48 protein-coding genes and 2 riboswitches (2 of these 50 only partly in view) are annotated in these 57671 nt (G+C 61.8%); of the genes, 26 read left to right on the top strand and 22 right to left on the bottom strand.

Going from position 1 to position 57671, the window contains the following annotated elements:
* The 7 genes from MJP36_RS18745 to gloB all read right to left on the bottom strand — a co-directional run.
* A protein-coding gene (locus tag MJP36_RS18745) for an ABC transporter ATP-binding protein (protein WP_161549478.1) crosses the window boundary here: on the bottom strand, positions 1-1520 show its 5' portion. It extends 103 nt beyond the left edge of the window; the window shows 1520 of its 1623 coding nt (coding positions 1-1520); its start codon is at positions 1518-1520; the stop codon falls past the left edge of the window.
* A 1-nt stretch (position 1521) separates the two neighbouring features.
* A complete protein-coding gene (locus tag MJP36_RS18740) occupies positions 1522-2541 on the bottom strand; it encodes an ABC transporter permease (protein WP_017738565.1) in 1020 nt (339 codons plus the stop codon).
* Between the two features lies 1 nt (position 2542).
* Positions 2543-3616 (bottom strand): microcin C ABC transporter permease YejB, encoded by a 1074-nt coding sequence (locus tag MJP36_RS18735; RefSeq protein WP_060757143.1) that lies wholly within the window; start codon positions 3614-3616, stop codon positions 2543-2545.
* Complete coding sequence (locus tag MJP36_RS18730; RefSeq protein ID WP_244383723.1) at positions 3617-5455, bottom strand: extracellular solute-binding protein; 1839 nt, start codon at positions 5453-5455, stop codon at positions 3617-3619. It lies immediately after the preceding gene.
* Positions 5452-7281, bottom strand: a complete 1830-nt coding sequence (locus MJP36_RS18725) for an extracellular solute-binding protein (protein WP_161549480.1) — start codon at positions 7279-7281, stop codon at positions 5452-5454. The genes MJP36_RS18730 and MJP36_RS18725 overlap by 4 nt, the downstream gene beginning before the upstream one ends.
* Before the next feature lie 425 nt (positions 7282-7706).
* Positions 7707-9113, bottom strand: coding sequence for a transglycosylase SLT domain-containing protein (locus MJP36_RS18720; RefSeq protein ID WP_060757140.1), 1407 nt, complete (start codon positions 9111-9113; stop codon positions 7707-7709).
* A 98-nt stretch (positions 9114-9211) separates the two neighbouring features.
* Positions 9212-9979 (bottom strand): hydroxyacylglutathione hydrolase, encoded by a 768-nt coding sequence (gene gloB / locus MJP36_RS18715; protein WP_244383722.1) that lies wholly within the window; start codon positions 9977-9979, stop codon positions 9212-9214.
* Between the two features lie 65 nt (positions 9980-10044).
* Here gloB and MJP36_RS18710 point away from each other — a divergent pair, with 65 nt between their 5' ends.
* Both MJP36_RS18710 and rnhA read left to right on the top strand, forming a co-directional pair.
* A complete protein-coding gene (locus MJP36_RS18710; protein ID WP_060757138.1) occupies positions 10045-10803 on the top strand; it encodes a class I SAM-dependent methyltransferase in 759 nt (252 codons plus the stop codon).
* 32 nt (positions 10804-10835) lie between these two features.
* On the top strand, positions 10836-11288 hold the full coding sequence (gene rnhA / locus MJP36_RS18705; RefSeq protein ID WP_003173571.1) for a ribonuclease HI: 453 nt from the start codon (positions 10836-10838) through the stop codon (positions 11286-11288).
* A gap of 48 nt (positions 11289-11336) precedes the next feature.
* Here rnhA and MJP36_RS18700 read toward each other — a convergent pair whose 3' ends face one another.
* Positions 11337-11600: a DUF2388 domain-containing protein gene (locus tag MJP36_RS18700; RefSeq protein WP_244383721.1), complete on the bottom strand. Its 264-nt coding sequence runs from the start codon at positions 11598-11600 to the stop codon at positions 11337-11339.
* A 202-nt stretch (positions 11601-11802) separates the two neighbouring features.
* Here MJP36_RS18700 and dnaQ point away from each other — a divergent pair, with 202 nt between their 5' ends.
* From dnaQ to MJP36_RS18685, 3 genes are all read left to right on the top strand, one after another.
* Positions 11803-12543, top strand: a complete 741-nt coding sequence (gene dnaQ / locus MJP36_RS18695) for a DNA polymerase III subunit epsilon (RefSeq protein ID WP_201026499.1) — start codon at positions 11803-11805, stop codon at positions 12541-12543.
* Positions 12544-12610: 67 nt separating this feature from the next.
* Positions 12611-14866, top strand: a complete 2256-nt coding sequence (locus tag MJP36_RS18690; RefSeq protein WP_244383720.1) for an Orn/Lys/Arg family decarboxylase — start codon at positions 12611-12613, stop codon at positions 14864-14866.
* Between the two features lie 20 nt (positions 14867-14886).
* Positions 14887-15456, top strand: a complete 570-nt coding sequence (locus MJP36_RS18685) for a GNAT family N-acetyltransferase (protein ID WP_060757208.1) — start codon at positions 14887-14889, stop codon at positions 15454-15456.
* Here the strand turns inward: MJP36_RS18685 and MJP36_RS18680 are convergent.
* Complete coding sequence (locus MJP36_RS18680) at positions 15453-16346, bottom strand: LysR substrate-binding domain-containing protein (RefSeq protein ID WP_090371523.1); 894 nt, start codon at positions 16344-16346, stop codon at positions 15453-15455. The genes MJP36_RS18685 and MJP36_RS18680 overlap by 4 nt on opposite strands.
* Positions 16347-16492: 146 nt before the next feature.
* On the opposite strand from MJP36_RS18680, the gene gspG reads away from it, so the two are divergent.
* Together gspG and MJP36_RS18670 are read left to right on the top strand one after the other, a co-directional pair.
* Entirely contained in the window at positions 16493-16942 is a 450-nt protein-coding gene (gene gspG / locus MJP36_RS18675) for a type II secretion system major pseudopilin GspG (protein ID WP_090371521.1), read from the top strand.
* Positions 16943-17045: 103 nt separating this feature from the next.
* Complete coding sequence (locus MJP36_RS18670) at positions 17046-17390, top strand: hypothetical protein (RefSeq protein WP_198761899.1); 345 nt, start codon at positions 17046-17048, stop codon at positions 17388-17390.
* 60 nt (positions 17391-17450) lie between these two features.
* Here the strand turns inward: MJP36_RS18670 and MJP36_RS18665 are convergent, their stop codons facing one another.
* Complete coding sequence (locus MJP36_RS18665; RefSeq protein ID WP_017136925.1) at positions 17451-17687, bottom strand: hypothetical protein; 237 nt, start codon at positions 17685-17687, stop codon at positions 17451-17453.
* 236 nt (positions 17688-17923) lie between these two features.
* Between MJP36_RS18665 and MJP36_RS18660 the strand changes: the two genes are divergently transcribed.
* On the top strand, positions 17924-18481 hold the full coding sequence (locus MJP36_RS18660; protein WP_161549485.1) for an NADPH-dependent FMN reductase: 558 nt from the start codon (positions 17924-17926) through the stop codon (positions 18479-18481).
* 42 nt (positions 18482-18523) lie between these two features.
* Here the strand turns inward: MJP36_RS18660 and MJP36_RS18655 are convergent, their stop codons facing one another.
* Positions 18524-19153: an FMN-dependent NADH-azoreductase gene (locus MJP36_RS18655; protein WP_060757131.1), complete on the bottom strand. Its 630-nt coding sequence runs from the start codon at positions 19151-19153 to the stop codon at positions 18524-18526.
* Positions 19154-19247: 94 nt separating this feature from the next.
* On the opposite strand from MJP36_RS18655, the gene MJP36_RS18650 reads away from it, so the two are divergent.
* Positions 19248-20102: a LysR family transcriptional regulator gene (locus tag MJP36_RS18650; RefSeq protein ID WP_244383719.1), complete on the top strand. Its 855-nt coding sequence runs from the start codon at positions 19248-19250 to the stop codon at positions 20100-20102.
* Between the two features lie 3 nt (positions 20103-20105).
* On the opposite strand, the gene poxB is transcribed toward MJP36_RS18650, so the two are convergent.
* Complete coding sequence (gene poxB / locus MJP36_RS18645) at positions 20106-21830, bottom strand: ubiquinone-dependent pyruvate dehydrogenase (protein ID WP_244383718.1); 1725 nt, start codon at positions 21828-21830, stop codon at positions 20106-20108.
* 361 nt (positions 21831-22191) lie between these two features.
* On the opposite strand from poxB, the gene MJP36_RS18640 reads away from it, so the two are divergent.
* A complete protein-coding gene (locus MJP36_RS18640) occupies positions 22192-23025 on the top strand; it encodes a hypothetical protein (protein WP_244383717.1) in 834 nt (277 codons plus the stop codon).
* 80 nt (positions 23026-23105) lie between these two features.
* Here MJP36_RS18640 and MJP36_RS18635 read toward each other — a convergent pair whose 3' ends face one another.
* Positions 23106-23600 (bottom strand): DUF934 domain-containing protein, encoded by a 495-nt coding sequence (locus tag MJP36_RS18635; RefSeq protein ID WP_090371510.1) that lies wholly within the window; start codon positions 23598-23600, stop codon positions 23106-23108.
* A complete protein-coding gene (locus tag MJP36_RS18630; RefSeq protein WP_060757127.1) occupies positions 23584-25242 on the bottom strand; it encodes a nitrite/sulfite reductase in 1659 nt (552 codons plus the stop codon). The genes MJP36_RS18635 and MJP36_RS18630 overlap by 17 nt, the downstream gene beginning before the upstream one ends.
* A gap of 423 nt (positions 25243-25665) precedes the next feature.
* Between MJP36_RS18630 and MJP36_RS18625 the strand changes: the two genes are divergently transcribed.
* Positions 25666-26727 carry an ABC transporter substrate-binding protein gene (locus MJP36_RS18625; protein WP_060757126.1) on the top strand — a complete coding sequence of 354 codons (1062 nt, stop codon included), beginning with the start codon at positions 25666-25668 and terminating at the stop codon, positions 26725-26727.
* Here the strand turns inward: MJP36_RS18625 and MJP36_RS18620 are convergent.
* Both MJP36_RS18620 and metH read right to left on the bottom strand, forming a co-directional pair.
* Complete coding sequence (locus MJP36_RS18620; RefSeq protein ID WP_060757125.1) at positions 26724-26942, bottom strand: DUF2970 domain-containing protein; 219 nt, start codon at positions 26940-26942, stop codon at positions 26724-26726. The genes MJP36_RS18625 and MJP36_RS18620 overlap by 4 nt on opposite strands.
* 286 nt (positions 26943-27228) lie before the next feature.
* Positions 27229-30939, bottom strand: a complete 3711-nt coding sequence (metH, locus tag MJP36_RS18615; RefSeq protein ID WP_161549491.1) for a methionine synthase — start codon at positions 30937-30939, stop codon at positions 27229-27231.
* A gap of 166 nt (positions 30940-31105) precedes the next feature.
* On the opposite strand from metH, the gene MJP36_RS18610 reads away from it, so the two are divergent.
* Entirely contained in the window at positions 31106-33397 is a 2292-nt protein-coding gene (locus MJP36_RS18610; protein ID WP_244383716.1) for a fatty acid cis/trans isomerase, read from the top strand.
* Between the two features lie 21 nt (positions 33398-33418).
* Here MJP36_RS18610 and MJP36_RS18605 read toward each other — a convergent pair whose 3' ends face one another.
* Positions 33419-37810 (bottom strand): SET domain-containing protein-lysine N-methyltransferase, encoded by a 4392-nt coding sequence (locus MJP36_RS18605; RefSeq protein WP_244383715.1) that lies wholly within the window; start codon positions 37808-37810, stop codon positions 33419-33421.
* Between the two features lie 168 nt (positions 37811-37978).
* Between MJP36_RS18605 and nfuA the strand changes: the two genes are divergently transcribed.
* Positions 37979-38563 carry a Fe-S biogenesis protein NfuA gene (gene nfuA / locus MJP36_RS18600; protein ID WP_060757121.1) on the top strand — a complete coding sequence of 195 codons (585 nt, stop codon included), beginning with the start codon at positions 37979-37981 and terminating at the stop codon, positions 38561-38563.
* 209 nt (positions 38564-38772) lie between these two features.
* On the opposite strand, the gene cobM is transcribed toward nfuA, so the two are convergent.
* From cobM to MJP36_RS18580, 4 genes are all read right to left on the bottom strand, one after another.
* Positions 38773-39519, bottom strand: coding sequence for a precorrin-4 C(11)-methyltransferase (cobM, locus tag MJP36_RS18595; protein WP_244383714.1), 747 nt, complete (start codon positions 39517-39519; stop codon positions 38773-38775).
* 70 nt (positions 39520-39589) lie between these two features.
* Entirely contained in the window at positions 39590-39982 is a 393-nt protein-coding gene (locus MJP36_RS18590; RefSeq protein ID WP_198761889.1) for a cobalamin biosynthesis protein, read from the bottom strand.
* On the bottom strand, positions 39979-40683 hold the full coding sequence (locus MJP36_RS18585; RefSeq protein ID WP_244383713.1) for a CbtA family protein: 705 nt from the start codon (positions 40681-40683) through the stop codon (positions 39979-39981). Before MJP36_RS18585 ends, MJP36_RS18590 begins: the two co-directional genes overlap by 4 nt.
* A gap of 11 nt (positions 40684-40694) precedes the next feature.
* Positions 40695-40883 carry a CbtB domain-containing protein gene (locus tag MJP36_RS18580; protein ID WP_060757117.1) on the bottom strand — a complete coding sequence of 63 codons (189 nt, stop codon included), beginning with the start codon at positions 40881-40883 and terminating at the stop codon, positions 40695-40697.
* A gap of 99 nt (positions 40884-40982) precedes the next feature.
* A riboswitch (cobalamin riboswitch) is annotated at positions 40983-41187 on the bottom strand.
* Positions 41188-41228: 41 nt separating this feature from the next.
* A riboswitch (cobalamin riboswitch) is annotated at positions 41229-41427 on the top strand.
* A gap of 94 nt (positions 41428-41521) precedes the next feature.
* Between MJP36_RS18580 and cobW the strand changes: the two genes are divergently transcribed.
* The 4 genes from cobW to MJP36_RS18560 are packed head-to-tail and all read left to right on the top strand — an operon-like array spanning position 41522 to position 48008.
* Positions 41522-42589, top strand: a complete 1068-nt coding sequence (gene cobW, locus MJP36_RS18575; RefSeq protein WP_279613727.1) for a cobalamin biosynthesis protein CobW — start codon at positions 41522-41524, stop codon at positions 42587-42589.
* Between the two features lie 3 nt (positions 42590-42592).
* Positions 42593-46354 (top strand): cobaltochelatase subunit CobN, encoded by a 3762-nt coding sequence (gene cobN / locus MJP36_RS18570; protein WP_244383712.1) that lies wholly within the window; start codon positions 42593-42595, stop codon positions 46352-46354.
* Positions 46354-47352 carry a magnesium chelatase ATPase subunit I gene (locus tag MJP36_RS18565; protein ID WP_244383711.1) on the top strand — a complete coding sequence of 333 codons (999 nt, stop codon included), beginning with the start codon at positions 46354-46356 and terminating at the stop codon, positions 47350-47352. Before cobN ends, MJP36_RS18565 begins: the two co-directional genes overlap by 1 nt.
* Before the next feature lie 53 nt (positions 47353-47405).
* Entirely contained in the window at positions 47406-48008 is a 603-nt protein-coding gene (locus tag MJP36_RS18560; RefSeq protein ID WP_244383710.1) for a vWA domain-containing protein, read from the top strand.
* 340 nt (positions 48009-48348) lie between these two features.
* Here MJP36_RS18560 and MJP36_RS18555 read toward each other — a convergent pair whose 3' ends face one another.
* Positions 48349-49296, bottom strand: coding sequence for a DUF1853 family protein (locus MJP36_RS18555; protein WP_244383709.1), 948 nt, complete (start codon positions 49294-49296; stop codon positions 48349-48351).
* A 145-nt stretch (positions 49297-49441) separates the two neighbouring features.
* On the opposite strand from MJP36_RS18555, the gene MJP36_RS18550 reads away from it, so the two are divergent.
* The 9 genes from MJP36_RS18550 to zapE all read left to right on the top strand — a co-directional run.
* The gene (locus MJP36_RS18550; protein WP_003217892.1) at positions 49442-50332 is read left to right on the top strand and encodes an NAD(+) kinase; all 891 of its coding nucleotides are present in this window, start codon (positions 49442-49444) and stop codon (positions 50330-50332) included.
* Positions 50329-51303 (top strand): metallophosphoesterase, encoded by a 975-nt coding sequence (locus MJP36_RS18545; RefSeq protein WP_372241686.1) that lies wholly within the window; start codon positions 50329-50331, stop codon positions 51301-51303. The genes MJP36_RS18550 and MJP36_RS18545 overlap by 4 nt, the downstream gene beginning before the upstream one ends.
* Positions 51300-52169: a rhomboid family intramembrane serine protease gene (locus MJP36_RS18540; protein WP_205343666.1), complete on the top strand. Its 870-nt coding sequence runs from the start codon at positions 51300-51302 to the stop codon at positions 52167-52169. The genes MJP36_RS18545 and MJP36_RS18540 overlap by 4 nt, the downstream gene beginning before the upstream one ends.
* A gap of 14 nt (positions 52170-52183) precedes the next feature.
* Positions 52184-52444, top strand: coding sequence for a YeaC family protein (locus tag MJP36_RS18535; RefSeq protein WP_060757109.1), 261 nt, complete (start codon positions 52184-52186; stop codon positions 52442-52444).
* Positions 52441-53271, top strand: a complete 831-nt coding sequence (locus tag MJP36_RS18530) for a DUF2797 domain-containing protein (RefSeq protein WP_244385646.1) — start codon at positions 52441-52443, stop codon at positions 53269-53271. Before MJP36_RS18535 ends, MJP36_RS18530 begins: the two co-directional genes overlap by 4 nt.
* 13 nt (positions 53272-53284) lie before the next feature.
* On the top strand, positions 53285-55942 hold the full coding sequence (gene pepN / locus MJP36_RS18525) for an aminopeptidase N (protein WP_205343667.1): 2658 nt from the start codon (positions 53285-53287) through the stop codon (positions 55940-55942).
* Positions 55943-56187: 245 nt separating this feature from the next.
* Positions 56188-56904 (top strand): helix-turn-helix transcriptional regulator, encoded by a 717-nt coding sequence (locus tag MJP36_RS18520; RefSeq protein WP_060757106.1) that lies wholly within the window; start codon positions 56188-56190, stop codon positions 56902-56904.
* Between the two features lie 52 nt (positions 56905-56956).
* The gene (locus tag MJP36_RS18515; protein ID WP_090371469.1) at positions 56957-57292 is read left to right on the top strand and encodes a nuclear transport factor 2 family protein; all 336 of its coding nucleotides are present in this window, start codon (positions 56957-56959) and stop codon (positions 57290-57292) included.
* Between the two features lie 15 nt (positions 57293-57307).
* Positions 57308-57671, top strand: the 5' end (the start) of a protein-coding gene (gene zapE / locus MJP36_RS18510; protein WP_244383708.1) for a cell division protein ZapE. Its footprint extends 758 nt past the window's final position; only the first 364 of its 1122 coding nucleotides appear in the window; its start codon is at positions 57308-57310; its stop codon lies off the right edge, out of view.

Genomic DNA, 57671 nt, shown 5'->3' with positions numbered 1-57671 from the left:
CCTTGTTCCACCACCTGCCCATGCTTGACCACCATCAGTTGGTGGCTCAACGCCTTCACCACCGCCAAGTCATGGCTGATAAACAGGTAAGTCAGGTTGTACTTGGCCTGCAGGCTGCGCAACAACTCGACCACTTGGCGCTGCACCGTGCGGTCCAATGCCGAGGTGGGTTCGTCCAGCAGGATCAGGCGCGGCTTGAGCACCAGGGCGCGGGCGATGGCGATGCGTTGGCGCTGGCCGCCGGAGAACTCGTGGGGGTAGCGATGGCGGGACTCCGGGTCCAGGCCGACTTCCTTGAGTGCGGCAATAATCGCCGCCTCCTGTTCAGCCGGCGTGCCCATCTTGTGAATACGCAAGCCTTCGCCGACGATTTCGCTGACGCACATGCGTGGGCTCAGGCTGCCGAACGGGTCCTGGAACACCACCTGCATTTCCCGCCGCAGCGGGCGCACCTGTTGCTGGCTGAGCTTGTCCAACTGCTGGCCTTCAAAGCGAATGCCGCCCTGGCTGCCGATCAGCCGCAAGATCGCCAGGCCCAGGGTCGATTTGCCTGAGCCGCTCTCGCCGACAATGCCCAGGGTCTGCCCCTGGGGCAGGTTGAAATGGATACCATCCACCGCCTTGACGTAATCGACGGTGCGGCGCAAAAAGCCTTTCTTGATCGGGAACCAGACCTTGAGGTCATCGACTGCCAGCAACGGCGGCCCGACTTCATTGGCAACCGGCCCGCCGCTGGGCTCGGCGGCCAGCAGTTCCTGGGTGTAGGGGTGGCGGGGCGACTGGAACAGTGTCTCGCTGTCGGCTTGTTCAACGATGCAACCTTGCTGCATCACGCACACCCGGTGAGCGATGCGTCGCACCAGGTTCAAGTCGTGGCTGATCAGCAGCAGCGCCATGCCCAGGCGCGCTTGCAGCTCTTTGAGCAACTCGAGGATTTTCAACTGCACCGTCACGTCGAGGGCCGTGGTCGGTTCATCGGCGATCAACAGCTCCGGCTCGTTGGCCAACGCCATCGCGATCATCACCCGTTGGCGTTGGCCGCCGGACAACTCGTGGGGCAGGGCCTTGAGGCGCTTGTGCGGCTCGGGGATGCCCACCAGCTCAAGCAATTCCAGGGTACGCCGGGTGGCGACTTTGCCGGTCAGCCCCTTGTGCAGGCCAAGCACTTCGTTGATCTGCTTCTCGATGGAATGCAGCGGGTTCAACGAGGTCATCGGTTCCTGGAAGATCATCGCAATGCGGTTGCCACGAATATGCCGGATGGTTTTTTCCTTGAGCGTGAGCAAGTCTTGCCCGGCATAGGCAATGGTGCCCGACGGATGCCGCGCCAGCGGGTAGGGCAGCAGGCGCAGGATCGAGTGAGCGGTCACCGACTTGCCCGAGCCGCTTTCGCCGACCAGGGCCAGGGTTTCGCCACGCTTGATATCGAAACTGACGTTGTTCACCACGCGGTGATGGTGACTGCCCGTGACGAACTCGACGCTGAGGTCGCGGACTTCGATCAGATTGTCCTGGTTCATCTCATTTCCTCGGGTCGAAGGCATCGCGAGCGGACTCGCCGATAAACACCAGCAAACTCAGCATGATCGCCAGCACGGCAAAGGCACTCATACCCAGCCACGGCGCTTGCAGGTTGGATTTGCCCTGGGCCACCAGCTCGCCCAGGGACGGCGAACCGGCCGGCAAGCCGAAGCCGAGGAAGTCGAGGGCCGTGAGGGTGCCGATGGCGCCGGTGAGAATGAACGGCATGAAGGTCATGGTCGAGACCATGGCGTTGGGCAGGATATGGCGGAACATGATCGCGCCATTTTGCATACCCAGCGCCCGGGCTGCGCGGACGTATTCCAGGTTGCGCCCGCGCAGGAACTCGGCGCGCACCACGTCCACCAGGCTCATCCAGGAGAACAACAGCATGATCCCCAGCAGCCACCAGAAGTTGGGCTGCACGAAGCTGGCGAGGATGATCAGCAGGTACAATACCGGCAAGCCCGACCAGATTTCCAGGAAGCGCTGCCCGGCCAGGTCGACCCAGCCGCCGTAGAACCCCTGCAACGCGCCGGCGATAACGCCGATGATCGAGCTGAGGACGGTCAGGGTCAGGGCAAACAGCACCGACACCCGGAACCCGTAGATGACCCGGGCCAGGACATCACGGCCCTGGTCATCGGTGCCCAGCAGGTTGACGCTTGACGGCGGTGCGGGCGCCGGGACCTTCAGGTCGTAATTGATGCTCTGGTAGCTGAACGGGATCGGTGCCCATAAGGTCCACGCATCCTTGGCCTTGAGCAACTCCTGGATGTACGGGCTCTTGTAGTTGGCCTCCAGCGGGAACTCGCCGCCAAAGGTCGTCTCGGGGTAGCGCTTGAGCGCTGGAAAGTACCAGTCGCCGTCGAAGTGCACCGCCAGCGGCTTGTCATTGGCGATCAGTTCCGCACCCAGGCTGAGCACGAACAGGATCAGGAACAGCCACAGCGACCACCAGCCGCGTTTGTTCGCCTTGAACCGCTCGAATCGGCGGCGATTGAGGGGGGACAGGTTCATCTCAATGCTCCCGGCTGGCGAAGTCGATGCGTGGATCGACCAGGGTGTAGGTGAGGTCGCCGATCAACTTCACGATCAGCCCCAGCAGGGTGAAGATGAACAGCGTACCGAACACCACCGGGTAGTCGCGGTTGATCGCCGCTTCAAAGCTCATCAGGCCCAGGCCGTCGAGGGAAAAGATCACTTCGACCAGCAACGAGCCGGTGAAGAAAATCCCGATGAAGGCCGACGGGAAACCGGCGATGACCAACAGCATCGCGTTACGGAATACATGGCCGTAGAGCACACGATGGTGGGTCAGGCCTTTGGCCTTGGCGGTGATCACGTACTGCTTGTTGATCTCGTCGAGGAAGCTGTTTTTGGTCAGCAGCGTCATGGTCGCGAAGTTGCCGATCACCAGTGCGGTAATCGGCAGTGCCAGGTGCCAGAAGTAATCGAGGATTTTGCCGCCCCAACTCAACTCATCGAAGTTGTTCGAGGTGAGGCCGCGCAACGGGAACCAGTCGAAGTAACTGCCGCCGGCAAACACCACGATCAGCAGGATGGCGAAGAGGAACGCCGGGATCGCATAGCCGACGATGATCGCCGAACTGGTCCACACGTCGAAGTGGCTGCCGTGTCGCGTGGCCTTGGCGATGCCCAGCGGGATCGATACCAGGTACATGATCAGCGTGCTCCACAACCCGAGGGAAATGGACACCGGCATCTTCTCCTTGATCAGGTCGATGACCTTGGCATCGCGGAAGAAGCTGTCGCCGAAGTCCAGCCGCGCGTAGTTCTTGACCATGATCCACAAGCGTTCCGGCGCCGATTTGTCGAAGCCGTACATCTTCTCGATTTCCTTGATCAGCGCCGGGTCCAGCCCCTGGGCACCCCGATAACTGGAGCCGGCCACCGAGACTTCGGCACCGCCGCCGGCAATACGGCTGGTGGCGCCTTCAAAGCCTTCGAGCTTGGCGATCATCTGCTCCACCGGGCCGCCGGGTGCGGCCTGGATGATGATGAAGTTGATCAGCAATATGCCGAACAGCGTGGGGATGATCAGCAGCAGGCGGCGAACAATATAGGCCAGCATTCAATTGCCTCCGCTCGCCGGGTCGGCGCTTTGAGTCGTGTCCAGGGAAACCGCCGGCTTGACGTTGGGTTTGGCCCACCAGGTGATGGTGCCGACGTCATAGCGTGGCGGTACCTTGGGGTGGCCCAGGTGGTCCCAGTAGGCGACGCGGAACGTCTTGATGTGCCAGTTGGGAATGACGTAGTAGCCGAACTGCAGCACGCGGTCCAACGCCTTGGCATGAGCGACCAGGCTTTGGCGCGAGTCGGCGTTGATCAACTCTTCGACCAATTGGTCGACCGCCGGGTCCTTGAGGCCCATGTAGTTGCGGCTGCCGGGTTTGTCGGCGCTGGGGGAACTCCAGAACTCACGCTGCTCGTTGCCGGGCGATGTGGATTGGGGGAAGCTGCCCACCAGCATGTCGAAGTCGCGCGAGCGCAGGCGGTTGATGTACTGCGACACGTCGACCCGGCGAATCACCAGGTCGATGCCCAAATCGGCGAGGTTGCGCTTGAAGGGTAGCAGGATGCGTTCGAATTCGGTCTGGGCCAGCAGGAACTCGATGGTCACCGGTTTGCCGGTGGTGTCGACCATTTTGTCGTTGACGATCTTCCAGCCGGCCTGCTGCAGCAACTGGTAAGCCTCGCGTTGCTGGGCGCGAATCATGCCGCTGCCGTCGGTCTTGGCCGGTTCGAAGGCTTGGGTGAAGACCTCGGCCGGGATCTTGTCGCGCAGCGGTTCGAGAATTGCCAACTCTTCCGGGCCGGGTAGGCCGGTGGCGGCCATTTCCGAGTTTTCAAAGTAGCTGCGGCTGCGGGTATAGGCGCCGTTGAACAGTTGCTTATTGCTCCATTCAAAGTCCAGCAACAGGCTGATCGCCTTGCGCACACGTACATCCTGGAACATGGGCTTGCGGGTATTGAACACAAAACCCTGCATGCCGGTGGGGTTGCCGTTGGGGATCTCTTCCTTGATCAATCGGCCTTGAGCGACCGCCGGAATGTTGTAGGCGTTGGCCCAGTTCTTGGCGCTGATCTCCAGCCAGTAATCGAACTGCCCGGCCTTCAGCGCTTCCAGGGCGACGGTGTTATCGCGGTAATAGTCGGTGATGCGGCTGTCGAAGTTGTAGAAACCCTGGGTGACCGGCAGGTCCTTGGCCCAGTAGTCCTTGACCCGCTCATAGCGAATCATGCGTCCGGCCTTGACCTCGGCGACCTTGTACGGCCCGCTGCCCAGAGGGATTTCCAGGTTGCCCTTGGAAAAGTCGCGGGTCGCCCACCAATGCTTGGGCAGTACCGGCAATTGCCCGAGGATCAGCGGTAACTCGCGATTGTTGGTGCGCTTGAACTTGAACAGCACGCGCAACGGGTCTTCAGCCACCACTTCATCAACGTCGGCGTAGTAGGTGCGGTATATCGGTGAACCGTCCTTGAGCAGTGTCTGGAAGGTGAACACCACATCGTCGGCGCGGATCGGCTGCCCATCATGAAAGCGCGCTTCGGGGCGCAGGTAGAAGCGTACCCAACTGTTATCCGGGGCCTTTTCGATCTTGCCGGCGACCAGGCCGTATTCGGTGACGGGTTCGTCCAGGCTTTGCATGGCCAGGGTGTCATAGACCAGGCCGATGTTATCGGCGGGCACACCTTTGCTGATGTAGGGGTTGAGGCTGTCGAAGCCGCCCATGGCCGACTCGCGGAAAGTACCGCCCTTGGGCGCATTGGGGTTTACGTAGTCGAAGTGCTTGAAGTCGGCGGGGTACTTCGGCGGCTCGTTGTAGAGCGTCAACGCATGTTGCGGCGCGGCTTGGGCCGCGGTACACAGCAAGAGGCTGCCAAGCAGTGCCGTACGCAAAGACATCATTGGGCTTTCTCCGAAGCTTTGAGCCACCACGCGCTCAGGCCCAGGCTGTAGGGCGGCGTGGTGACAAAGGCGAACCGGTTGCGGTAGGCCAGTCGATGATAGTTGAGGTACCAGTTGGGAATGCTGTAGTGCTGCCACAGCAGCACCCGGTCCAGCGCCCGGCCGGCGGCCAGTTGCTCCTCGCGGGTTTGCGCGGCGAGCAGTTGTTCCAGCAAGTGATCGACCACGGGGTTGGCGATGCCTGCATAGTTCTTGCTGCCCTTGATCGCGGCCTGGCTGGAGTGGAAGTACTGCCACTGCTCAAGACCCGGGCTCAAGGTCTGGTTGAGGGTCATCAGGATCATGTCGAAGTCGAACTGATCCAGGCGTTGCTTGTATTGCGCCCGGTCAACGGTGCGCAGGCGGGCGTCGACGCCGATGCTGATCAGGTTCTCGACATAGGGCTGCAGGATGCGCTCCAGGTTCGGGTTGACCAGCAGGATCTCCAGGCGCAGCGGCTGCCCCTGGCTGTCGAGCAAGCGTTGCCCCGACAGCTTCCACCCGGCGTCTGCGAGTAATGCCAAGGCACGACGCATGGTGTCGCGGGGGATGCCACGCCCATCGGTCTGCGGCAGGCTGAACGGCTGGGTGAACAGTGGCGCCGGCAACTGCTCGCGGTAGGGGGAGAGCATCAGCCATTCATGCCCCACCGGCACGCCGGTCGCCGAAAACTCGCTGTTGGGGTAGTAACTGACGCTGCGTTTGTAAGCACTGCTGAACAGCGAGCGGTTGGTCCATTCAAAGTCGAACATCAGCCCCAGGGCTTCGCGCACTTTGGCTTGGCCGAAGGTCGGCCGCCTTGTGTTCATGAACAACCCCTGGCTTTGGGTCGGGATCTGGTGGGCGATCTGCGCCTTGATCACGTCGCCTCGGTTGACCGCCGGAAAGTTGTAGCCCGTGGCCCAGTTCTTGGCCTGGTGCTCGATATAGATGTCGAACTCGCCGGCCTTGAAGGCTTCGAACGCGACGTCACTGTCACGGTAGAACTCCACTTCGACCTTGTCGTAGTTGTAGAAACCCTGGTTGACCGGCAGGTCCTTGCCCCAGTAGTCCTTGACCCGCTCGAACACCAATTGCCGCCCCGGCGTGACCTTGGTGATGCGGTACGGCCCGCTGCCCAGTGGCGGCTCGAAGGTGGTGGCCTTGAAGTCGCGGTTTTTCCAGTAATGCTGGGGCAGCACGGGCAACTCGCCCAGGCGCAGGATCAGCAGTGGGTTGCCGGCGCGCTTGAAGACAAAGCGGATACGATGACGATTGAGAATGTCGACCCGCGCCACTTCCTGCAGGTTGGTGCGGTATTGCGGGTGACCTTCGGTCAGCAGCGTACGGTAGGAAAACGCCACGTCATACGCTGTGATCGGCTTGCCATCGTGAAAGCGGGCTTCGGGGCGCAGATTGAACACCACCCAACTGCGGTCCTCGCTGTACTCCACCGATTGCGCGATCAGGCCGTAGCTGGACGTGGGCTCATCCCCGGACGGCGCGTACTGGCCGGTGCCGACCATCAGCGGTTCGTTCAGCTCGTTGACGCCGTATTGCAGGAAATTGGGAGTGGAAACCGGGCTGGTGCCCTTGAAGGTGTAGGGGTTGAGCGTGTCGAACGTGCCAAATGCCATCACCCGCAACGTACCGCCTTTGGGCGCTGCAGGGTTTACCCAATCGAAGTGGGTGAATTTGGCCGGGTACTTGAGCGTGCCGAACTGCGCGTAACCGTGGCTCTCGGTAATCGTCGCGTTCGCAGCAAAGCTCAAGGCCAGACTTATTAGTAGAAGGAGGGGACGCTTCAAGGCAGAGATCCGATCCAGGCGGCTTGGGCTTTATGATCGGTACAGTAACAGCTTGTTCCCGCTGGAAAAAGCTGGTTTATGTAGTGAGCGGGCTTGCCCCGCGCTGGGCGGCGCAGCCGCCCTGAACCAGGCCCCTCGGTCTTCCTGACCCACCACGGCGTCCATGTTGGGGACACCTCATCTGTAGTGAGCGGGCTTGCCCCGCGCTGGGTGGCGCAGCCACCCTAAACCAGGCCCCTCGGTCTTCCTGACACACAACGGCGTCCATGTTGGGGACACCTCATCTGTAGTGAGCGGGCTTGCCCCGCGCTGGGTGGCGAAGCCGCCCTAAACCAGGCCCCTCGGTCTTTCTGACACACCACGGCGTCTTTGTTAGGGCGGCTGCGCCGCCCAGCGCGGGGCAAGCCCGCTCACTACAGAAACGGCTATCGTGGGCCGGAAACGACGAGCATCTGCCCTGGCTTCAATGCCTGGCCGGTGCGCGGGTTCCAACGCTTGAGGTGTTGCATCTCAACGTTGAAGCGCTTGGCAACGATGTACAACGAGTCGCCTTTCTTGACCTTGTATTGCACCGGCTTCTTGCTGCTGGCCACGACTTTGCGCGTGTCCTGCATCACCAGGGTCTGGCCGACCTTGAGTGCCTGGCCGTTGAGCTTGTTCCAGCGTTGCAGGTCATGCACGTCGACCTTGTTCGCCTTGGCGATCAGGGTGAGGTTGTCGCCAGTGCGCACCTTGTAGCTGCGGGTACGTCCGGCAACGGCTTTTGTCTCGACTTCGTCGAACACGGCCTTTTTCGGGCGCATGGCCAACAATTCCTCCGGTCGCATCGTCGAAAGGGTGCTGGTCAGCAGATGCGCCTTGGAACTGGGCACCAGCAGATGCTGGGGGCCGTCCAGGGTGGTGCGTTGTTTCAGGGCCGGATTGAGCTGGAACAGTTCGTCTTCGTCGATTTCAGCCAGTGCCGCGACCCGTGACAGGTCCATGCTCTGTTTGACTTCAACCACTTCGAAGTACGGCTGGTTGGCGATCGGGCTCAGGTTGACACCGTATGCCTCCGGTGCCAGTACCACTTGGGACAGCGCCAGGAACTTGGGCACATAGTCCTTGGTTTCCTGGGGCAGGGGCAGGTTCCAGTAGTCGGTGGGCAGGCCGAGTTTCTCGTTACGCTCGATGGCCCGGCTGACCGTGCCTTCGCCGGCGTTATACGCCGCCAGGGCCAGCAACCAGTCGCCATTGAACATGTCATGCAGGCGCGTCAGGTAGTCCAGTGCGGCGGTCGTGGAAGCGGTGATGTCACGGCGGCCGTCGTAGGCGCGGGTCTGGCGCAGGTTGAAGTAGCGCCCGGTGGAGGGAATGAACTGCCACAAACCGACCGCATCGCTACGCGAATAGGCCATTGGGTTGTAGGCACTTTCAATCACCGGCAGCAGCGCCAGCTCCAGGGGCATGTTGCGTTCTTCAAGGCGCTCGACGATGTAGTGAATGTAGAGGCTGCCGCGTTCTCCGGCGTTCTCCAGAAAAGACGGGTTACTGGCGAACCACAAGCGCTGTTGCTCGATGCGTGGGTTGACGCCCAGGCCTTCCTGCAATTGAAAGCCCCGTCGCATGCGTTCCCAGACATCCTGGGGCACTTCGGGGCTGGGCTTCTCTGAGAGCCAGATAGGTTTTTGCTTGATCTTGGCGGCAAGATTGGGTTTGGGTTGCACGGTGGATTGTGCAGCGAAATTTGTCGATTGGCAGCCCGCCAGAGTCGCGGACACAGCCACCGCCACGGCTTGAGCCAGGCGGGTCAATGCGTCTGAAGAAATGGATTTACGAATAGATGACGACATTGGCTGGAAGTAAGTTCCGGGCAAAAATGTCGGGCGATTCTAGAAAGCGCTTCGGTTCCGGTCAACCATTCAGAAATTGCGTATCAGATTGCTTCCCGTTAGAACTTATCTTTCCACGCCCTCAAGCTAGCAAACACCTCGGCCCCAGAGCGGTTGTCGCGACCGTTCCGTTCGTCCGCTTTTTGTTTAACGGATGTTTCAGCGGTGCGCAGGAAAGGGTTGGTGCGTTTTTCCAGGGCTAGGTTCGACGGCAGTGTCATCTCGCCACGGGCTCGCAACTGGTTGACGTCAGCCACCCGTTCGGCAATATCGGCGTTATCCGGCTCCACGGCCTGGGCGAATTTAAGGTTGCTTTGCGTGTACTCGTGAGTGCAATACACCAACGTGTCGGCGGGCAGGGCGACGAGGCGTTGCAGCGAGGCGTGCATTTGCTCTGGAGTGCCTTCGAACAGGCGCCCACAGCCGGCGGCGAACAGCGTGTCGCCACAGAACAGCACGCCCTGGTGGTAATAGGCTATATGGCCCAGGGTGTGGCCGGGCACCGTATAGACGTCGAAGTCCCAGCCCAGGACCGTGACACGGTCGTTATCCTGCAGGGCAATGTCGCGTGCCGGGATCTTCTCACTGGCCGGGCCGTAGACCTTGGCGTCGGTAGCACTTTTCAAGGGCTCCACACCGCCGACATGATCATGGTGGTGGTGGGTGATCAGGATATCGCTGAGCTGCCAGCCGGGGTTGGCCTGGAGCCAGGCGAGCACCGGCCCGGCATCGCCAGGGTCGACGACGGCGCAGCGCTGGGTGCTTGGGTCTTGTAACAACCAGATGTAGTTGTCGGTGAAGGCGGGTAGCGCACTGATCTGTATCATTCTTCGATTCGCCAAGCTGAACACATTGGTGCATCTTAGAACGTCTAGGCGAGTTGGAGAATGCAATGACTGATAAAGCGTTCGCCCAGGCCGATCCTGAGTGGCTGGCCCTGATCAGCGCGGCCCGCGAGTGGCTGTCCGGGCCGATAGGGCAATTTCTGCTGGACGAAGAACGGCGCATGCTCGAAGACGAGCTGGGGCGCTTCTTCGGCGGTTACCTGGTGCATTACGGCCCCTCGGCGCAGACGCCGCCGTCGGCCCCGCAGGTGCAGCGCAATGTGCGCCTGGGTGCGCCGTTGCCCGGTGTGGAAATCGTCTGCGAGGAACAAGCCTGGCCACTGAGCGAGCACGCCGCCGATGTGGTGGTGTTGCAACATGGCCTGGATTTTTGCCTGTCTCCCCACGGTTTGCTCCGTGAAGCCGCCAGCAGCGTACGCCCCGGTGGCCATCTGCTTATTATCGGCATCAACCCCTGGAGCAGTTGGGGAATGCGCCATCTGTTCGCCCATGACGGCCTGCGCCAGGCGCGCTGCATCGCGCCGTCGCGGGTGGGAGACTGGCTGAACCTGCTGGGCTTCGCGCTGGAGAAACGCCGCTTCGGGTGCTATCGTCCGCCGCTTGCATCGACCAAGTGGCAGGCACGCCTGGCCGGCTGGGAGCGCCGGGCCGGGGCCTGGCAGCTGTCGGGTGGTGGCTTCTATTTGTTGGTGGCGCGCAAGATTGTGGTCGGGCTTCGGCCGGTGCGCCAGGTGCTACGCCAGCCCGTGGGCAAGCTGGTGCCGATGCCGATGGCCAAGGTCAACCGCAAGCAGAGTGAACCGTAAAACCCTTTTTTTGATTTCAGGCCGAGTGACCGATGACCGATAGCGTAGAACTCTTCACCGACGGCGCCTGCAAGGGCAACCCTGGCCCGGGCGGCTGGGGTGCCCTGCTGGTGTGCAAGGGCGTGGAGAAGGAACTGTGGGGCGGCGAAGCCAACACCACCAACAACCGCATGGAGCTGATGGGCGCCATTCGTGGCCTGGAAGAGCTCAAGCGACGCTGCAACGTGCTGCTGGTGACTGACTCGCAGTACGTGATGAAGGGCATCAATGAGTGGATGGTCAACTGGAAAAAACGGGGTTGGAAGACTGCCGCCAAGGAACCGGTCAAGAATGCCGACCTGTGGCAATTGCTCGATGAACAATGCAATCGCCACGACATTACCTGGAAATGGGTACGCGGGCACATCGGCCATCCCGGTAACGAGCGGGCAGACCAGTTGGCTAACCGTGGCGTGGACGAAGTGCGGGGTTACAAGCAGAGCTGATGTTCAGAGTGCGGCGATGGCCTGTGCCAGCTGCATGTCGGTAAAGGTTTACCCTGGCAGGCGTTCGCGAATGTGTACCAGCGCCGCCTCCAGGCGCACACCACGGATCTGGCCATCCGTGGCAACAAAAGATTCGGCGTCGTCCCGTGCCGCTTGAACGATCTTGTCATCCTTGAATGACGAACTGGTGCCCCGAGTGGCACTCATGGACAGGCTGACCAGCGCGTCGGTGGTCATGACGAAGCTGGTGGCGTGTGCCGTGCAGGTGCTGCCCAACAGCAACAGGGTGCACAGTAGTTTTGGCGGGTTCATGGTGGTTGTGGGACCTGTATCAACTAGGGCGTGCAGGCTAACAAGGGCGCCTTGGGCAAAACTGCTGCAGCTTTGCTAAGGATTGTAAAAAACTGTCGAGCCTTGAGCGCCTTGGCCCGGTCTTGGGTTGCCCGGGCCATGGCGTGCTAAGATTGCGCGCCTTGAAATACACCACACCGCTGAGAGTTGAACCCTGATGGCCATCCGATCCGTAGTACTCGATACCGAAACCACCGGCATGCCGGTGACCGATGGTCACCGGATCATCGAGATCGGCTGCGTCGAGTTGATGGGCCGTCGCCTCACCGGCCGTCATTTCCATGTCTACCTGCAACCGGATCGGGACAGTGACGAGGGCGCTATCGCCGTTCACGGCATCACCGATGAATTCCTCAAAGGCAAGCCGCGCTTTGCCGAAGTGGCCGATGAGTTCTTCGAGTTCATCAACGGCGCTCAGCTGATCATCCATAACGCGGCGTTCGACGTTGGCTTCATCAACAACGAATTCGCCCTGATGGGGCAGATGGACCGGGCGGATATTTCCCAGCACTGCTCGATCCTCGACACCCTGATGATGGCGCGTGAACGCCACCCGGGCCAGCGCAACAGCCTCGATGCATTGTGCAAACGCTACGGTGTCGACAACTCCGGCCGTGAATTGCATGGCGCCTTGCTCGACTCCGAGATTCTCGCCGACGTCTACCTGACCATGACCGGTGGCCAGACCAGCCTGTCCCTGGCTGGTAATGCATCCGACGGCAGCGGCTCGGCGGAAGGCTCGGGCAATCGCCCATCGGAAATTCGCCGGCTGCCGGCTGATCGTAAAGCGACCGCCATTATCCGTGCCAGCGAGCAGGACCTGGCCGAGCATGCGGCGCGATTGGAAGCGATTGCCAAGGCGGCGGGTGCACCGGCGTTGTGGTCGCAATTGGCGGAGCAATAATCTTCATTCGCCACATTCTCTTCCAGCTTCTACCCTGAGTGCATAGCCCTCAGGACCACAAGCCGTCATGTACAAAGACTTGAAGTTTCCCGTTCTGATCGTGCATCGCGACATCAAGGCCGACACCGTTGCCGGTGACCGGGTTCGAGGCATCGCCAGGGAATTGGAACAAGAGGGCTTCAGTATCTTTTCTGCCGTGGACTATGCCGAGGGGCGGCTGGTGGCATCGACCCATCACGGCTTGGCCTGCATGCTGATTGCCGCTGAAGGTGCCGGGGAAAATACCCATCTGCTGCAAAACATGGTCGAACTGATTCGCCTGGCACGGGTGAGGGCGCCCAACCTGCCGATCTTCGCGCTGGGCGAGCAAGTCACTCTGGAAAACGCCCCGGCGGACGCCATGAGTGAACTCAATCAACTGCGCGGCATTCTTTATCTGTTCGAAGACACGGTGCCGTTTCTCGCCCGGCAGGTGGCTCGCGCTGCGCGGACCTACCTGGACGGCCTGTTGCCACCGTTCTTCAAGGCCCTGGTCCAGCACACCGCCGATTCCAATTACTCTTGGCACACCCCCGGCCACGGGGGCGGCGTGGCCTATCGCAAAAGCCCGGTGGGGCAGGCGTTCCATCAGTTTTTCGGTGAGAACACGCTGCGTTCGGATTTGTCCGTTTCAGTACCGGAACTCGGTTCGCTGCTGGATCACACCGGGCCGCTGGCCGAAGCCGAAGCCCGCGCCGCACGCAACTTTGGCGCTGACCACACCTTCTTCGTCATCAATGGCACGTCCACCGCCAACAAGATCGTGTGGCACTCCATGGTCGGCCGTAACGACCTGGTGCTGGTGGATCGCAACTGCCACAAGTCGGTACTGCACTCGATCATCATGACCGGGGCTATCCCGCTGTACCTGTGCCCGGAGCGCAATGAGCTGGGCATCATCGGCCCGATTCCCCTGAGCGAATTCAGCCCCGAGGCCATCCGCGCCAAGATCGACGCCAGCCCCCTGATCCGTGGCCGGCCGGCGAAGGTGAAGATGGCGGTGGTGACCAATTCGACCTACGACGGCTTGTGCTACAACGCCGAGCTGATCAAGCAACAACTGGGCAGCAGTGTCGAGGTGCTGCACTTCGATGAGGCCTGGTACGCTTACGCGGCCTTTCACGAGTTTTTTGCCGGGCGCTACGGCATGGGCACTTCACGCACACCGGACAGCCCCCTGGTGTTCACCACCCACTCGACGCACAAGTTGCTGGCCGCCTTCAGCCAGGCGTCGATGATCCATGTTCAGGATGGTGGCGCCCGCCAACTGGATCGTGACCGCTTCAACGAAGCCTTCATGATGCATATCTCCACTTCGCCGCAATACAGCATCATCGCCTCGCTGGACGTCGCCTCGGCAATGATGGAAGGGCCGGCCGGGCGCTCGCTGTTGCAGGAAATGTTCGACGAAGCCCTGAGCTTTCGTCGTGCGTTGGCCAACCTGCGCCAGCATCTGGCCGCTGACGATTGGTGGTTCTCGATCTGGCAACCGCCGTCGGTGGCGGGCATCGACCGGGTTGTCACGACGGACTGGCTGTTGCATCCCGGCGACGACTGGCATGGTTTTGGCGACGTGGCCGAGGATTATGTGCTGCTGGACCCGATCAAAGTGACGCTGGTGATGCCTGGCCTCAACGCCGGAGGAGCCTTGAGCGACCGGGGTATCCCGGCGGCGGTGGTCAGCAAGTTCCTCTGGGAGCGCGGGCTGGTGGTGGAGAAGACCGGCCTGTATTCATTCCTCGTGTTGTTCTCCATGGGCATTACCAAAGGTAAATGGAGTACCTTGCTCACCGAATTGTTGGAGTTCAAGCGTAGCTACGATGCCAATGTCAGCCTGGCCAGTTGTTTGCCATCGGTGTATGCCCAGGGGCCGTCGCGCTATCAGGGTCTGGGGCTGCGTGACCTCTGTGATCAATTGCACAGTTGTTACCGCAGCAATGCCACCGCCAGGCACCTCAAGCGCATGTACACGGTGTTGCCGGAAATCGCGATGAAACCGGCCGACGCCTACGACCAACTGGTGAGAGGTGAGGTGGAAGCCGTTTCCATCGATGCCTTGCCTGGGCGCATCGCAGCGGTGATGCTGGTGCCTTATCCGCCGGGCATTCCGTTGATCATGCCCGGCGAGCGTTTTACCGAGGCAACGCGGTCGATCATTGATTACCTGGCATTCGCCCGCACGTTCGACAGCGGCTTCCCCGGGTTTGTCGCCGATGTTCATGGGCTGCAGCACGAAGATGACGGTCATGGTCGTTGTTACACCGTCGATTGCATCAAGGATTAAGGATGGTTATGCACGCAGTGATGAACGTGAAGTATCCGGGGCTCAGTGTCCGCGTGGCCGACGAGGGCTTCGATGCCTATGTGTGGGGCAATGACTTCAGCTTTGAGGTCAGCGGCTACGGCCAGCCGCAGATGGGCAAGCGGGTTGACGAATGGCCTGTGGAGCGGATCCTGCCGTACCGCAAGTGCTATGGCATAGACCCGGAAGAGTTCGCCAGTTTCCGTAACGCCGCCGACAGCGCAGTCTTCATGGCTTACCTCGATGATCGGGCGGTAGGGCATATTGTGGTGAGCACCAACTGGAATGGCTTTGCCCATGTTGATGAGTTGGCGGTGGTCCTGTCTGCGCGTCGCCATGGTGTGGCCAAGGCGCTGCTGGACGTGGCGCAGTTCTGGAGCCGCAAGAAAAACCTGCCGGGCATGATGCTGGAAACCCAGAACAACAACCTCGGGGCCTGCCGCTTGTATGAGCGGTGTGGCTATGTGATGGGGGGCGTCGACCACCTGCGCTATCGGGGCATTGATCCGCAAACCCGCGAAGTGGCGATCTTCTGGTACCGCTTGTTCAAGACGGAAACCGCAGCGTCCTAGCCCGCCAACAGGCCTTCTGCCTTCTGCGTGACAATCTCCAGCAACGCATTCAGGGCAGGGGCAGTCACGCTGTCCTTCAGGGTCAGCGCATACAGGCTGACCTGGATCGGCGGTGACAGCGGGCACGCGTCCAACCCTGCTTCCCGTGCGCCGAATGCGGTAAACGGGTCGACAATCGCCAAGCCTTCCCCGGCCTCCACCATGCTGCGCATCATCTGGTAGGTCTGTACGCGCGTCTGCACCACCGGCAACGGGCGCAGGGCTCGCAGCTTGGCGTCCAGCAGGCGGCTGAGCGGGTCCTGGCCTTCGAGACCGATCATCGACTGCCCCGCCAAGTCCTGCAAGGCAATGTACTTCTGCCTGGGTTTCAGCCAGCCATGGGGAGCGAGCAGTTGCAATTTGCCTTGGGCCAATACGGTGCTTTGAATTTGTGGATGTTCCGGGTCATGCAGGCTCAGGCCCACATCGGCCTCGTGCAACAACAGGCTCCTGACAATTTCCCGGGTCGGCAGGCTCGACAGGTTGCACGGCGTGTCCTGGAAGCGTCGACGTAGCATGGCGATGCTTTGCGGCAGCAACTGGTTGGCCAGGGGCGGGGTGCACAGGGCGCGCAGGGTCGGCGCGTGATGGTGTTTCAACCGGCTGGCCAGGCGTTGCACCGGCTCCAGGGCCTCGTAGAGGTGGGCGATTTCGGCCTGCAGTTCCAGGGTCTCGCGCGTGGCTTGCAAGCGCCCACGCACACTGGCAAACAGCATGAAACCTAATTGCTGCTCGGCGTCTTTGAGCACGGCGTCTACATCGCCCACGGGGAGTTGCAACCATTCGGCGGCAGTGCCGAGGTGTCCGGTTTGCAAGATGGCCTGAATCACTTCGATATGACGTAAACGCATCGCCGGAGTCTAGGGTGCGCGCGACGGTGTTTCAATGGCCGGGGCAAAAGAGCGCATGCTGCGAGGGCATATCGGGTAATCATGCGTGCAACTGCAACGAGCAGGCCCTATAAAGAGCGTATTGATTTTATCAAGGAGGCGTACCCATGCGCGGACTGACCACAGTGGCGGGACCGTTGCACACCCAACGCGGTTATACGCGTTGGGCGGCATTGACGGTGGTGCTGGTCATCGGCCTGTTGGCCGTGGCCTTGGGGCCGCGGTTGTTTGGTGATGTGACCCTGGTCGAGATCGCCAGCGCCAAAGCCCAGGTGAGCCGGCTCGGTGAGGCCGTCGAACGCTTTCATCAAGATACCGGTCGCTATCCTGGCGATGACGAGGGGCTTGAAGCGCTCATCCGGCAGCCCGCCGGAGAGGCCAACTGGAAGGGCCCTTATGTCGACGAGGCGTTGCTGACGGATCCTTGGGGTATTGCCTACCAGTATCACTATCCGTCGAGCCAGCCCAATACTCCCTTCGATCTGTTCTCCTTCGGCAAGGACCGCACGCTGGGCGGCGTCGGGGATAACAAGGATATTACCTACGGCGACCTCTGATAGATCTGGCATAACCTGGCGACCTGATTAGAATGGTGCATCTGATCATCAACGACCAATGCCGATGACTCGGCACTTAAAACAACAACAGGTCTGGTCTCAAATGCCTCTACCCACGAACATCTTCGGGGTAACGGCCAAGCAACTCCTGGTGCTGGCAACCCTGGGGTGTGCGGCTGCTTATCTCTTGAACAATCAAGAAGAACATTCACCTGAAACCCTGGCGCTCGAAGCGTTTATCCGTTCCCAGGAACAGGTGAGCGAGCGCGTCGGCGCCGTGCTGGAAATGGCGTTGGTCAGGCAGGTTGTGGCTTACCCCACCAACACTACATCGGGGTACAAGCGTTCGATGTTTGTCGTCGAGGGCGAGAGAGGGCAGTTGATGGTGACGCTCAAGCAAATGGACGGCGAGCCAGGGGTCGAGGTTACAGAGATGCGTAACCGGTGATCCGCCAGCCCAGTCAGTGGCAGCCAGGGCCAGGACTGAGCAGGTCGACCAGGCGAGATCTTATGAGGCGAGGGTGGTTTGCGATTCGCGCACGATGATCGTGCCCGACTGGATCAATTTGAATTCATCACCTTCCAGTTTTTCTACGCGGTCGCCAATGGCCAACTTGTAGGTGGTGGTAGGCGTCGAGCCAGCCTGGCTGTCCTGCGCCGGGTTGGATTCCTGGAACTCATGCACCGAATACACACGTCCTTCCGCGTCTCTGGCATGGAACTGTCCGACAAGTACTGCAGCCATCTGTTTAGAACCTCTGGAGATAAACACTCGATTTCGGTTCTGTAGACCGTCATGAAGCGGGGTAGTTTACCTATAAGAAAAAAATACTATTCGTTGAAGTTTTAAGACACTTCCTACGCGCCTCCTGCGCATTGCGCGCTGCGGAAAACCTCTCGAGGATTATCACAACCTGCTGGTGATCACGCCCCGAAGGCTCTATAACTACACACTCCTTAGTCAGACGTCGGGAAAAATCAATGAGCAAGGTCTACACGGTTGCCGTCCTGGTGGGCAGCTTGAGAAAAGCCTCGATCAACCGCAAGGTCGCCCTGGCATTGGCTGAGCTGGCCCCTGCGAACCTCAAGTTGAACATTGTCGAAATTGGCGATTTGCCGCTCTATAACGAGGATATTGACGGTGCTACACCGCCGGCAGCCTACAGTACTTTCCGTCAGCAGGTCAGTTCATCCGACGCGGTGTTGTTCGTGACCCCGGAATACAACCGTTCCGTGCCCGCGCCGTTGAAGAATGCCATCGACGTCGGTTCCCGCCCTTACGGGCAAAGCGCCTGGAGTGGCAAGCCCGGGGCGATCATCAGCGTTTCGCCGGGTGCCATTGGTGGGTTTGGCGCCAACCATCATCTGCGTCAGTCCCTGGTGTTCCTCGACGTGCCCTGCATGCAGCAGCCGGAAGCCTACCTGGGTGGCGCGGGCAGCGTGTTTGACGAGGCGGGCAAACTCTCGGACAAGACCCGGCCGTTTCTGCAGGCGTTTATCGATGCCTTCGGCAAGTGGGTTGCCAAACAGAACGGCTGATGCCCTCGAACCCGGCCGACAAGGCCGGGTTTTACTGAGGGTTCAGGCCAGTTGATCGGCCAGCAGCAGCGCCAGTGCGGTACTTTTCAGGCGCGATGCCCGATCGACTTCCGGCCCCAGGATCGTCTTCTCCACATACAGTGAATGCACGTTCGTCACTCCAATAAAGCCGAGCCAGGCGTCCATGTACGGGCGCTGGAAATCCATGGCCTGGGCGCCCGGTGCGGAAAAATCCATGCCGCGCGCATACACATTGACGGCGGTCTTGTCCTGCAGCAAGCCTCGCAGGCCGTGCTCGGGGCTGAACTCGAACAGCACGTCCTTCTGTGACACCACGTCGATAAAGTGCTTGAGCTTGTAGGGCACGGCGAAATTCCACAGTGGCACCGAAAACACCAGCACGTCAGCCTGATGCAGATAGGCGGCCAGGGATTTCAGCGCAGCCCAGGCGCCGGCCTGTTCCTCGGTCAAGGGCGTGCCGCTGAGACCGGCGTACTTGGCGTCCATGATCGCGCCATTGAACTCCGGAAGCTCCAGGGCCCATAGATCCAGGGTGATCACTTCTGTATCCGGAGCATTGTGCTGATAGCGGGCGATAAATTGGCGGGCGACATCCAGGGACGCGGAGCGCTGTTTACGTGGAGAACATTCGATGTGCAGGAGCGTGGTCATGATGGGCCTCGGGGCAGTTGACCCAGGCATTGCAACATAGTGATGATTGAAATATAAATCGTGTTTTCAGTGCTCATTAATCATTAATTAAAATATGTTCGACATCCTGCTACTCAAAACCTTCGTCGCTGTGGTGGATGAAGGTGGCTTCAGTCGCGCCGCGGCCCGCTTGCATCTCACGCAGTCGGCGGTGAGTGGTCATCTGCGGCGCCTGGAAGAGCAGGTCGGCAAGTCTCTGCTGATCCGCACCACGCGCGCCCAGCAACTGACGCCGGACGGCGCGCGGCTGATCGCTTATGCACGGGGTATTTTGGCGCTGAACCGGGATGCCTGGGCCGAGCTGACGCGCTCGGCCTGGGAAGGCAACCTGCGCCTGGGTGTTTCCGAGGAGTTCGCCGAAGCACGACTGCTGCGCGAATTGCAGGCCGCCGCCGCCGAGTACCCGGGCATGCAGATCAGCGTGCAAGTGGGCATTCCCGGTACGTTATTGGCCCTGATGAAGCAGGGCGAGCTCGACGTGGTGGTGGGATCGTTGTGCGAGTCCGGCGAGCCAGGCCTGGCCTTGTGGCAGGAGCCGCTGGTATGGGCCTGGTGCGCGCAGCCGCGTGCGGTGTTGCCGACGCCCCTGCCACTGGCGCTGTTTCCCGAGCCCTGTCCGTATCGAGAGGCGGCCCTGACCCGCCTGGCGCAGGCCAACATCACGCAGCGCACCGCGGTCCTGTGTACCAGCTATGCCGGGTTGCACGCCGCGGCGCTGGCCGGTTTTGCCATCGCGCCCATGGTTCGCAGCCAGGTCGGCGCGGGCTTGACGGTACTCGGTGCCGAGCACGGTTTACCCGCGCTGCCCGATGCGCAGTTTCGCCTGTTCAGTGCGCCGGATGCGGACCCACGCCTGGTTGAGGTGATCACCCAGGTGGTGGTCCGCTATGGCGCCGCTCCACGCAACTGAAGGTCAGCGCAACCAGTTGGTGCGCGCCAGCTCAATCACTTCATCACCACGCCCGCTCATGACCGCCTTGAGCATGTACAGGCTGAAGCCCTTGGCCTGTTCCAGCTTGATACTCGGAGGCATCACCAGCTCCTGGGTAGCGGTGACAACATCTACCAGCACCGGGCCGTCATGGGCCAGGGCGCGGCGTAGTGCCGGTTCCAGGTCTTCGGATTGCTCCACGCGGATCCCCAGGATCCCCATGGCGTTGGACATGGCCGCGAAGTCCGGATTTTTCAGCCCGGTACCGGTATCGAGGTAGCCCGCCGCTTTCATTTCCATAGCGACAAAACCGAGGGACGCGTTGTTGAACACAATGACTTTCACCGGCAGTTGCAGTTGTGCCAGTGAGATGAAGTCCCCCATCAGCATGGTGAACCCGCCGTCGCCGGACATCGAAATCACCTGGCGCCCAGGAAACGCCGCTTGGGCACCGATGGCCTGGGGCATGGCATTGGCCATGGAGCCGTGATTGAACGAGCCGATCAGGCGGCGCTTGCCATTCATTTTCAGGTAGCGGGCGGCCCAGACGGTCGGCGAGCCCACATCGGCGGTGAAGATTGCATCATCGTCCGCCAGTTCACTGAGCAAGCGTGCGACATATTGCGGGTGAATCGGGCGGTTGGCTTTTGACGGCTGCGCCAGGTCATCCAGCCCCTGGCGGGCTTTCTCGTAATGCTTCAACGAGGTGTCGAGAAAGCTGCGATCGGTCTTGCGGGTCAGGCGGGGCAGCAGTGCATCGATGGTTTCACCGACATCGGCGGCGATGCCCAGGTCCAGGGCGACACGACGTCCCAGGGCCTGGGCATTGCGGTCGACCTGAATGATGGTCGCGTCGGTCGGGTAGAACTGACGGTAGGGAAAGTCGGTGCCGAGCATGACCAGCGTGTCGCAGTTGAGCATGGCGTGGTAGCCCGAGCTGAAGCCGATCAAGCCGGTCATGCCCACGTCGAAGGGGTTATCCCATTCCACATGCTCCTTGCCGCGCAGGGCATGCACCACCGGCGCACCCAGGGCGTCGGCCAGCGCAACGACCTGGTCGTGGGCACCGGCACAGCCGCTGCCGCACAGCAGGGTCACTTTCTGGCTGCCCTGGAGCAGGTCGGTGAGGCGCTGCAGGTCCTGTTCGGCCGGTAGCGTGCGCGGCGCATGCAGGGCTGGCCAGGGCTTGAGCCGGTCTTCGACTTCCAGCAGCGACACATCCCCCGGAATCACCACCACGGCCACGCCCCGGTTGAGAATTGCCGAGCGCATGGCACGGTGCAGCACCTCGGGCATCTGCGCGGGGTTGCTCACCAGTTCGATGAAATGGCTGCACTCCTTGAACAGTTCCTGGGGATGGGTTTCCTGAAAGTAATTGAGGCCGATCTCCGAAGAGGGGATTTGCGCAGCGATAGCCAGTACCGGCACGTGATTACGATGGCAGTCGAACAGGCCATTGATCAGATGCAGGTTACCCGGCCCGCAACTGCCGGCGCATACCGTCAGCTCGCCGGTGACGGCGGCCTCGGCGCCGGCGGCGAACGCCGCGACCTCTTCGTGGCGTACATGCATCCATTCGATGCTGTCCATGCTGCGCAGAGCGTCAGTCAGGCCGTTGAGGCTGTCCCCAGTCAGGCCCCAGATACGCTTGATGCCCGCTTGCTCGAGTGTGGTCGCCAATTGCCGGGCCAGGTTGATTTTCGCCATGAAGCACTCCAATCGTCAGTGAGATGAAAAGCGTCTGATCAGAAGAGGACAGTTCAACCAGGGCGTATGTTCAGCTCGTTGTATGAAGCTTGTGTCATCTGCCCCACAAAAAATCAGGCATTCAGTGACATAACGTGTGGCCTTGGAACTCTGTTTTTGTCAGTGGCCACTGAGGAGATGAAGCGGCAGGGAGCCCTCTCCTAAACATGTCAGAGGTCTAGCTATGCGGTTATCCAGTCAGTCTGCTATTTCGTCACCGGTTCCAATGGTTCACCCGCAAACAACAGGCACTTCTGCCCCGGCGTTGCCTGACGTGCGGGTTCCAAGTGTTTCGAATGTAACGCGGGATTCAACTCGCAATATGGAGCGCTCTACTCAATACCCTATGGCGAGCGAGGAAGAGATCCATACCCGAAACAGGCGTGCTTTGAAGCGGTTCAAGCGACCCAAGCCGCCTGTGGAGGCAGGCTCGGGTAAGCCACCTGTGTCATCTAAACCCCCCAAGCCGATTGTGTCTGCGTTGCCACCTGTGCCGCCGGTGCGCCCCAAGCCGATAACCAAGCTGAAAGGTACGCAGGCCTCTCTGGGGGACTCCCAGAAAATTGTCGGGTTGAACAAAAACAACGCGTTCCCACCACTCCCCAAGCAACTTGCCGCCAGCGCGCGCAGCGCCTTCGTGAATGCGGCGGTAGGCGGTCTGATCAATATCCCATTCACGGTGGGGGAGCATTTTGCGTCTAAAACCATTATTGCCAGGATTGAAGCGCAAGCCAAAATGCCAGGCGCCGAACAGGTCAACGCAAGCGGCGTCAAGACGACCGTAGACCCAGGCGCTACGGAACAGCAAAAAATTGAGGCGCGCCTGGAGAACAATGAAATAAAACTGGAGTTGATGGTCAATTCAATCCTGTCCATCAACGAAGGTCCAGACGCCCCGGCAGTGGGCAAAGGCCCTGACGCGCCCACCGACACGGGCGGGCGTTTGGCCAATCTGGAAAAAACCATGGATGTTGTTGAGGCGCAGATGAAAGACATCGGGAAAAGATACGGGCTTATTTATGAGCCGTATGTCGCGCCCACTTCATCCGAAACACCGACTGAGCAGTCTCGCCTGGAGGTCATCGAGCAGCGGTTGATCCATATGAACCGAATGCTCAAGCGGCTAACCAAGAATGCGGAAGCGGATGCTGAATAGCGCTTGGGTTAAAGCAAGAAAAGCCAGGTGAAAAAAATGGGCACTCCGACGGGGTCGGGTGCCCATTTTTTCATTCAGGCTTAACGTCGACGAAACAGCGGCAGCGGTTCATCGGTTGCAGCCTGGTAAGTCACCGAGAAATCCTTGAGGCTTTCCAGCGCTTCGTACGGGTCTTTGTCGGCGCGCAAGGCGAAGGCATCGAACCCGCAACGGTGCAGGTAGAACAGTTGGTCGCGCAGTACATCGCCAATCGCACGCAGTTCGCCTTTGTAACCGTAACGGTCACGCAGCAGACGGGCGTTGGAGTAGTTACGACCGTCGGTGAAGGCCGGGAAGTTCAGGGCGATGACCTGGAAGTGCTCCACGTCCTCGCCGATCTCCTCGGCTTCTTCATCGGCGTCCAGCCACACGCCCAGGCCGCCGTCGCGGGCCTTGAGAGCGTGGCCGTGTTCGCGCCACAGGGCCAACGGCACGATCAGGTCGTCGCAGTTGGAGATGCCGTCGAAGCTCGCGTCCTTGGGCAGCAGGTGCCAGGTTTCGTCGACGACTTGGTTGTTCTTAATGATTCGCTGCATAGACGCGCTCCTTGAACAGGTCGATGCCGATGCGCTGGTAGGTGTCGATGAAACGCTCATCTTCGGTACGCTGTTCGATGTACACATCGATCAGTTTGCCGATCACCTCGGGCATGGCTTCCTGGGCGAAGGACGGGCCGAGGATCTTGCCCAGGCTCGCATCACGGCTGGCGCTGCCGCCCAGGGACACTTGATAGAATTCTTCGCCTTTCTTGTCCACGCCCAGGATGCCGATGTGACCGACGTGGTGGTGACCACAGGCGTTCATGCAGCCGGAGATGTTCAGGTCCAGCTCGCCGATGTCGAACAGGTAGTCCAGGTCGTCGAAACGGCGTTGGATCGATTCGGCAATCGGGATCGACTTGGCGTTGGCCAGGGAGCAGAAATCGCCACCGGGGCAGCAGATGATGTCGGTCAGCAGGCCGATATTCGGCGTGGCGAAGCCGCTTTCGCGCAGCTCGCCCCATAGCGTGAACAGTTGGCTCTGCTCAACGTCGGCGAGAATGATGTTCTGCTCGTGGGAGGTGCGCAGTTGGCCGAAACTGTAGCGGTCGGCCAGGTCGGCGACGGCGTCCAGTTGCTTGTCGGTGATATCACCCGGCGCAACGCCGGTCGGTTTCAGCGACAGGGTCACCGCCACATAGCCCGGCTGCTTGTGCGCCAGGGTGTTGCGGGCACGCCAGCGGGCGAAGCCAGGGTGTTGCTGGTCGAGGGCGGCGAATTCGGCGTCCTGGTTGGCCAGGGCCTTATATTCAGGGTCAACGAAGTGCTTGGCCACGCGGTGGACTTCGGCTTCGGTCAGGGTGGTCTGGCCGCCGCGCAGGTGTTCCATTTCGGCGTCGACTTTCTGGGCAAATACCTCAGGGGTCAGCGCCTTGACCAGGATCTTGATCCGGGCCTTGTATTTGTTGTCACGACGGCCGTAGCGGTTGTAGACCCGCAGAATGGCGTCGAGGTAGCTCAACAGGTCCTGCCACGGCAGGAACTCGTTGATGAATGCGCCGACCACCGGGGTCCGGCCCAGGCCGCCACCGACCAGCACACGGAAGCCCAGCTCGCCGGCTGCGTTGTACACCGGCTCCAGGCCGATGTCGTGCACTTCGATCGCTGCGCGGTCCGAGGTCGAGCCATTGATGGCGATCTTGAACTTGCGCGGCAGGTAGGCGAATTCGGGGTGGAAGGTGGTCCACTGGCGGACGATTTCACACCAGGGGCGCGGGTCGATCAGTTCGTCGGCCGCTACACCGGCAAATTGGTCGGTGGTGACGTTGCGCAGGCAGTTACCGCTGGTCTGAATGGCGTGCATCTGCACGGTGGCCAGTTCAGCCAGGATGTCCGGCACATCTTCCAGCGCCGGCCAGTTGAACTGTACGTTCTGGCGCGTACTGATGTGGGCATAGCCCTTGTCGTAGTCGCGGGCAATCTTGGCCATCATGCGCACCTGGCGCGAAGTCAGCTGGCCATAGGGCACGGCCACCCGCAGCATCGGCGCAAAGCGCTGAACATAAAGGCCATTTTGCAGGCGCAGAGGGCGGAACTCTTCTTCGCTCAGTTCACCTGCCAGATAGCGTCGGGTCTGATCACGGAACTGCTTGACGCGGTCCTCGATGATGCGCTGATCGTATTCGTCGTATACGTACATATAGGTCCTGTTCTCGGCAAATCTGCGCGCACGGCCGCGCACTCCCAACGGAGCCGGCGCACGATACCAGTTTGCGTTTATGCGCAAAAGTGATGTTTGAGTATATGTAAATAACCAAATTGACTAATGAGAACGGTTATCGCGATACCCACATTTGTCATGCGGGCAATCATGAACTTTACTGTGGTCGAGTCTTAGTGCAGTCACCTATAAAACCGACAAGAGGCGATGCGATGAGCAATTCTACAAAGGCCCGTAAACCTGACAGTACCGTTGATGCCTGGGCGATTTTGTTTTTGATCGTTCTGGTGGTGGGCACCGCAGTATTCTGGGTGAGCCACCAGTAAAAAGGCTGCCGCTGAGCCTCGATTGACTGTCGCAATGCCACTATCATGGCGGTCAATGTTCAAGGCTCGGACAACCATGTTGAAGGTTCTGATTACGTGTGTGTGGTTGCTGGGGGCGGCGTACGGGACGATGGCCCAGGCCGCGTCGGTGGTGTTTCTCAATCCCGGCCTGTCGACGGAAACCTTCTGGGTCAGTTATGCGCAATTCATGCAGGCCGCGGCCAAGGACCTCGGCCTGGATTTGCGCGTGCGTTATTCCGAGCGCGACACTCGCAACACCCTGGCCCAGGCCCGGGAAGCGCTGCAAGGGGCTGAGCGCCCCGACTACCTGGTGCTGGTCAACGAACAGTACGTCGCCCCGCAGATTCTGCGCATGGCCCAAGGCAGTGGGGTCAAGTTATTGCTCGTGAATAACGCGCTGACGGCTGATCAGGCGCAAATGCTCGGCAGCGGCGTCAATTGGCTCGGCAGTATGGTGTCCAACGACGAGCAGGCCGGTTACCTGATGCTCAACGACCTGCTGCGTGCTCACGGCCCGGCGGCGCCTGGCGAGACCATAGAGCTGTTGGCATTCTCCGGCGTCAAGACCACCCCGGCGGCCTTGCTGCGTGAGCAGGGCCTGCGTCGCGCTCTGGCCGAACACCCGCAGGTGCGCCTGCGCCAGCTGGTCTATGGCGAGTGGAACCGCCAGCGCGCCTATGAGCAGGCCACGCTGCTATTCAAGCGCTACCCGCAGACGACGCTGGTGTGGTCGGCCAATGACGAGATGGCGCTGGGCGCGATGCAGGCCCTGCAAGACAGCGGCCGCGTACCCGGTAAGGACGTGCTGTTCAGTGCGCTCAACAGCTCGCCGGAGGTCTTGAACGCGCGCCTGGACGGGCGGCTGACAACCTTGGTGGCCGGGCATTTTACCCTGGGCGGTTGGGCGATGGTGTTGATCAATGATGATGCCAAGGGCGTCGACATCAATGCCCATGGCGGGCGCGACCGCCAGGAAGCGCTATTCCAACTGATCGATACTGCCCAGGCCCGACGTTTGCTCGAGCCTATGGCAAAGGTGGATTTCCGTGCACTGTCCGCCGTCGACAAGCCGGCTTCCTACCGTTACCCCTTCAGCCTGCAACTGCTGTTGCGCTAGACGCCGGCCAGGTGCAGCACGAGCTTGACGATACCGAACAAGGTCAAGGCAAACACCACGGTAAACAGAATGCCCAGCGCTACAAAGTGGCTGGGCTTGCCGTGGGTAAAGTCCCGGGCGCGGTTCTTGCCGCTCTGTACGCCGAAGGCGGCAGCCACGACGCTGTGAAGCATCTGCCAGAAGGTAGGAGGCTTGTTGTTGACTGGATCGTCCATACATCCCTCGACACAAGGTGTGTGAGAGATAGCATAGCCGCTGGCGGGTTGTAGTGAGCGGGCTTGCCCTAATGCCAGTCAGTCAAGCGATAGAACGGACGATGAATAACTTGTGGGAGGGGGCTTGCTCCCGATGAGGGTGTGTCAGTCAGCAATTTATCGACTGACTCACCCTCATCGGGAGCAAGCCCCCTCCCACAGTCGCCGCGGTCCTTCAGAAACACCATGGCGTCGTTGTTGGGGCGGCGAAGCCGCCCAGCGCGGGGCGAGCCCGCTCACTACAGGGTCAGTTGTCGTAGCCGAGGTTCGGTGCCAGCCAGCGTTCAGTCACGGCCAGGTCCTGGCCTTTACGCGCGGTGTAGCTTGCAATCTGGTCTTTATCCACCTTGCCCACGGCAAAGTACTGCGCCTGCGGGTGGGCGAAGTACCAGCCGCTGACCGCCGCCGCCGGGAACATCGCGTAGTGCTCGGTAAGGAACACTCCGCTGCGGCCGGCGTGCAGTTCATGGGCTTCGGGGTCCAGCAACTGGAACAGGGTGCCTTTCTCGGTGTGGTCCGGGCACGCCGGGTAGCCGGGGGCAGGGCGGATGCCGCTGTACTGCTCCTTGATCAATGCCTCGTTGTCCAGCGCTTCATCCTTGGCATAACCCCAGTAGTCTTTACGCACCTGCTGGTGCAACCACTCGGCACAGGCTTCGGCCAGGCGGTCGGCCAGGGCCTTGACCATGATCGAGTTGTAGTCGTCGCCCGCATCCTGGTAGGCCTTGGCCACTTCTTCGGCGCCGATGCCGGCGGTGGTAATGAACCCGCCCACGTAGTCGGTCACGCCGCTGTCCTTGGGGGCGACGAAGTCGGCCAGGGAGAAGTTCGGCTTGCCGTCGGTCTTGATGATCTGCTGGCGCAGGTGGTGCAGGGTGGCCAGAGGCTTGCCGTCATCGCCGTAGACTTCCAGGTCATCGTCCTGCACCTGGTTGGCCGGCCAGAAGCCGAACACCGCGCGGGCGCTGATGAGTTTTCCGTCGATCAGCTTCTTGAGCATTTCCTGGGCATCGGCATACAGCGCGGTGGCGGCTTCGCCCACGACTTCATCGGTGAGGATGCGCGGGAATTTGCCGGCCAGGTCCCAGGAAATGAAGAAGGGCGTCCAATCGATGTACTCGGCCAGGACATTCAGGTCGATATTGTCCAGCACCTTGGCACCGGTAAACGTCGGCTTGACCGGGGTGTAGCCGGCCCAGTCGAACTGCGGCTTCTTGGCGATGGCCGCCGCGTAGCTCAGGCGCTCGGTGCGGGCGCTACGGTTGGAGGTGCGCTCGCGGACTTCCACGTACTCCTCGCGGGTCCGCTCGACAAAACCGGCCTTGAGCTCCTCGGACAGCAATTGCGTGGCCACACCCACCGCACGCGAGGCGTCGGTGACATACACCACCGCATCGTTGCTGTATTTGGGCTCGATCTTCACCGCCGTGTGCGCCTTGGACGTGGTCGCGCCACCGATCATCAGTGGCAGGTGGAAATCCTGGCGCTGCATCTCACGCGCCACATGCACCATCTCATCCAGCGACGGGGTGATCAGGCCGGACAGCCCGATAATGTCGCACTGCTGCTCCTTGGCCACCTGCAGGATTTTCTCCGCCGGCACCATCACGCCCAGGTCGACGATGTCATAGCCGTTGCAGCCCAGCACCACGCCGACAATGTTCTTGCCGATGTCGTGCACGTCGCCTTTGACCGTGGCCATCAGAATCTTGCCCTTGGCTTGCGGCTTGTCGCCTTTTTCCAGCTCGATGAACGGGATCAAGTGGGCCACGGCCTGCTTCATCACCCGGGCGGATTTCACCACCTGGGGCAGGAACATTTTGCCGGCGCCGAACAGGTCGCCAACAATGTTCATGCCGGACATCAGCGGGCCTTCGATCACTTCGATCGGGCGTGCGAACGACAACCGGGATTCCTCGGTGTCTTCAACGATATGCGTGGTGATGCCCTTGACCAGCGCGTGCTCCAGGCGCTTGTTGACCTCCCAGCCACGCCACTCCTCGGTTTCGGCTTCCTTGACGCTGCCGTCGCCCTTGTACTTGTCGGCAATGGCGAGCAGGGCATCGGTGCCGTCCGGGGTGCGGTTGAGCACCACGTCTTCCACCGCATCACGCAGCTCGGCCGGGATCTGGTCGTAGATTTCCAACTGGCCGGCGTTGACGATACCCATGGTCAGGCCATTGCGGATCGCATACAGCAGGAACACCGAATGGATTGCCTCGCGCACCGGGTTGTTGCCGCGGAACGAGAACGACACGTTGGACACACCGCCGGAGCTCAGTGCATACGGCAGCTCGTCGCGGATATAGGCGCAGGCGTTGATGAAGTCGACGGCATAGTTGTTGTGCTCTTCGATACCGGTGGCGACCGCGAAGATGTTCGGGTCGAAGATGATGTCTTCCGGTGGGAAGCCGACCTCATTCACCAGGATGTCGTAGGAGCGTTTGCAGATCTCTTTCTTGCGCGCTTCGGTGTCGGCCTGGCCGGCCTCGTCGAACGCCATCACCACCACGGCCGCGCCGTAGCGCTTGCACAGCTTGGCGTGATGAATGAACTGCTCCACGCCTTCTTTCATGCTGATGGAGTTGACGATGCCCTTGCCCTGGATGCACTTGAGGCCCGCTTCGATCACGTCCCACTTGGAGGAGTCGATCATGATCGGCACACGAGAGATGTCCGGTTCGCCGGCGATCAGATTGAGGAAGGTCACCATGGCCTTCTTCGAATCGAGCATCCCTTCGTCCATGTTGATGTCGATCACCTGGGCGCCGGCTTCCACCTGCTGCAGGGCGACTTCGAGGGCTTCGGTGTAGTTGTCCTCACGGATCAGCCGGGCAAACTTGGCGGAACCTGTGATGTTGGTGCGTTCGCCGACGTTGACGAACAACGAGCTGCGATCAATGGTGAAGGGCTCCAGGCCCGACAGGCGGCAGGCCTTCGGAATGTCCGGGATCACGCGTGGCGCGTAGCCGGCCACGGCCTTGGCAATCGCCTCGATGTGGCCTGGGGTGGTGCCGCAGCAACCGCCGACGATGTTGAGGAAGCCGCTCTGGGCGAACTCTTCGATGACCTTGGCGGTTTCCGAGGGCAGCTCGTCATACTCGCCGAACTCGTTGGGCAGGCCGGCGTTGGGGTGGGCCGATACGTGGGTGTTGGCCTTGTTGGACAACTCTTCCAGGTACGGGCGCAACTCGCTGGCGCCCAGGGCGCAGTTCAAGCCCACCGAAATCGGCTTGGCGTGGGCCACGGAGTTCCAGAACGCTTCGGTGGTCTGGCCCGACAGGGTACGGCCGGAGGCGTCGGTGATCGTGCCGGAAATCATGATCGGCAGTTCCACGCCCAGCTCCTCGAACACGCCTTGCACGGCGAAGATCGCGGCCTTGGCGTTGAGGGTGTCGAAGATGGTTTCGATCAGGATCAGGTCGGCGCCGCCTTCGATCAGCCCTTTAGTGGCTTCGGTGTAGTTTTCCACCAGCTCGTCGAAGGTCACGTTGCGGTAGCCGGGGTTGTTCACGTCGGGCGACAACGAGCAGGTGCGGCTGGTCGGGCCGAGCACGCCGGCGACAAAGCGCGGCTTGGCCGGGTTCTCCAGGGTCTTGGCGTCGGCCACCTTGCGCGCCAGGCGCGCACCTTCTACGTTTAGCTCGTAGGCCAGTTCTTCCATGCCGTAATCGGCCATGGAAATGCGCGTGGCGTTGAAGGTGTTGGTCTCGAGGATGTCGGCCCCGGCATCCAGATAAGCCTTCTCGATCCCGCCGATCACGTCGGGGCGGGTAATCACCAGCAGGTCGTTGTTGCCCTTGACGTCGCTTGGCCAGTCGGCGAAGCGTTTGCCACGGTAGTCATGCTCCTCGAGCTTATAGCTCTGGATCATCGTGCCCATGCCGCCGTCGAGGATCAGGATACGTTCCTTGAGGGCTTGGTGAAGGGCTTGCAGACGAGCGCTACGATCGGACATGGGACTACTCTGGTCAGGCATTACGGGGGGCATGAATCATAGCAAACCTGTGCCGATTTGGAGCATGCCCGGGCTTTGCATGAATATCGTTCATGTTGGAAGGGGCGATGGCCCTGTAGAATCACCGGCAATTTTTCAGCGTACGCTTCGATTCGGGACCGGGCACATGCCATTTCGTTTTATTACCAGCGCCGTCCTGGCGTTGGTCGCCGGCTATGCCCAGGCACAAGGTCCCGCTTCGGCGATCTCCTATACCCGCGATATTCAGCCGATCTTTACCGAGAAGTGCGTGGCCTGCCACGCCTGCTACGACTCCGCCTGCCAACTCAACCTGGGCAGTGCCGAGGGCGCGGCGCGCGGTGCGAGCAAGTCGCCGGTTTACGATGGCGAGCGCAGCCAGGCGACGCCAACCACCCGTTTGTTCTATGACGCGTTCGGCAAGCAGGCGTGGCAGCAAAAGGGTTTCTATTCGGTGCTGGACGCCCAGGGCAGCCAGGCCGCGCTGATGGCGCGCATGTTGGAACTGGGCCACAACGCGCCGCTGCAACCCAATGCCAAATTGCCTGAAGACATTGTGCTGGGCCTCAACCGCGACAACATGTGCGCAATGCCCGGCGAGTTCAACGCCTACGCCGGCGCGCATCCCAAGGAAGGCATGCCCCTGGCGGTCACCGGCTTGACCGATCAGCAGTACCAGACCCTGCAACGCTGGCTCGCCTCCGGTGCGCCGATCGATGAGCAGGGCCTGGCGCCCAGTGCCCGTGAAGCCTTGCAGGTGCAGCAATGGGAGAACCTGTTCAACCAGTCCGGCGCCCGCGAGAGCCTGGTGGCGCGCTGGTTGTACGAGCACTTGTTCCTGGCGCATATCTATTTCGAGAACGGTGAGCCCGGGCATTACTTTCAATGGGTCCGTTCACGCACACCCAGCGGCCAACCCATCGACCTGATCGCCACGCGCCGCCCCAACGACGACCCCGGCACCCAGGTGTACTACCGCCTGTGGCCGGTGCAGGGGGTGATTGTGCATAAAACCCACATCACTTACCCGTTCAGCACCGAGAAGATGGCCCGCATCAAGGCGCTGTTCTATGCCGGTAACTGGCAAGTGAATGCCTTGCCGGGCTACGGCCCGGGGCGTCGCGCCAACCCGTTCGAGACGTTCGAGGCGATCCCGGCCAAGGCGCGTTACCAGTTCATGCTGGATAACGCCGAGTATTTTGTGCGCACGTTCATTCGTGGGCCGGTCTGCCGTGGGCAGATCGCCACGGATGTGATCCGCGATAACTTCTGGACCCTGTTCCAGGACCCGGATCACGACCTGTACATCACCGATGCCCGTTATCGCGGCCAGGCCACGCCGTTGCTGGCGATGCCGGGGCAGAACGATGACGTGGGCAGTGTGCTCGGCCTGTGGTTGGCCTATCGCGACAAGCGCAACCAATACGAAGTCTTGCGCCGCGACAGCTATGCAGACGTGGCGCCGCCCAGTTGGTCGACCCTGTGGGCCGGCAACGACAATGCGTTGCTGACGATCTTCCGTCACTTTGACAGCGCCTCGGTCACCAAAGGCCTGATCGGCGAAGTCCCGCAAACGATGTGGTTGTTCGACTATCCGCTGCTGGAGCGCACCTATTACCAACTGGCGGTAAATTTCGACGTGTTCGGCAACGTGTCGCACCAGGCCCAGACGCGCTTGTATTTCGACTTGATCCGCAACGGCGCCGAGCAGAACTTCCTGCGCTTGATGCCGGCTGACAGCCGCGACGGTTTTCTCGATGACTGGTACCAGAACAGCGGGAAACTGAAGATGTGGCTCGACTATGAGGCGATTGACGACGACAAGCCGAGCGGCCTGCACCTCAACGCGCAAGACCCGAAACGCGACTTCGCCAACCAGTTGCTGGCCCGCTACGGCGACCTCAACGTCAGCCCGGACCCGATCAACCGCTGCACCGGCGCGTTTTGCTCGCGTGACGGTATCGAGCCGGCCTTGCAGGACGCCGAACAGGCGCTCAGCCGCCTGACCTCACGCCCGGCGGCCGGGCTCAAGGTCATCGACCAATTGCCTGAAGCGACCCTGCTGCGCATTGAGACCGCCAGCGGCAAGCGCGAGGTCTACAGCATGCTGCGCAATCGCGCGCACAGTAACGTGGCGTTCCTGTTGGGTGAGGCCTATCGCTACCAGCCGGGGCTGGATACGCTGACTATTTATCCTGGCGTACTGACCAGCTATCCGAACTTCATCTTCAACATCCCGGCGCAGCAAGTGCCTGAGTTTGTGGCGGCCATGGAGAACGCCAAGGATGCCAAGGGTTTTGAGCAGATCGTTGATCGATGGGGTATTCGTCGCAGTCATCCGCTGTTTTGGCAGTACTTTCACGATCTGTCGCGGTACATCCACGAAACCACACCGGTGGAAGAGGGTGTACTGGACATGAACCGCTATGAAAACCTCTGAGTCCCCGCGCTATCGTCGACCCTACGGGGATGGGCGTGACCAGTAGGCGGGGCCATAGTCCATCAGCAGTTCACTGCCGGCGCGAATGTCGTCCTTGGCGATCAGGAAGACCATGTATTTTCCGGCATAGACGGCCGCCACATTGTCGTTGCCCACGCGTGGCGCGCCGGGCATCTGGCCTGTATTGATCAGGCTGAGCATATTGCTGTTGCCATGCCCGCTGATCGTCGCGCCCTCGGTGGCGGTCTGGAATAAATAGTCGGACACCCGCTGCATGCCATGCTCAAGAATATCGGCGCTGAGCGACGCATCATTCAGATGCAGGCGCCCGGTGTACGGCCCCAACACATCAAAATGCTGGATATCGCGCCGTGCCACCAGCGAGTAGCCGCGCTCCGGGCCGTCGTCGAGTTTTTTTACCTCGAACAGTTCGCTCAGCAGGTCATGGTGACGGCCTTCCTTGGTGATCCAATCCTGGATGTCTTCCGTCACGGCCTCGATCACCCGCTGGCGCTTGGGCTCCCTGAGCCCGTCGAACAGGCCGCAGTCATTGGTGATCCTGATCTGCTCCACCGCGCCCTCCAGCTCTGCCGTCAGGCTGCGGTTGACGTTGTAGGGATCTTGCAGGATCGGCGCGGCATTGTTGATCTGGTGCCCATCGGGGCGATCGGCGTCGTAGTGCGTACGGCTGCGCTTGGCGGCGAGGGTAGGCTGTTCAGTGTCGGGTTCACGCGGCGACGTCTGGGTGGTGGAATCCTTGGAGGGACTGGCGGCCGGCGCCGGCACTGTGCGCTTGCGCGCCAGCGGTGTGTTGGGCAGGGGCTGGTCAAAAAATACCGCCAGGCGCCCGGCCTGGGTCAACTGGCCATTGTCCTCGACATACTGCCGCCATTTCACCGGGTTCAGATTACGCTGGTCGAGGAAGTGTTCCATCGAACGATGCGGCTGGGCCTGGGCCTGGGCGTGCAGGCGGTGCCAATCCTCCAGGTCTTGCCGGGTCAGCGGGCTGAACGACTGCTGCAGACTGTGTTTTTCCAGGACTTTGCCAAGTGGCGTGAATGAGCCGTCCATATTGACATGGTCGATAAAGGCCTGCGGGTCGAGGTTGTGATCGTGGGCATAGCCCTCGCGGGTGCGCTTGACCCGCATCGCCTGGGGCATGCGCCGCCAGCGTTGCAGGTTTTTCAAGGCTACGGGCACCCGAGCGCGGTTGGCTTGATCGAGCATTTCCTGGCCGCGACCGCGCAGTTCGCCGCGCATATGCACAAACTGGTGAAACGCCGCCGGGTCGAGATTGTGCTTTTTGATGAAGGCGTCCGCCGCCAGTTTCAGGGCCATCTCGGAGAAGGCCGACCACTTTTGCAAGGTCGGCGGCGTAAGCACATTCAGGCCATCCGGCGCGCCGCCCGCGAGCCTTGTCGGGCTTGAAAACCAATGGCCGGGTTGCACCGAGGACAGCCTGATACCCAAGTCCCGATTGGTTTTCGGGTTGATCAGGGCGACGGTAAAACTGTTTGCGCTCCCTTCGGCGATTTCCTTGAGGTAGCCGTAGGAATGCTCGCGGATCTGATAAACGGCGATCTCGCCGCGCTCATCGATGTTGCAGACAAACGCCTGACCATACTCGCGTCGGTGGAAAATCCCCCGGGAATCCGGCTTGAGCCCGCTGATCCAGTGGGCTGACACAGCATAGCGGCTGATGTGCGGGTCACTGTTGCTCATGACCGTGACCGGTTCGCGAAAGCGTGGGCCGAAAACGCTGTCCGAGGCTGCGTCAATCAAGCGCCAGTCCGGCTGCGCGGTACTGCCGACATTGCGCAGCGGCACATTGGGCGTGTCTGCCACTACAAACAGCCGGTCGCCGGCTTGTCGTGGCGCCCAGCCTGCGGGGTTCACCGGAATCAAGCGGCTGGCGGGAATCATCTCGTCCGCCCATTCGCCCAGCTTGTTCAAGGTCTTGTAGAACAATTTGAGCGAATAGTAATGGCCCATCTGCAACAAGGTCGGCAGGGCGCTAAGTGGGTTCAGTTCGTCCAACACCTGGATGACCAACTGCCGTGTCAGGGTCTTGAGCGCGGGCAGCGCCAGGCGAATCCCGGCCCGGCCGGACTGCACCATCACCCGTGCACTGCCGGCCACGTATTTGCCAATGGGCAGGGCGAACCCAACGATATCCGCAAAAAAACCCAAGCCGCCGAGGGCTACGCGTTCCGGGTCGCTGGAATTGAGGTCCTCGATTGCCCCCCAGAACGGCACGAGGATTTTTCCCCAGAACACCATGCGTTCGACGAGGTACTCGCCGATGTCCAGCACCTTGGTGGCTTCGCGGATGTTTTCCAGCAACGTCGCTTCGTCGCAGAAAAAATGTTGCTCGGCGATCATTTGCGCCAACGCTTCAGCGCGTGCCCCATAGAGGTGGTTGGTGGCGCGGGACACCTGACTGACGGGGCGATGGAGCGGTGCCAGCACCTCGCCAACGGGCTCGGCGATCAGCGTATGGTGCTGGCCGGGCCTGGGCGTTGCGCCATTGCGGTAGGCCGGCCAGTCGAATGCCAGCAAGGTACCGCAGCGAAAGGTACCTTTGCCGCGGCGGGTGGCAGCGCCGATGGATTGGGTCTTGACCACGCCACCAATCAGCAGGCTGCGAATGTCATCGCGTACACGAATCACGCCAAGGGCGGGAAACACTTCGATGTAACACGCAGTGTCCGCAAGACGCGGGTTGCTCAGGCGCAGGATGAAACCCGTGCGGCCACGTACGGCGGAGGTCCGACGTGGGGTCTCGAAGTTGGCTTCGACGTCGCGCAGCGGCTCGCGCAATGCATAGACGCGGACTTCATCGCGCTCGATATCGCCGACAGACGGCGGGATTTGCGCGAGCAGCGTCTTGATCAGTTTTTTATAGGCGGTTTTCGGGGTTTGCAGATAGGCATAGAACGCCGTGTCATGGGCTTGGTCGCTGCTGAACTGTGCGCGTCCCGGCGGCCTGAGTACAATTTGCTTGATAGCTTCGATCACCTCACGCTCGTGGCGCTCCAGTGCCGCAACTGCCTGGGTCACTTGCTCTGGGGTATAGCGCTGCTTTTGCACGGGCAGCAAACCGTTGGCCTGCGCCCAGTGCAGGGTCGGCGGTAATCTGGCCAGGGTCACCAGCGTCTGTCGCCTGGTATCGCCCTCGCAGGCCCGGAAGTACTCGGCTGAAAGGTTGTGCAATTCATCAAAGGTGAAAACACGCGACGCGCCGGGTTCCAGGCATTCGGCAAGGAGAAAGCCACTTTTGAAATGCACCCAGGCACTGGTGGTGCCGTAGGACAGCTCATCGGGAATGTCGTCGACCCATACCTCGCTGGCGATGTGCGCCTTGGCGACGCACAGTACCAGCGCCGCGCCATGGGCGTCGACGCCCAACTCACGTTGGTAGTCGTGCAGCAGGGACTCACGGATTTGCGCGTAGCTGGCGCACGGTGCGATCAACCGGTTGAGTTCGTTGTCGTACTGGGCGGTGTCCTGGGGCTTGATGCTCAGCCATAGGGCGCGCCAGACGAGTTTGACCAGCACTGCCCGAGGACAGTCCTGAGTGGGGTCTGCGCCGAACCAGTCGAGTGCGCTGACGATCCGCCGGCCGACCGCGAGGCTGTGGGGCTGATGCAGGTATTCGCTTAACAGTGCCGTCGGCTGGCTGCGGGCCAGCTTTTGCTGCGGGGCAAAAAACGTATCGGGAAGGATGTGGCTGAACAGCGATTTGCCGTGTTCCTCTTCCAGCGCACGCGTCACGCCGACGATGATTGCATCGCCGGCGTCGCCCAGCAGCGGCTCCAAGTCGTTATTGTGATCGGCATGCCCCAGCGCGAGCAGCGCGCAGCATTCGCGTAGCGTGTCGAGCAGCCTGTTCCATTGCGCAGGAGTGGCTGGGCTGTGGGGGATCAGGCCGTAATATTTGAGCGCAAGATCGAAGCGTACCGAGCCGTCACTCTTGAGCCCGTCGCCAACGCGATGGAGGATGGCCAACAGCACCTCGGCATCCATCGTCCAGTAGGTGGGGATATCGCGCAGTACCACGGGTTGATTGCACAGCGTGAAAACCTCCGGGATGGCAGGTTTTGGCTGCCTGGGGGTGTTGACGAGGGCGGTGAGGGAGCCCAGCAGCGTGTCGGTGTAGGGCGTCTGGGAGGGTTGCCGGTTGTGTAGGTATTCGACAAAGTCCTCGTCGGCCTCCAGCTTTTGCAGCGTGGTAAACGCGGCCTGGCATTGTCGGCCGAGCTCGGAACCGGGGAGCGGGCGGTAATAGAGGCTGGCAGCCGCTGCGCTGGAGGCGGAGCTGGCCAGCGGAGTGACTGCGTCGATCAAGTGGTACAGGGTGTCGAGTTGGGCGGGGCGTTTTCTGCAAAAAATCGATAACGATAGTGGGTCCATGGCGGATCTCGGCCGAGTCGGTAAAACCCGATGTTAGGCAGGCGCTGCCGGGCCGGGACCTATATAGATACCTACCGGTATGTTGGTGACTTTTCCGACAAAAATACTAGGACTTTGTACCGCCTCGATGATTGGCGTAAACTGGCGGCAAGCCTGTGAGGAGTTTCCATGACTGCCATAACCATTACCGACGCCGCCCACGATTACCTGGCTGACCTGCTGTCCAAGCAGAACACCCCGGGTATCGGCATCCGCGTCTTTATCACCCAGCCCGGCACCCAGTACGCCGAAACTTGCATCGCCTACTGCAAGCCTGGCGAAGAGAAGCCGGAAGACACCGCCCTGGGGCTGAAAAGCTTCACCGCGTACATCGATGCCTTCAGCGAAGCCTTCCTGGACGACGCCGTGGTCGACTACGCCACCGACCGCATGGGTGGCCAGTTGACCATCAAGGCACCCAACGCCAAGGTGCCGAACATCAACGCCGACAGCCCGGTCAACGAGCGTATCAACTACTACCTGCAAACCGAGATCAACCCGGGGCTGGCCAGCCACGGCGGCCAGGTGAGCCTGATCGACGTGGTGGATGATGGTATCGCTGTGCTCAAGTTCGGCGGCGGCTGCCAGGGCTGCGGCCAGGCGGACGTGACCTTGCGTGAAGGGATCGAGCGCACGCTGCTCGAACGTATCCCGGAGCTTAAAGGTGTACGCGATGTGACCGACCACACGCAGAAAGAAAACGCCTACTACTGAGTAAGGTGTTCACTGCGAACAAAAAAACGGCGCCCCGTGAGCGCCGTTTTTTATGCTTGAAATTCAGATGATTACGAGAACTATCTAACAAATCAGATCAACTGTGGGAGCGGGCTTGCTCGCGATTGCGGTGTATCAGTCACCAAAGCGCTGACTGACATTGCGCATTCGCGAGCAAGCCCGCTCCCACATTTTGGTCCGCCGTGCATTCAGGGGCGATAAAGGTGGGCGTGACCTGCACGATACAGCGAAGACTCGCTGAAACCGTCATTGGCCAACACCCGGCCCACCACAATCAGCGCCGTACGCCGGAAGCCCTTGAGCGCAACCTGCTCGGCGATGTCCGCTAACGTACCCACCACCCAATCCTGATCCGGCCAGGTGGCCCGGTGCACCACGGCAATCGGGCAATCCGCGCCATAGTGCGGCAGCAATTGGGCGACAATCTTCTCTAGATGATTGACCCCCAGGTGAATCGCCAGGGTGGTGCCATGGCGGGCCAGGCTGTCGAAGTCTTCCCCGGCCGGCATGCTGGTTTTATCTGCGTAGCGGGTCAGGATCACGCTTTGGGCGATATCCGGCAGGGTCAGCTCGGTTTCCAGCAGTGCCGCACACGCCGCCACGGCGGTCACCCCGGGAATGATCTGGAAGGGAATGCCCAGCTCGCGCAAGTGCCGGATCTGCTCGCCAATCGCCCCATACAGGCTGGGGTCGCCCGAGTGGACCCGCGCCACATCCTGGCCGTTGGCGTGGGCGGTCTTGATCAGCTCGATGATCTGCTCCAGGTGCAATTCGGCGCTGTTGACCAGCGTTTGCGCCTGATGACCTTCCAATACCGCCGCCGGCACCAGCGAGCCCGCATAGATAATCACCGGGCAGCTGCGGATCAGCCGCTGGCCTTTGACGGTGATCAGTTCCGGGTCGCCGGGGCCTGCGCCGATGAAGTAGACGGTCATGGGGAGTTCCTGTTGAAAAACGGGCGAGCATGAAGATTGTTCATGATCGAGGAGGGCAATTATCGGGATTTCAGCCGGCGCACGCCAATGCAAAGGTGGCCTGGGGGGATTTTCGGCGGCTGATCAACAAGCGGGCAGGGGCGTTGGCGAGCTGCTCGGCCAAGGCCAGGGCGGCGCTTTCGGCAACGCCGTAACAGCCGGTATGGGCAAAGGCAATCGCGGATTTATGGCTCAGACGGTGTTCAAACGTCGCCAGGTGTTGCGCACTGAAACAGCGTAAGGGCAACCCCAACTGTTCGGCCAGTGCGAGCAATCCCGGTTCATGCTGTTTGTGATCGATACTCGCCAGTGCCGTGACCTGCTGGCGCTCGATACCGCCCTCGGCCAGGGCGGCGTCAAACAGCGCCAGCAGGGCGTGAACCTCACAGCCCCGCTGGCAACCCAGGCCGACCACCAAGGTCATGCCGAGTAGTGGCCGTCGCGATTGCGCCGGAACAACCAGGCGCTGATCAAGCCCAGGGCCAGCCAGAACAGCACGTTAGTCAATTGCGAGGCAATCTTGAACTGCGCTTCCAGGGCCTCCGGGGCCAGCATCGAATGCACTGCCGGTTGCGGCGCACCGATGATATGGGGCACGGCGAGGATCGCCACGCCCAACACTTTAAGCAGCCAACTGCGGCCAAATACCAGCAGCGCGATACCGGCGGCGGTGGAGGCGGCCGTGCCGATCCACCAGATCTGGCGCTGGGCCAGGTCCGCCGCGGCGGTGCCCGGCAACTCGGGTGGCAAGCCCAGGGTCGGGGCCAGTACGAACGTCGCGTAACCGGCCAGGCCCCACAGCAGGCCCTGCGCGGTACGGGTGGGCGCGCGCAAGGTGTAGAGACCGGCCAGCATCAGCGCGAAACCGACGGAGACCACCAGGTTGCCCCCGGTGGTAGACAGCACACGCTGCCAACCGTCTTCAGGCTCCCAGGCCTCGGCATCGTGGGTGTGGGCGGCGGCGCCTGCGGCATGTTCATGGGCGACTTCGGCCGTCGCCGGGGCCTTTTCAAAGGTCTCCGCCTGCAGAATCAGCGGGGCGACCCAGAAACTTTGCAGCAAGGTCAGCAGCAAGGCGGCCAGCAAGCCGGTGAAACCTGCGGTTTGCGCAATACGCTTGATCATGTCGACAGGTCTCAGTGGCACGGGAACGCGGCGCTGTGGCGGGTATCATGCGCGGCGTTATGCACCGCCTCGATATGCGAGAAACCGGCGAAGTAAACCAGGCACGCGCCCAGGATCGACGCACCGATGGCGGCCGTCAGGCGTTGGCTCAAGGTAGAAGTGCCACTGGTGGCGGGCGAAGTGCTGCTGATGATCGACATGGCGCGTCCCTTTTCTTCGGTTTCAGGGTGACACGAGCGCATGCAAACCCCGCGAGCCAGGCCCGCAGCGTTCTGAACAGCGCCCGCCCACCGCGGGTTTGTTATCTGATTTTTCGGGCCGGTCTCCGGGCTCGCGAGGGGCACTCTGCACAGAGGCCTGAAAGCATCGCCTTCCCATGCATTCGCACAGTGGCTGTGACACTTCGCTCGCTTACCGTTGCGGGGGCAGCACCGGACTTGCCATAGATGGCTCACCGGTTTCCCGTTTCACCCTTTGCAGGGCACCCGAAACAAGACACGTAGGAAAGCATGCAGGGCGACGGTAGTCAAATTGGTCGTGCCCCTGTAGCCTTGCACCTTCGAGGTTCTTCGGCCCAGGTCGAAGCTAAGAAGGGAACGCGGTCAAGCCGCGGCTGCCCCCGCAACTGTGAAGGGTTCAACTGACTGCCACGCCACTGCCGATAACGCGGGAAGGCGCAGCCAGCGCCGGTCGCAAGACCCGCAAGCCCCAAGCCAGGAGACCTGCCTCGCAACCGATTTTCCAATTCAACCGGGCGGGGTGATCCGGTGACGAAATCCGCTGCTGCGCGCCGCCGCAGGGCCTGTCGTCCCGTCTGCCCGCCCCAAAAGGGCATCCGATGAAAACACTGGCCAAACTCCCCGTCACCATCGTTACCGGCTTTCTCGGCTCGGGCAAAACCACCTTGCTGCGGCATATGCTCGACAACGCCCAGGGCCGTCGTATCGCGGTGATCGTCAACGAGTTCGGTGAACTGGGGATCGACGGTGAAATCCTCAAGCAGTGCTCCATCGGTTGCACCGAGGAAGAAGCCAATGGCCGCGTCTACGAACTGGCCAACGGCTGCCTGTGCTGCACCGTGCAAGAGGAGTTCTTCCCGGTGATGCGCGAATTGGTGGCGCGGCGCGGCGACCTCGACCATATCCTGATCGAAACCTCCGGCCTGGCCCTGCCCAAGCCGTTGGTGCAAGCCTTCCAGTGGCCGGAAATCCGCAACGCCTGCACGGTTGACGCGGTGATCACCGTGGTCGACAGCCCCGCCGTGGCCGCCGGTACCTTCGCCGCCTTCCCGGACCAAGTGGACGCCCAGCGCAAACTGGACCCGAACCTGGATCACGAATCGCCGCTGCACGAGCTGTTCGCCGATCAACTGGCCAGCGCCGACCTGGTGATCCTCAACAAGACCGACCTGATCAACCCCGAAGACCTGGCCCGCGTGCGCCTGGAAGTGGCCGAGGAGTTGCCGCCGGCGGTGAAGATCATCGAAGCCAGCAGCGGCCGCTTGCCGCTCGACGTGCTGATCGGCCTGGGTGCCGGCTCCGAAGAACATATTGACGGTCGGCATAGCCATCACGATCACCACCACGACGGCGAAGAGGAACACGACCACGATCACGACGCCTTCGACTCCATCTCCATCGACCTGCCGCAAACCGACGAAGCGCTGCTGCTCGACGCCCTGACTCAGTTGGTGGTGCAACACGGCATCCTGCGCGTCAAAGGCTTCGCCGCGATTGCGAACAAACCGATGCGCCTGCTGATCCAGGGCGTAGGCACACGCTTTGACAAACACTTCGACCGTGCCTGGGGCGCCGATGAAGCGCGGACCACGCGCTTGGTACTGATCGGCCAGGAGCTGGATGCGGCGGGCCTCGAAGCGCAACTGCGCGCCGCCCTCAGCGTCTGACCCATGCACCTGCTCAGGACCCAGCCCGGTGGTTTCGTCTCGGACGACAATATCGCCGACCTTGGACAAACCCCCGCCGAACTGGTGATCCTGTGCAGCGGCGATTCCAGCCTGGCGCTGTTGGCCGAAGCGGCGCAGCAGTTACCCGACGATTATCCCAGCTTGCGCCTGGCCAACCCGATGCAGGTGCAGAATCACGCCTCGGTCGACCTGTATGTCGATGAGGTGCTGCGCCACGCCAAGGTCATCCTGATTTCGTTGCACGGCGGCATTGGTTATTGGCGCTACGGCATTGAGCGGTTAGTGGAGTTGGCCGAGCGTGGTGTGCAGCTGATCCTGGTACCCGGCGATGATCGCCCGGACCCGGAACTCAGTGGTTTGAGCACCGTCGGCGTGGAAGAACGCGACCGCCTCTGGCACTTCCTGCGCCAGGGCGGCTTGGGCAATGCCCTGGATTTCTATCACTGCCTGGCCAGCGCCTATCTGGGCCGCGATTACGCCTGGGCCGAGCCGCAGCTGTTGCCGCGCACGGCGATTTATCATCCTCAGCACGGCAACGCCCGCCTCAATGACTGGCAGCGGCAGTGGAACCCTGAGTTGCCGGTGGCGGCGGTGCTGTTTTACCGCTCCCATTTGCAGGCGGCCAATACCGGTTTTATCGACGTGTTCTGCCAGCGCCTGCAGGCGGCGGGGCTTAATCCGTTGCCGATGGCGGTGGCCAGCCTGAAAGAGCCCGGCTGCCTGGCGGCGGTCGAAGACTGGCTGGACGAGGTCAGCGCAGCGGTGATCCTGAACACCACCGGCTTTGCCCAGTCCAGCCCCGAAGCCCCGCATTTGTACCCGTTTCGCCGCAATATCCCGGTGATCCAGGCGATCTGCGCGCAGGACAACCAGCCCGGCTGGGAGGCCAGCGAACAGGGGCTCGGCCCACGCGACCTGGCGATGCACATTGCCTTGCCGGAACTGGACGGGCGCATCATCAGCCGGCCGATCAGTTTCAAGGACCTGGCGTGGCGCAGTGAGCGCAGCCAGTCGGACGTGGTGTGCTACCGCGCAGCCCCCGAGCGCATGGACTTTGTCGCCGAACTGGCACGCCATTGGGTTGAGCTGGCGCGGCTGCCGAATGCACAGAAACGTATTGCGCTGGTGCTCGCCAACTACCCGACCCGTGACGGGCGCATTGGCAACGGTGTGGGCCTGGACACCCCGGCGGCGGCGCTGAATATCCTGCGTGCGCTGCAAGCGCAAGGCTACCCGCTGCCGCACGCGTTGCCGGACAGCGGCACCGCGCTGATCCACCAATTGCTGGGCGGCGTCACCAACGATCTGGACAGCCTCGACCTGCGCCCTTGCCACCAGAGCCTGGGCCTGGACGATTACCAGGCGATGTTCGACCGCTTGCCCGAAGCCAACCGTCAGGCCGTGCTGGAACGTTGGGGGCCACCTCATAACGACCCGATGTGTCGCGATGGCCGCCTGATGATCGCCGGCCTGCGCCTGGGCCTGACCTTTGTCGGGATCCAGCCTGCGCGGGGCTATCAGGTAGACCCCAGCGCGGTGTACCACGACCCTGACCTGGTGCCGCCCCACGGCTATCTCGCGTTCTATTTCTGGCTGCGCCATACCTATGGCGCCCACGGCGTGATCCATGTGGGCAAGCACGGCAACCTCGAATGGCTGCCGGGCAAGGGCGTGGGCCTGTCGCAAACCTGCTGGCCTGATGCATTGCTGGGGCCGCTGCCGAATATCTATCCGTTTATCGTCAATGACCCGGGCGAGGGCGCCCAAGCCAAGCGGCGCACCCAGGCGGTGATCATCGATCACTTGATGCCGCCGCTGACCCGCGCCGAAACCTATGGTCCGTTGCGTGACCTTGAGTTGTTGGCGGATGAGTATTATGAGGCGCAGTTGCTTGACCCGCGCCGCGCACTGGAACTGCAGAAAGACATCCTCAAGTTGGTGCGCGAAACCCGTATCGACCAGGAACTGGAGTTGGGCAGCGACGTGGACGCGGCCGTCTGGCTGCCGCGCCTGGACACCTATCTGTGCGACTTGAAGGAGTCGCAGATCCGTGACGGCCTGCATGTCTTCGGCGAATCTCCTGCAGGCCGCCTGCGTATCGACACCTTGCTGGCGTTGTTGCGCATCCCGCGTGGCGACGGCCGTGGTCCGCAATCGAGCCTGTTGCGCGTATTGGCCAAGGCTTTCGAATTGGGCTTTGACCCCCTCGACTGTGCCTTGGCCGAGCCCTGGACCGGGCGTCGGCCCGAGGTCTTGCAGGCGCTCGACGCGCAGTTGTGGCGCACCGCCGGCGATACGCGTGAACGCCTGGAATTGTATGCGGCGCGGTTGATCGAGCAGGCGCTGGAAGGTCCGCTGGAACAGTTGGAAGAACCGGGCTGGGAGGACGTGAAGGCGGTTATCGAGAGCCTGCGCTGGGTGGTGGCGCCGCGCTTGGATAGCTGCGGCACGGCCGAGATGCTCGGCTTGCTCGATGCCCTGGGCGGTCGCTTCGTACCGGCCGGCCCCAGCGGTGCGCCGAGTCGCGGGCGCCTGGATGTGCTGCCCACTGGGCGCAATTTCTTCGCGGTGGATGTGCGCAACTTGCCGACCACCACGGCCTGGCGCATTGGCTTTCAGTCGGCCAACCTGATTCTGGAGCGACACCTGCAAGATCACGGCGACCATCTGCGTCAGCTCGGCCTGTCGGTATGGGGCACGGCGACCATGCGCACCGGCGGCGACGATATCGCCCAGGCCATGGCGCTGATGGGTGTGCGCCCGGTGTGGGCCACCGGTAGCCAACGGGTGGATGACTTTGAAATCCTGCCGATCAGCTTGTTGGATCGCCCACGGGTCGACGTGACGTTGCGGGTGTCCGGGTTCTTCCGTGATGCCTTCGCCAACCTGATCCGCCTGTTCGACGCGGCGGTGCAGGCGGTGGCCGCCCTGGATGAACCGGACGATATGAACCCGCTGGCGGCCAAGGTGCGCAGCGAGCGCGAGGCGCTGCTCAGCTCGGGCCTGGACGCAGAGGCCGCAGCCAGGCAGGCCGGCTGGCGGATCTTCGGCGCCAAGCCCGGTGCTTATGGCGCGGGCGTGCAGGGCGCCATTGACGGTCGCCTCTGGCAAAGCCGCGAGGACTTGGCCGAGGTTTACCTCAATTGGGGGGCGTACGCCTATGGTGGCTCGGATGAAGGCAGCGCCGCCCGCGAACAGTTCGCTCGGCGCTTGAGCCAGGTGCAGGCGGTGTTGCAGAACCAGGACAACCGCGAGCATGACCTGCTCGACTCCAACGATTACTACCAGTTCCAGGGCGGCATGCTCGCCGCCGTGGAAACCCTCAGTGGCGCCAAAGCCGCGAGTTACCATGGCGACCACAGCCAGCCGGACTTGCCGAAGATCCGTACCTTGAAGGAAGAGTTGAACCGGGTGATCCGTTCCCGTGCCGCCAACCCGAAGTGGATCGACGGGGTCAAACGCCACGGTTATAAAGGTGCCTTCGAAATGGCGGCGACGGTGGACAATCTGTTCGCCTTCGACGCGACGACGGCGCTGATCGATGATCATCAATACGCCTTGCTCGCCGACGCCTACCTGCTCGACCCCGACACCCGGGCCTTTGTGCAACAGCACAACCCGGCCGCGCTGCGCGACATGACCGAACGCATGCTTGAAGCCCAGCAGCGCGGCCTGTGGCAGGAGCCGGGTGCGTATCGCGAGGCGTTGGAAAACCTGTTGCTGGATATAGAAGAAGACAGCTGATGACTGATACGCCACATTTCCCACTGGCCGCCGTGGTCGGCGCCGATGCATTGAAACTGGCGCTGTGCCTGGCGGCCATCGACCCGAAGATCGGCGGCGTGCTGATCGAAGGCCCGCGCGGCATGGCCAAGTCCACCTTGGCCCGTGGCCTGGCGGATTTGCTGGCCAGCGGTCAGTTCGTCACCTTGCCGTTGGGCGCTACTGAAGAGCGGCTGGTCGGCACCCTGGACCTGGACGCCGCGCTGGGCGAAGGTCGTGCGCAGTTTTCCCCCGGCGTGTTGGCCAAGGCCGATGGCGGCGTGTTGTACGTCGATGAAGTCAACTTGTTGCCGGATCATCTGGTGGACGTGTTGCTGGATGTGGCTGCCAGCGGCACTAACCTGATCGAGCGGGACGGCATCTCCCATCGGCATTCGGCGCGCTTTGTGCTGATCGGCACGATGAACCCGGAGGAAGGTGAGCTGCGCCCGCAGTTGCTCGATCGATTCGGCTTCAATGTGGCGTTGAGCGGCCAAACCTTGCCCGCCGAACGCGGGCAGATCATTCGGCGTCGGCTGGACTTTGACCGCGATCCTCACGCCTTCTGTGCGCAATGGGCCGGGCAACAGGCCGAGTTGCGTGAACGCTGCACCCAGGCCCGGGCGCGGCTAGACGGTATCGCGCTGGATGACCAGGCCCTGGCAAAGATTACCGAGCGCTGTTTTGCGGCGGGTGTCGATGGCTTGCGTGCCGACCTTGTCTGGCTGCGCGGCGCCAGGGCGCATGCCGCTTGGCGAGGGGCTGATGCCATCGCCGACGAAGATATCGACGCCGTGGCCGAATTTGCCTTGCGCCATCGCCGTCAGGAGCAATCACCGCCTGCCGGTCCTCCCCATCAGGGCCAGTCGCCCAAGCAGTCCGATCCTTCTCCTGGCCAAGGCCAGTGGGGCGATATGCCTGCACCGGCACTGCCCACGGGTGCGCGCCGTGATGTGGCGGCCTGGCCAAAAAAGCCCTAGGCATTCGCCCTCGACTGGACGCGGGGGCGGATGCCCGGCCCAAAGCGGGGCGAGTGGATAAAGGCGCGCAGGGCAGGGCGCGCAGCGCTCAGCAGGGGGCGGTCAATTGGCCGGGCACCTTGCTCGGTGGTCGCCCGCAAGCGCGCGAGGACTTGCTGTTTCATCTGCGTAGCCGGTCGGCGCATGAGTTGTGGTTGGTGATTGTCGATGCCTCGGCGTCCACGCGGCGTCATCGCGCATTAAGCGACGCCAAGGGCTTGCTGGCCCAACTGTTCGAAGACGCCTACCGACAGCGCGCGCGCATGGCGTTGCTGACGGCCAGCGGGCAGTCGCCGAAGTGGCAGGTGCAGGGGCTGAAAGCGGCCAAGAGCCTCGCAGGTTGGCTGGAGCAGCTGGGCGCCGGTGGTGGTACGCCGTTGCTGGCGGCACTGATCGAGGCCGGGAATTGGTTGGCGCAGCGGCGCAAGCGCTATCCTGCCGAGCAGCAGCGCTTGTTGGTGATTACCGATGGGCGACTCAAGAAGGTTGCCGGTTTGCCTTCGCTGGAGTGTCCGGGCTGGCTGGTGGATATCGAGCGTGGGCCGATCAGGTTGGGTCGGGCCCAGGAGCTGGCGATGGGCTTGCAGTTGGAGTATCGCCACATCGATCACTTGTAGTGAGCGGGCTTGCCCGCGCTGGGCGGCAAAGCCGCCCCAAGACCTGCCACCGCGTTTAACCTGGCACACCGCAGTGGCCTTATTGGGGCGGCTGCGCCGCCCAGCGCGGGCAAGCCCGCTCACTACAAACATTCGCAGCTCGGGTAACGGATTGTGGGTGGGTTTGCGGGATTATTTGTGTGGAGTTCCGCCTGGCTCTGATACGTGATTGTGTAGTGAGCGGGCTTGCCCCGCGCTGGGTGGCGTAGCCGCCCCAAGACCTGCCACCGCATTTTACCTGACACACCGCAGCGGCCTTATTGGGGCGGCTTTGCCGCCCAGCGCGGGGCAAGCCCGCTCACTACAGACTCCCTGGCACGTTGGGCCAGAGATCCGCTACCAGGAACAGGCGCTCGGCTTCCTCCCAGTCTTCGCCGGTTTGCACCAGCCGCACCAACAACTGTGCCGGCGCCATCGGGTCCAGGTCGGCCAGCCAGTGGTGCATCTGTTCCACGCTCCACACTTCACTCGCGGGGTAATGTGCCGGCGCCAGCCATGCGTGGCGTGGCAGGGGTTGCCAGCGGCCGGGTGGGCTTGCGCTGGAAAAATCCCGCCAGTCACGCTGATGCAGCCAGCGCCCGCGCAGGTGCTGCGGATGGGCGCCGTGGGGCGACGCGGCCTGGCCGGGCCAGGGGTACAGCAAGTAACCCCCCAGCCACAGATGCGCCTCCAGGCATTGGATGTCCAGCGTAGCGAGGGCTTCGCGACTCTCGGCTTTGGCCGATATCGGCAATTGATGTTGAGCCAGGTGCGCCAGTTTGCGGTCCAGCCGGTCGTGGCACCCTGGGCCCAGCCATTGCGCGGTGTCCTGGCCGTTGCCGTGCTGGGGGCCGAGGTAAAGTTTGATCGCCAGTTCCAGGTGGTGTACGCCATCGCGGTCGCGCAGCAGCATATCCAGCTCGCCCAGGGTGTGCCCGGCGCGGCGGATCGGCAGGTTGGCCGCCAACAGCTCCACGCCCGGCGCGTGTTGTACGGCGAATTGCCACAGGCGTTCGTAGTAGAGGCCCAGGCGTCGGGTGCGTGACAGGCTCAACCAATGCTGCAAGGCGCTGCTGTCTTGATCGAGAGTGCGCAACCAGTGTTCCAGTCGATCGGGCGCCTGCACCCAGTCGCTGCCGGCCAATGGGTGACGCTGCGGCCAGGGCGTTTGCGCAAGCATCGGCGGGGCCAGGATCACCCACGCCAGGTCGCGCACCTCGGGGTGGCGCAGTTGGCGGGGTAAATGATGCAAGTCAGGGAATACCGTCATGGTCCGAGCATAGCCTTTTACGCACCGGGCAGGTGGCTGAGAACCGTTGTCATCATGGTCGGGCAGCGACAAAGGGTTTTGCCTGGCGCGGCCTTTCGCCCATAATCGTTGTTTTTCGCCATACCCTACATCCCGCAGGAGCCCCATGGAGCAATTTCGCAATATCGGCATTATCGGTCGTCTGGGCAGTACCCAGGTGCTGGACACCGTCCGCCGGCTGAAAAAGTTCCTGCTGGAACGCCACCTGCATGTGATCCTCGAAGACACTATCGCTGAAATCCTGCCGGGCCATGGCCTGCAAACCTCGTCGCGCAAGATGCTCGGCGAAGTGTGCGACATGGTGATCGTGGTCGGCGGCGACGGCAGCCTGCTCGGCGCGGCCCGGGCGCTGGCGCGGCATAACGTGCCGGTGCTGGGGATCAACCGGGGTAGCCTGGGCTTCCTGACCGATATCCGCCCGGATGAGCTGGAAGTCGAAGTGGCCAAGGTGCTCGACGGCCATTACCTGGTGGAAAACCGCTTCCTGCTGCAAGCCGAAGTGCGCCGCCACGGCGAAGCCATCGGCCAGGGCGATGCCCTGAACGACGTGGTGCTGCACCCGGGCAAGTCCACGCGCATGATCGAGTTCGAGTTGTATATCGACGGCCAGTTCGTGTGCAGCCAGAAGGCCGACGGCCTGATCGTCGCCACGCCCACCGGCTCCACGGCGTATGCGCTTTCAGCCGGTGGCCCGATCATGCACCCCAAGCTCGATGCCATTGTGATCGTGCCGATGTACCCCCATATGTTGTCCAGCCGACCGATTGTGGTCGATGGCAACAGTGAGCTGAAGATCGTGGTATCCAAAGACATGCAGATCTACCCGCAAGTCTCCTGCGACGGGCAGAACCATTTTACCTGCGCGCCCGGTGACACCATCACTGTAAGCAAGAAGGCACAGAAGTTGCGCTTGATCCACCCGCTGGATCACAACTACTACGAAGTGTGCCGCACCAAGTTGGGCTGGGGCAGCCGCTTGGGGGGTGGAGGCGACTGATGCTCGATCCCGCGCGTAGCTACGACCTGATTGGTGACGTGCACGGTTGCGCCCATACCCTCGAGCACTTGCTCGACCGGCTGGGTTACCACAAGCAGGGCGGCACCTGGCGCCATCCCACGCGTATGGCGGTGTTCCTCGGCGATATCATCGACCGCGGCCCCCGCATTCGCGAGGCGTTGCATATCGTCCACGACATGGCCGAGGCCGGCCAGGCGTTGTGTGTCATGGGCAATCACGAGTTCAACGCACTGGGTTGGACCACCGCGGCACCGCCAGGCAGTGGCAAGCAGTTCGTGCGTGAGCACAACCCACGGCATGCGCGATTGATCCATGAGACCCTGACCCAGTTCGAGCATCACCCGGCCGACTGGCATGACTTCCTTGGCTGGTTCTATGACATGCCGCTGTTTGTCGATGCCGGGCGTTTTCGCGTGGTGCATGCGTGCTGGGACGACAGTTTTATCCAACCGCTGCGGGCGACCTTCCCGGACGGCTGCATCGACCAGCACTTCCTGCAGGCCGCCGCCGTGCCCGGCAGTTTTGCCTGCAACGCCTTCGACCGCCTGCTGCGTGGCACCGATATGCGCCTGCCCGATGGGCTGACGCTGACCGGTGGCGACGGCCTGACGCGCTCGTTCTTTCGCACCAAGTTCTGGGAGGACGACCCCAAGACCTACGGCGACATTGTGTTCCAGCCCGACGCCTTGCCGGAGCCGGTGGCGCGCACGCCGTTGTCGTCCACTGAAAAAAACTCCCTGCTGCGCTATGGCGTCGACGAGCCGTTGTTGTTCGTCGGCCATTACTGGCGCAGCGGCAAACCGGCGCCGATCCGCCCCAACCTGGCCTGCCTGGACTACAGTGCGGTGCTGTACGGCAAGCTGGTGGCGTATCGACTGGACCAGGAGACCCGGCTGGACCCCCGTAAATTTGTATGGGTCGACGTTGAGCGGCCTGAGGTTATTGCATGAGCACCGTTGCTGTATTGCGCTTGCCCTTGAGCGCCGACCTGGGTGGTTTCGTCAAACTGCTGCAACGCATGCAGGTGCCTCATCGCGTCAGCGAGGAGGGTGGTGAGCAGGTGTTGTGGGTGCCCGAGAGCATCAGCGACGACGTGCGCGTGTTATATCAGCGCTTTCCCGCCGGTGACCCGGACCAGCAACTGGACATTCCCGAGCAGGCGCCCGTCACCCGCCCAGGCTTTGTCCAGCAATTGCGCATGAGCCCGGTGACCGCGCTGGTGCTGTTGGCTAGCATGATCGTGGGCGCGGTGACCCTGCTCGGTGAAAACCTGCAAGCCATGGCCTGGCTGACCTTCCTGCCGTTCCGGGTCATGGGCGAATACATCCAGTTCACACCGCTGGCCGACAGCCTGGCCGCAGGGCAGTGGTGGCGGCTGGTCACGCCGATGCTGATCCACTTCGGCATCCTGCACCTGGCCATGAATGGCATGTGGTATTGGGAGCTGGGGCGCCGTATCGAGGTGCGCCAGGGCAGTATCAACCTGCTGGGCCTGACCCTGTTGTTCAGCCTGGTCTCCAATTACGCACAATATGCCTATGGCGGCCCGGGCCTGTTCGGCGGGCTGTCCGGTGTGTTGTATGGCCTGCTCGGGCACTGCTGGATCTTCCAGTTATTGTCGCCCAACCCGGCCTATCGCCTGCCCCGTGGGGTGCTGGCAATGATGCTGATATGGCTGGTGCTCTGCATGTCGGGGCTGGTCTCGATGATCGGCTTCGGCGAAATCGCCAACGCGGCCCACGTGGGCGGCTTGGCCATCGGTTGCCTGACAGGTTTGCTGGGCGGGCTGTACAGCCGTCGCAAAGCGTCTATTTGATAAGGAAGAGCCTTATGTCCTCTTTTGCTGAAATGATCGAAAACATCACCCCGGATATCTACGAGAGCCTCAAGCTCGCCGTGGAAATCGGCAAATGGTCCGATGGCCGCAAGCTCACCGACGAGCAGCGCGAACTGTCCCTGCAGGCGGTGATCGCCTGGGAAATCCAGAACCTGCCGGAAGACCAGCGCACCGGCTATATGGGCCCGCAGGAATGCGCGTCCAAATCGGCGCCGGTGCCGAACATCCTGTTCAAGTCGGATGCGATCCATTGATTGAAATTGGTCGCGGTGCAGTCAGCAAAATGTCGGCGCAACTCGGTGAGCCGACTGTTCAGTATGCGTTTCGCCTGGGTGATACCGAGGTGCCGGTCAACCCGTTGATCGGTACTCACGTGCGCCTGGAATACCTCGGCGCCATCCATTGCAGCCATTGCGGCCGCAAGACCAAGACCAGTTTCAGCCAGGGTTACTGCTACCCGTGCATGACCAAACTGGCCCAGTGCGACCTGTGCATCATGAGCCCCGAGCGTTGCCATTACGACGCCGGTACCTGCCGAGATCCAGGCTGGGGCGAAAAATTCTGCATGACCGACCATGTGGTCTACCTGGCCAATTCGTCGGGGATCAAGGTCGGCATCACCCGTGCCACTCAACTGCCAACCCGTTGGCTTGACCAGGGCGCGAGCCAGGCGCTGCCGATCATGCGCGTTGCCACCCGCCAGCAATCGGGTTTCGTCGAGGACCTGTTTCGCGGGCACGTGGCCGACAAGACCAACTGGCGTGCGCTGCTCAAGGGCGACGCCCAGTCGGTGGACCTCAAGCAGGTGCGCGAAGAACTGTTCAGCGCCTGCGCCGACGGCTTGCTCGGTTTGCAGGAACGCTTCGGTCTGCAGGCCATCCAACCGGTGACCGACATCGAGCCCATCGAAATCCGCTACCCGGTGGAGCAATATCCCGCCAAGATCGTCAGTTTCAACCTGGACAAGAACCCGATTGCCGAAGGCACGCTGCTGGGGATCAAGGGCCAATACCTGATCTTCGATACCGGCGTTATCAACATTCGCAAATACACGGCCTACCAGCTCGCCGTGCATCAGTAGAAGGATGCCACCCATGCGCACCGAACAACCGAAGATGATTTACCTGAAGGATTATCAGGCGCCGGATTACCTGATCGACGAAACACACCTGACCTTCGAGTTGTTCGAGGACCACAGCCTGGTTCACGCGCAACTGGTGATGCGCCGCAACCCTGAGCGCGGCGCCGGCTTGCCACCGTTGGTGTTGGATGGCCAGCAACTGGAGCTGCTGAGCGTGAACCTGGCCGACCAGGAATTGACCGACGCCGATTACCAGTTGACCGATAGCCACCTGACCGTGCACCCCAAGAGCGCCACCTTTACCCTGGACACCACGGTCAAGATCCACCCGGAAAGCAACACCGCGCTGGAAGGCCTGTACAAATCCAGCGGCATGTTCTGCACCCAGTGCGAGGCCGAGGGCTTTCGCAAGATCACCTATTACCTCGACCGCCCGGACGTGATGAGCACCTTCACCACCACGGTGATCGCCGAGCAACACCGCTACCCCGTGCTGTTGAGCAACGGTAACCCGATCGCCAGCGGCCCCGGTGAAGACGGCCGTCATTGGGCAACCTGGGAAGACCCGTTCAAGAAACCGGCCTACCTGTTCGCCCTGGTGGCGGGTGATCTGTGGTGCGTGGAAGACAGCTTCACCACCATGACCCAGCGTGAAGTGGCGCTGCGCATCTACGTCGAGCCGGAAAATATCGACAAGTGCCAGCACGCCATGACCAGCCTGAAAAAATCCATGCGCTGGGATGAAGAAACCTACGGCCGCGAGTACGACCTGGATATTTTCATGATCGTGGCCGTGAACGACTTCAACATGGGCGCCATGGAAAACAAGGGCCTGAACATCTTCAACTCCAGCGCCGTGCTGGCCCGTGCCGAAACCGCCACCGACGCCGCGCACCAGCGGGTGGAGGCGATTGTCGCCCACGAATACTTCCACAACTGGTCGGGTAACCGCGTGACCTGCCGCGACTGGTTCCAGCTGTCGCTCAAGGAAGGCTTCACCGTATTCCGTGATTCGGGCTTCTCCGCCGACATGAACTCGGCCACGGTCAAGCGCATTCAGGATGTGGCGTACCTGCGCACTCACCAGTTCGCCGAAGACGCAGGCCCGATGGCTCACGCCGTGCGCCCGGAAAGCTTTATCGAAATCTCCAACTTCTACACCCTGACCGTGTACGAAAAAGGTTCGGAAGTGGTCGGCATGATCCACACCTTGCTGGGGGCCGAAGGCTTCCGCAAAGGCAGCGACCTGTACTTCGAACGCCACGACGGCCAGGCGGTGACGTGCGACGACTTCGTCAAGGCCATGGAAGATGCCAATGGCGCCGACCTGAGCCAGTTCAAGCGCTGGTACAGCCAGGCCGGTACGCCGCGCCTGGCGGTCAGCGAGTCCTATGACGCCGCGGCCAAGACCTACAGCCTGACGTTCCGCCAAAGCTGCCCGCAGACGCCGGACAAGGTGGAGAAACTGCCGTTCGTGATCCCGGTCGAGTTGGGCCTGCTGGACGGCAAGGGCGCCGGCATTGCCTTGCGCCTGGCCGGAGAGTCGAGCGCTGCCGGCACCTCGCGGGTGATTTCGGTAACTGAAGCCGAGCAGACCTTTACCTTCGTCGATATCGCCGAACAGCCGTTGCCTTCGCTGCTGCGCGGTTTCTCGGCGCCGGTGAAACTGAGCTTCCCTTATAGCCGCGATCAGCTGATGTTCCTGATGCAGCACGACAGCGACGGCTTCAACCGTTGGGATGCCGGCCAGCAACTGGCGGTGCAGGTGTTGCAGGAACTGATCAGCCAGCATCAGGCGGGTCAGCCGCTGAAGCTGGATCAACGCCTGATCGAGGCCTTGCGCACCGTGCTGAGCGATGAGCGCCTGGATCAGGCGATGGTCGCCGAGATGCTGTCGTTGCCGAGTGAAGCCTACCTGACGGAAATCAGCGAAGTGGCGGATGTCGATGCCATCCACGCGGCGCGTGAGTTTGCCCGCCAGCAGCTCGCCGAGCACCTGTTCGAAGCGCTTTGGCTGCGCTATCAGGCCAACCGTGCGCTGTCCCGACAGACCCCGTATGTGGCGGCCGCCGAGCACTTTGCGCGGCGCGCCTTGCAGAACATCGCGCTGTCGTACCTGATGCTCAGCGGCAAGCCCGAAGTGCTGGCGGCCACCCTGGAACAGTTCGACGCCTGCGACAACATGACCGAACGCCTGACCGCGTTGGCGGTGCTGGTCAATTCGCCGTTCGAAGCGCAGAAGGCCCAGGCACTGGCGGTGTTCGCGGAGAACTTCAAGGACAACCCGCTGGTCATGGACCAATGGTTCAGCGTGCAGGCCGGCAGCACCTTGCCGGGCGGTCTGGATCGGGTCAAGGCGTTGATGGAGCACCCGGCGTTCAACATCAAGAACCCGAACAAGGTGCGGGCACTGATTGGTGCATTCGCCGGGCAGAACCTGATCAACTTCCATGCGGCCGACGGTTCGGGTTATCGCTTCCTGGCGGACCTGGTGATCCAGCTGAACAGTCTCAACCCGCAGATCGCTTCGCGCCAACTGGCGCCGCTGACACGCTGGCGCAAATATGACGACACCCGCCAGGCGCTGATGAAGGCGCAGCTGGAGCGCATTCTTGCGTCCGGCGAGTTGTCGAGTGACGTGTTCGAGGTGGTCAGCAAGAGCCTCGCATAACGCAGCTAACCCTTGTAGTGAGCGGGCTACACCCGCGCTGGGCGGCGCAGCCGCCCCAAAAAGGACGCCGCGGTGTTTCAGCAAAACCGAGGTGTCTGGTTTTAGGGCGGCTGCGCCGCCCAGCGCGGGACAAGCCCGCTCACTACAGGCAGGGTGGGGGTGGATGAAGTAAGCCATCGGCTGCTGCCATTTTCTGACAGGGGCCTCTGCTAAGCTGCTGCACTTTTCGCTTTGCCGGGGTCGATATGTCGCGTACCACTCGTCTACTGACGTTGCTCCAAGCCCTGCGGGGCAAGAAACGGCCGGTGACTGCTGCTGTGCTGGCTGCGCAATTGGAGGTTTCGGAGCGCACGCTGTACCGCGATATCGCTGAATTGACGGCGTTGGGCGCGCCGATTTTTGGCGAGGCCGGGGTAGGGTATGTACTGCGCGCCGGTCTGTTTCTGCCGCCCTTGATGCTCAATGCCGAGGAAACCGAAGCCATCGTGCTGGGCCTGCGTTATGTAGACCAGCGCGGCGATGACGTGCTGAGTCGCGCTGCCGCCAACGCCCTGGCGAAAATTGCGGATGTGCTCGACCCCGCTGCCCAGGAAGCGTTGCGCAACCCGACGCTCTTGCCCGGACCGCCGGGCTTCGGCTACCCGGAAAACCGCGTGCCGCTCAACGTGTTTCGCGAAGCTATCAATCATCAAGCCAAGTTGCATATCGATTACGCCGATGCCAGCCAGACCCAGAGCCAGCGCCTGATCTGGCCGCTGGCGCTGGGTTTTCTCAATGAGGTGCGGGTCATTGTCGCGTGGTGCGAGTTGCGCGGGGCCTATCGGACCTTTCGTACCGACCGTGTGGCTGCTGCGGCGAACCAGGGCGAGCGCTACCCAGGGCGACGCAGTGACCTGCTGCGAGGTTGGCGCAAGCTGATGGAACAACAGGCATCCGCGCCCTTTACTCCTGACAAAAGCTGACACAAACCTGGCTTAGCATGGCGCCATAAATCACCAAAAAAGGAGCTGTGCCATGTCCCTTCCTGAATTGGCCCCGGCCATCGCGGCCTATATCGAGGCGGCCAATACCTATGACACTTCGGCGGTTGCCCACTGCTTTGCCGACGACGCCAACGTATTCGATGAAGGCGAGCATCAGGTCGGCACCGCCGCCATTGCACGATGGATGGAGGACACTGGGCGTCGCTACCAGCCTCGGGTCGAGGTACTCAAGGTTCAACACCGCACCGGCAAGGTGCTGGTCAGCAATGTGGTGCATGGCAATTTCCCAGGTAGCCCGCTGGAGCTGCGCTACACCTTTCGCCTGAACGAGCAGGGCAAGATTTCACGGTTGGATATCTCGCTGTAAGTCATACTGGCGCCCATGACATTCGACTCGCCGCTCGCCGCTTACCAACAGGCCATCAACCAGCAAGGTTTCGTGCCCGACGACGCTCAGCGTCGGGCGGTGGACGCCTTGCAGGCTTGCCACGCAGCCTTGCACCAAGGCCATTCGCCCATCACCGGGGTTTACCTGTGGGGCCCGGTGGGGCGTGGCAAGACCTGGTTGATGGACCAGTTCTACCAGAGCCTGAAAGTGCCTGCCCGGCGCCAGCATTTTCATCACTTCATGGGGTGGGTGCATCAACGCCTGTTCCAGCTCACCGGCATTCAAGATCCCTTGCAGGCATTGGCTCGCGAGTTGAGCCGCGAAGTGCGTGTGCTGTGTTTTGATGAACTGTTCGTCA

This window comes from Pseudomonas palleroniana (genome assembly GCF_022836895.1).
In the GTDB taxonomy this organism is placed as follows: Bacteria; Pseudomonadota; Gammaproteobacteria; order Pseudomonadales; family Pseudomonadaceae; genus Aquipseudomonas; species Aquipseudomonas palleroniana.
This window is presented reverse-complemented; position numbering and strand designations above follow the sequence as displayed.

What these genes read in the sequence shown, in the direction of transcription:
- MJP36_RS18740 (WP_017738565.1), bottom strand. Translation starts at nt 2,541, where the DNA reads ATGAACCTGTCCCCCCTCAATCGCCGCCGATTCGAGCGGTTCAAGGCG.
- MJP36_RS18735 (WP_060757143.1), bottom strand. Translation starts at nt 3,616, where the DNA reads ATGCTGGCCTATATTGTTCGCCGCCTGCTGCTGATCATCCCCACGCTG.
- MJP36_RS18730 (WP_244383723.1), bottom strand. Translation starts at nt 5,455, where the DNA reads ATGATGTCTTTGCGTACGGCACTGCTTGGCAGCCTCTTGCTGTGTACC.
- MJP36_RS18720 (WP_060757140.1), bottom strand. Translation starts at nt 9,113, where the DNA reads ATGTCGTCATCTATTCGTAAATCCATTTCTTCAGACGCATTGACCCGC.
- gloB (WP_244383722.1), bottom strand. Translation starts at nt 9,979, where the DNA reads ATGATACAGATCAGTGCGCTACCCGCCTTCACCGACAACTACATCTGG.
- MJP36_RS18710 (WP_060757138.1), top strand. Translation starts at nt 10,045, where the DNA reads ATGACTGATAAAGCGTTCGCCCAGGCCGATCCTGAGTGGCTGGCCCTG.
- rnhA (WP_003173571.1), top strand. Translation starts at nt 10,836, where the DNA reads ATGACCGATAGCGTAGAACTCTTCACCGACGGCGCCTGCAAGGGCAAC.
- MJP36_RS18700 (WP_244383721.1), bottom strand. Translation starts at nt 11,600, where the DNA reads ATGAACCCGCCAAAACTACTGTGCACCCTGTTGCTGTTGGGCAGCACC.
- MJP36_RS18690 (WP_244383720.1), top strand. Translation starts at nt 12,611, where the DNA reads ATGTACAAAGACTTGAAGTTTCCCGTTCTGATCGTGCATCGCGACATC.
- MJP36_RS18685 (WP_060757208.1), top strand. Translation starts at nt 14,887, where the DNA reads ATGAACGTGAAGTATCCGGGGCTCAGTGTCCGCGTGGCCGACGAGGGC.
- MJP36_RS18680 (WP_090371523.1), bottom strand. Translation starts at nt 16,346, where the DNA reads ATGCGTTTACGTCATATCGAAGTGATTCAGGCCATCTTGCAAACCGGA.
- gspG (WP_090371521.1), top strand. Translation starts at nt 16,493, where the DNA reads ATGCGCGGACTGACCACAGTGGCGGGACCGTTGCACACCCAACGCGGT.
- MJP36_RS18670 (WP_198761899.1), top strand. Translation starts at nt 17,046, where the DNA reads ATGCCTCTACCCACGAACATCTTCGGGGTAACGGCCAAGCAACTCCTG.
- MJP36_RS18665 (WP_017136925.1), bottom strand. Translation starts at nt 17,687, where the DNA reads ATGGCTGCAGTACTTGTCGGACAGTTCCATGCCAGAGACGCGGAAGGA.
- MJP36_RS18660 (WP_161549485.1), top strand. Translation starts at nt 17,924, where the DNA reads ATGAGCAAGGTCTACACGGTTGCCGTCCTGGTGGGCAGCTTGAGAAAA.
- MJP36_RS18655 (WP_060757131.1), bottom strand. Translation starts at nt 19,153, where the DNA reads ATGACCACGCTCCTGCACATCGAATGTTCTCCACGTAAACAGCGCTCC.
- MJP36_RS18650 (WP_244383719.1), top strand. Translation starts at nt 19,248, where the DNA reads ATGTTCGACATCCTGCTACTCAAAACCTTCGTCGCTGTGGTGGATGAA.
- poxB (WP_244383718.1), bottom strand. Translation starts at nt 21,830, where the DNA reads ATGGCGAAAATCAACCTGGCCCGGCAATTGGCGACCACACTCGAGCAA.
- MJP36_RS18640 (WP_244383717.1), top strand. Translation starts at nt 22,192, where the DNA reads ATGGAGCGCTCTACTCAATACCCTATGGCGAGCGAGGAAGAGATCCAT.
- MJP36_RS18635 (WP_090371510.1), bottom strand. Translation starts at nt 23,600, where the DNA reads ATGCAGCGAATCATTAAGAACAACCAAGTCGTCGACGAAACCTGGCAC.
- MJP36_RS18630 (WP_060757127.1), bottom strand. Translation starts at nt 25,242, where the DNA reads ATGTACGTATACGACGAATACGATCAGCGCATCATCGAGGACCGCGTC.
- MJP36_RS18625 (WP_060757126.1), top strand. Translation starts at nt 25,666, where the DNA reads ATGTTGAAGGTTCTGATTACGTGTGTGTGGTTGCTGGGGGCGGCGTAC.
- MJP36_RS18620 (WP_060757125.1), bottom strand. Translation starts at nt 26,942, where the DNA reads ATGGACGATCCAGTCAACAACAAGCCTCCTACCTTCTGGCAGATGCTT.
- metH (WP_161549491.1), bottom strand. Translation starts at nt 30,939, where the DNA reads ATGTCCGATCGTAGCGCTCGTCTGCAAGCCCTTCACCAAGCCCTCAAG.
- MJP36_RS18610 (WP_244383716.1), top strand. Translation starts at nt 31,106, where the DNA reads ATGCCATTTCGTTTTATTACCAGCGCCGTCCTGGCGTTGGTCGCCGGC.
- MJP36_RS18605 (WP_244383715.1), bottom strand. Translation starts at nt 37,810, where the DNA reads ATGGACCCACTATCGTTATCGATTTTTTGCAGAAAACGCCCCGCCCAA.
- nfuA (WP_060757121.1), top strand. Translation starts at nt 37,979, where the DNA reads ATGACTGCCATAACCATTACCGACGCCGCCCACGATTACCTGGCTGAC.
- cobM (WP_244383714.1), bottom strand. Translation starts at nt 39,519, where the DNA reads ATGACCGTCTACTTCATCGGCGCAGGCCCCGGCGACCCGGAACTGATC.
- MJP36_RS18590 (WP_198761889.1), bottom strand. Translation starts at nt 39,982, where the DNA reads ATGACCTTGGTGGTCGGCCTGGGTTGCCAGCGGGGCTGTGAGGTTCAC.
- MJP36_RS18585 (WP_244383713.1), bottom strand. Translation starts at nt 40,683, where the DNA reads ATGATCAAGCGTATTGCGCAAACCGCAGGTTTCACCGGCTTGCTGGCC.
- MJP36_RS18580 (WP_060757117.1), bottom strand. Translation starts at nt 40,883, where the DNA reads ATGTCGATCATCAGCAGCACTTCGCCCGCCACCAGTGGCACTTCTACC.
- cobW (WP_279613727.1), top strand. Translation starts at nt 41,522, where the DNA reads ATGAAAACACTGGCCAAACTCCCCGTCACCATCGTTACCGGCTTTCTC.
- cobN (WP_244383712.1), top strand. Translation starts at nt 42,593, where the DNA reads ATGCACCTGCTCAGGACCCAGCCCGGTGGTTTCGTCTCGGACGACAAT.
- MJP36_RS18565 (WP_244383711.1), top strand. Translation starts at nt 46,354, where the DNA reads ATGACTGATACGCCACATTTCCCACTGGCCGCCGTGGTCGGCGCCGAT.
- MJP36_RS18555 (WP_244383709.1), bottom strand. Translation starts at nt 49,296, where the DNA reads ATGACGGTATTCCCTGACTTGCATCATTTACCCCGCCAACTGCGCCAC.
- MJP36_RS18550 (WP_003217892.1), top strand. Translation starts at nt 49,442, where the DNA reads ATGGAGCAATTTCGCAATATCGGCATTATCGGTCGTCTGGGCAGTACC.
- MJP36_RS18540 (WP_205343666.1), top strand. Translation starts at nt 51,300, where the DNA reads ATGAGCACCGTTGCTGTATTGCGCTTGCCCTTGAGCGCCGACCTGGGT.
- MJP36_RS18535 (WP_060757109.1), top strand. Translation starts at nt 52,184, where the DNA reads ATGTCCTCTTTTGCTGAAATGATCGAAAACATCACCCCGGATATCTAC.
- pepN (WP_205343667.1), top strand. Translation starts at nt 53,285, where the DNA reads ATGCGCACCGAACAACCGAAGATGATTTACCTGAAGGATTATCAGGCG.
- MJP36_RS18520 (WP_060757106.1), top strand. Translation starts at nt 56,188, where the DNA reads ATGTCGCGTACCACTCGTCTACTGACGTTGCTCCAAGCCCTGCGGGGC.
- MJP36_RS18515 (WP_090371469.1), top strand. Translation starts at nt 56,957, where the DNA reads ATGTCCCTTCCTGAATTGGCCCCGGCCATCGCGGCCTATATCGAGGCG.